General features: G+C 43.7%; 46 protein-coding genes and 1 riboswitch (2 of these 47 cut by a window edge). Of the genes, 20 read left to right on the top strand and 26 right to left on the bottom strand.

Annotated features, from left to right (window positions below):
- From VGD82_RS03625 to VGD82_RS03615, 3 genes are all read right to left on the bottom strand, one after another.
- On the bottom strand, positions 1–3,565 hold the 5' portion of the coding sequence (locus VGD82_RS03625; protein ID WP_331019097.1) for a TonB-dependent receptor. 119 nt of this gene lie to the left of the window's left edge; the window shows 3,565 of its 3,684 coding nt (coding positions 1–3,565); it begins with the start codon at positions 3,563–3,565; its stop codon lies off the left edge, out of view.
- Positions 3,566–3,830: 265 nt separating this feature from the next.
- Positions 3,831–4,472: a response regulator transcription factor gene (locus VGD82_RS03620; RefSeq protein WP_331019096.1), complete on the bottom strand. Its 642-nt coding sequence runs from the start codon at positions 4,470–4,472 to the stop codon at positions 3,831–3,833.
- Positions 4,469–5,824, bottom strand: coding sequence for a histidine kinase (locus tag VGD82_RS03615; protein WP_331019095.1), 1,356 nt, complete (start codon positions 5,822–5,824; stop codon positions 4,469–4,471). The genes VGD82_RS03620 and VGD82_RS03615 overlap by 4 nt, the downstream gene beginning before the upstream one ends.
- 442 nt (positions 5,825–6,266) lie before the next feature.
- Between VGD82_RS03615 and VGD82_RS03610 the strand changes: the two genes are divergently transcribed.
- Positions 6,267–6,506, top strand: a complete 240-nt coding sequence (locus VGD82_RS03610) for a DUF2171 domain-containing protein (RefSeq protein WP_331019094.1) — start codon at positions 6,267–6,269, stop codon at positions 6,504–6,506.
- 520 nt (positions 6,507–7,026) lie between these two features.
- On the opposite strand, the gene VGD82_RS03605 is transcribed toward VGD82_RS03610, so the two are convergent.
- The 4 genes from VGD82_RS03605 to VGD82_RS03590 all read right to left on the bottom strand — a co-directional run bounded on the left by VGD82_RS03605 (position 7,027) and on the right by VGD82_RS03590 (position 19,763).
- Positions 7,027–15,636: a GH36-type glycosyl hydrolase domain-containing protein gene (locus tag VGD82_RS03605; protein WP_414684456.1), complete on the bottom strand. Its 8,610-nt coding sequence runs from the start codon at positions 15,634–15,636 to the stop codon at positions 7,027–7,029.
- 320 nt (positions 15,637–15,956) lie between these two features.
- Complete coding sequence (locus VGD82_RS03600; protein ID WP_331019092.1) at positions 15,957–18,050, bottom strand: catalase; 2,094 nt, start codon at positions 18,048–18,050, stop codon at positions 15,957–15,959.
- A gap of 51 nt (positions 18,051–18,101) precedes the next feature.
- The gene (locus VGD82_RS03595) at positions 18,102–18,590 is read right to left on the bottom strand and encodes a hemerythrin domain-containing protein (RefSeq protein ID WP_331019091.1); all 489 of its coding nucleotides are present in this window, start codon (positions 18,588–18,590) and stop codon (positions 18,102–18,104) included.
- Between the two features lie 180 nt (positions 18,591–18,770).
- Complete coding sequence (locus VGD82_RS03590) at positions 18,771–19,763, bottom strand: hypothetical protein (RefSeq protein WP_331019090.1); 993 nt, start codon at positions 19,761–19,763, stop codon at positions 18,771–18,773.
- Between the two features lie 298 nt (positions 19,764–20,061).
- Here VGD82_RS03590 and VGD82_RS03585 point away from each other — a divergent pair, with 298 nt between their 5' ends.
- Positions 20,062–20,574 carry a hypothetical protein gene (locus VGD82_RS03585; protein ID WP_331019089.1) on the top strand — a complete coding sequence of 171 codons (513 nt, stop codon included), beginning with the start codon at positions 20,062–20,064 and terminating at the stop codon, positions 20,572–20,574.
- Between the two features lie 299 nt (positions 20,575–20,873).
- Positions 20,874–21,428 carry a hypothetical protein gene (locus VGD82_RS03580; RefSeq protein WP_331019088.1) on the top strand — a complete coding sequence of 185 codons (555 nt, stop codon included), beginning with the start codon at positions 20,874–20,876 and terminating at the stop codon, positions 21,426–21,428.
- 88 nt (positions 21,429–21,516) lie between these two features.
- On the opposite strand, the gene VGD82_RS03575 is transcribed toward VGD82_RS03580, so the two are convergent.
- The 4 genes from VGD82_RS03575 to VGD82_RS03560 form a co-directional block, all read right to left on the bottom strand.
- Positions 21,517–21,729, bottom strand: coding sequence for a hypothetical protein (locus tag VGD82_RS03575; RefSeq protein ID WP_331019087.1), 213 nt, complete (start codon positions 21,727–21,729; stop codon positions 21,517–21,519).
- A 113-nt stretch (positions 21,730–21,842) separates the two neighbouring features.
- The gene (locus VGD82_RS03570) at positions 21,843–21,989 is read right to left on the bottom strand and encodes a lmo0937 family membrane protein (protein ID WP_331019086.1); all 147 of its coding nucleotides are present in this window, start codon (positions 21,987–21,989) and stop codon (positions 21,843–21,845) included.
- 30 nt (positions 21,990–22,019) lie between these two features.
- Positions 22,020–22,361: a BON domain-containing protein gene (locus VGD82_RS03565; protein ID WP_331019085.1), complete on the bottom strand. Its 342-nt coding sequence runs from the start codon at positions 22,359–22,361 to the stop codon at positions 22,020–22,022.
- Positions 22,362–22,641: 280 nt separating this feature from the next.
- Entirely contained in the window at positions 22,642–23,742 is a 1,101-nt protein-coding gene (locus tag VGD82_RS03560) for a hypothetical protein (RefSeq protein WP_331019084.1), read from the bottom strand.
- 381 nt (positions 23,743–24,123) lie between these two features.
- On the opposite strand from VGD82_RS03560, the gene cls reads away from it, so the two are divergent.
- Together cls and VGD82_RS03550 are read left to right on the top strand one after the other, a co-directional pair.
- Complete coding sequence (cls, locus tag VGD82_RS03555) at positions 24,124–25,533, top strand: cardiolipin synthase (RefSeq protein WP_331019083.1); 1,410 nt, start codon at positions 24,124–24,126, stop codon at positions 25,531–25,533.
- Positions 25,534–25,675: 142 nt separating this feature from the next.
- Entirely contained in the window at positions 25,676–26,464 is a 789-nt protein-coding gene (locus VGD82_RS03550) for a hypothetical protein (protein ID WP_331019082.1), read from the top strand.
- Positions 26,465–26,592: 128 nt separating this feature from the next.
- On the opposite strand, the gene VGD82_RS03545 is transcribed toward VGD82_RS03550, so the two are convergent.
- The 4 genes from VGD82_RS03545 to VGD82_RS03530 form a co-directional block, all read right to left on the bottom strand.
- Entirely contained in the window at positions 26,593–26,778 is a 186-nt protein-coding gene (locus tag VGD82_RS03545; RefSeq protein WP_331019081.1) for a hypothetical protein, read from the bottom strand.
- Positions 26,779–26,999: 221 nt separating this feature from the next.
- A complete protein-coding gene (locus VGD82_RS03540) occupies positions 27,000–27,152 on the bottom strand; it encodes an entericidin A/B family lipoprotein (RefSeq protein WP_331019080.1) in 153 nt (50 codons plus the stop codon).
- 140 nt (positions 27,153–27,292) lie between these two features.
- The gene (locus VGD82_RS03535; RefSeq protein ID WP_331019079.1) at positions 27,293–28,627 is read right to left on the bottom strand and encodes a sorbosone dehydrogenase family protein; all 1,335 of its coding nucleotides are present in this window, start codon (positions 28,625–28,627) and stop codon (positions 27,293–27,295) included.
- A gap of 2 nt (positions 28,628–28,629) precedes the next feature.
- Entirely contained in the window at positions 28,630–28,788 is a 159-nt protein-coding gene (locus tag VGD82_RS03530; protein WP_331019078.1) for a DUF3309 family protein, read from the bottom strand.
- Between the two features lie 181 nt (positions 28,789–28,969).
- Here VGD82_RS03530 and VGD82_RS03525 point away from each other — a divergent pair, with 181 nt between their 5' ends.
- Positions 28,970–29,413, top strand: a complete 444-nt coding sequence (locus tag VGD82_RS03525; RefSeq protein ID WP_331019077.1) for a hypothetical protein — start codon at positions 28,970–28,972, stop codon at positions 29,411–29,413.
- A 138-nt stretch (positions 29,414–29,551) separates the two neighbouring features.
- Here the strand turns inward: VGD82_RS03525 and VGD82_RS03520 are convergent, their stop codons facing one another.
- The 5 genes from VGD82_RS03520 to VGD82_RS03500 form a co-directional block, all read right to left on the bottom strand.
- A complete protein-coding gene (locus tag VGD82_RS03520; RefSeq protein WP_331019076.1) occupies positions 29,552–30,196 on the bottom strand; it encodes a hypothetical protein in 645 nt (214 codons plus the stop codon).
- A 94-nt stretch (positions 30,197–30,290) separates the two neighbouring features.
- A complete protein-coding gene (locus VGD82_RS03515) occupies positions 30,291–30,500 on the bottom strand; it encodes a hypothetical protein (protein WP_331019075.1) in 210 nt (69 codons plus the stop codon).
- Between the two features lie 127 nt (positions 30,501–30,627).
- The gene (locus tag VGD82_RS03510) at positions 30,628–30,864 is read right to left on the bottom strand and encodes a CsbD family protein (RefSeq protein ID WP_331019074.1); all 237 of its coding nucleotides are present in this window, start codon (positions 30,862–30,864) and stop codon (positions 30,628–30,630) included.
- A 314-nt stretch (positions 30,865–31,178) separates the two neighbouring features.
- Entirely contained in the window at positions 31,179–31,739 is a 561-nt protein-coding gene (locus VGD82_RS03505; RefSeq protein WP_331019073.1) for a ferritin-like domain-containing protein, read from the bottom strand.
- A gap of 11 nt (positions 31,740–31,750) precedes the next feature.
- Positions 31,751–31,993, bottom strand: coding sequence for a general stress protein CsbD (locus VGD82_RS03500; protein ID WP_331019072.1), 243 nt, complete (start codon positions 31,991–31,993; stop codon positions 31,751–31,753).
- 294 nt (positions 31,994–32,287) lie between these two features.
- On the opposite strand from VGD82_RS03500, the gene VGD82_RS03495 reads away from it, so the two are divergent.
- Entirely contained in the window at positions 32,288–32,866 is a 579-nt protein-coding gene (locus VGD82_RS03495) for an FxDxF family PEP-CTERM protein (RefSeq protein WP_331019071.1), read from the top strand.
- Between the two features lie 114 nt (positions 32,867–32,980).
- Here the strand turns inward: VGD82_RS03495 and VGD82_RS03490 are convergent, their stop codons facing one another.
- Together VGD82_RS03490 and VGD82_RS03485 are read right to left on the bottom strand one after the other, a co-directional pair.
- A complete protein-coding gene (locus tag VGD82_RS03490; RefSeq protein ID WP_331019070.1) occupies positions 32,981–34,459 on the bottom strand; it encodes a phosphomannomutase in 1,479 nt (492 codons plus the stop codon).
- Between the two features lie 30 nt (positions 34,460–34,489).
- Complete coding sequence (locus VGD82_RS03485; protein ID WP_331019069.1) at positions 34,490–35,224, bottom strand: Crp/Fnr family transcriptional regulator; 735 nt, start codon at positions 35,222–35,224, stop codon at positions 34,490–34,492.
- Between the two features lie 467 nt (positions 35,225–35,691).
- Positions 35,692–35,775: riboswitch (cyclic di-GMP riboswitch) on the top strand.
- A 358-nt stretch (positions 35,776–36,133) separates the two neighbouring features.
- Between VGD82_RS03485 and VGD82_RS03480 the strand changes: the two genes are divergently transcribed.
- Positions 36,134–37,924, top strand: a complete 1,791-nt coding sequence (locus VGD82_RS03480) for a right-handed parallel beta-helix repeat-containing protein (protein ID WP_331019068.1) — start codon at positions 36,134–36,136, stop codon at positions 37,922–37,924.
- A gap of 50 nt (positions 37,925–37,974) precedes the next feature.
- On the opposite strand, the gene VGD82_RS03475 is transcribed toward VGD82_RS03480, so the two are convergent.
- Positions 37,975–38,277 carry a hypothetical protein gene (locus VGD82_RS03475; RefSeq protein ID WP_331019067.1) on the bottom strand — a complete coding sequence of 101 codons (303 nt, stop codon included), beginning with the start codon at positions 38,275–38,277 and terminating at the stop codon, positions 37,975–37,977.
- Between the two features lie 224 nt (positions 38,278–38,501).
- Between VGD82_RS03475 and VGD82_RS03470 the strand changes: the two genes are divergently transcribed.
- Positions 38,502–40,598 carry a putative bifunctional diguanylate cyclase/phosphodiesterase gene (locus tag VGD82_RS03470; RefSeq protein WP_331019066.1) on the top strand — a complete coding sequence of 699 codons (2,097 nt, stop codon included), beginning with the start codon at positions 38,502–38,504 and terminating at the stop codon, positions 40,596–40,598.
- 214 nt (positions 40,599–40,812) lie between these two features.
- Complete coding sequence (locus VGD82_RS03465; RefSeq protein ID WP_331019065.1) at positions 40,813–41,535, top strand: Crp/Fnr family transcriptional regulator; 723 nt, start codon at positions 40,813–40,815, stop codon at positions 41,533–41,535.
- A gap of 54 nt (positions 41,536–41,589) precedes the next feature.
- Here the strand turns inward: VGD82_RS03465 and epsL are convergent, their stop codons facing one another.
- Positions 41,590–42,840, bottom strand: coding sequence for an XrtB/PEP-CTERM-associated polysaccharide biosynthesis outer membrane protein EpsL (epsL, locus tag VGD82_RS03460; RefSeq protein ID WP_331019064.1), 1,251 nt, complete (start codon positions 42,838–42,840; stop codon positions 41,590–41,592).
- Between the two features lie 390 nt (positions 42,841–43,230).
- Between epsL and VGD82_RS03455 the strand changes: the two genes are divergently transcribed.
- The 5 genes from VGD82_RS03455 (at position 43,231) to VGD82_RS03435 (ending at position 50,374) form a co-directional block, all read left to right on the top strand.
- Complete coding sequence (locus VGD82_RS03455) at positions 43,231–43,845, top strand: FxDxF family PEP-CTERM protein (protein WP_331019063.1); 615 nt, start codon at positions 43,231–43,233, stop codon at positions 43,843–43,845.
- A gap of 173 nt (positions 43,846–44,018) precedes the next feature.
- Complete coding sequence (locus VGD82_RS03450) at positions 44,019–45,428, top strand: undecaprenyl-phosphate glucose phosphotransferase (protein ID WP_331019062.1); 1,410 nt, start codon at positions 44,019–44,021, stop codon at positions 45,426–45,428.
- Entirely contained in the window at positions 45,418–46,284 is an 867-nt protein-coding gene (locus VGD82_RS03445; protein WP_331019061.1) for a lytic transglycosylase domain-containing protein, read from the top strand. Before VGD82_RS03450 ends, VGD82_RS03445 begins: the two co-directional genes overlap by 11 nt.
- A 176-nt stretch (positions 46,285–46,460) precedes the next feature.
- The gene (locus tag VGD82_RS03440) at positions 46,461–49,394 is read left to right on the top strand and encodes a chemotaxis protein CheB (RefSeq protein WP_331019060.1); all 2,934 of its coding nucleotides are present in this window, start codon (positions 46,461–46,463) and stop codon (positions 49,392–49,394) included.
- 23 nt (positions 49,395–49,417) lie between these two features.
- Positions 49,418–50,374, top strand: a complete 957-nt coding sequence (locus VGD82_RS03435) for a PAS domain S-box protein (RefSeq protein WP_331019059.1) — start codon at positions 49,418–49,420, stop codon at positions 50,372–50,374.
- On the opposite strand, the gene VGD82_RS03430 is transcribed toward VGD82_RS03435, so the two are convergent.
- Together VGD82_RS03430 and VGD82_RS03425 are read right to left on the bottom strand one after the other, a co-directional pair.
- Positions 50,367–51,917, bottom strand: coding sequence for a mannose-1-phosphate guanylyltransferase/mannose-6-phosphate isomerase (locus tag VGD82_RS03430; RefSeq protein ID WP_331019058.1), 1,551 nt, complete (start codon positions 51,915–51,917; stop codon positions 50,367–50,369). The genes VGD82_RS03435 and VGD82_RS03430 overlap by 8 nt on opposite strands.
- A 2-nt stretch (positions 51,918–51,919) precedes the next feature.
- The gene (locus VGD82_RS03425; protein ID WP_331019057.1) at positions 51,920–52,711 is read right to left on the bottom strand and encodes a Crp/Fnr family transcriptional regulator; all 792 of its coding nucleotides are present in this window, start codon (positions 52,709–52,711) and stop codon (positions 51,920–51,922) included.
- 252 nt (positions 52,712–52,963) lie between these two features.
- On the opposite strand from VGD82_RS03425, the gene VGD82_RS03420 reads away from it, so the two are divergent.
- The 5 genes in view from VGD82_RS03420 to xrtB are tightly spaced (at most 60 nt apart) and all read left to right on the top strand, a layout consistent with a single transcriptional unit that may run on beyond the window.
- Complete coding sequence (locus VGD82_RS03420) at positions 52,964–53,914, top strand: EpsD family peptidyl-prolyl cis-trans isomerase (protein WP_331019056.1); 951 nt, start codon at positions 52,964–52,966, stop codon at positions 53,912–53,914.
- 60 nt (positions 53,915–53,974) lie between these two features.
- Entirely contained in the window at positions 53,975–54,829 is an 855-nt protein-coding gene (gene epsE, locus VGD82_RS03415; RefSeq protein WP_331019055.1) for a polysaccharide export protein EpsE, read from the top strand.
- A 9-nt stretch (positions 54,830–54,838) separates the two neighbouring features.
- Complete coding sequence (epsF, locus tag VGD82_RS03410) at positions 54,839–56,248, top strand: chain length determinant protein EpsF (protein ID WP_331019054.1); 1,410 nt, start codon at positions 54,839–54,841, stop codon at positions 56,246–56,248.
- Between the two features lie 55 nt (positions 56,249–56,303).
- The gene (epsG, locus tag VGD82_RS03405) at positions 56,304–57,221 is read left to right on the top strand and encodes a chain length determinant protein tyrosine kinase EpsG (RefSeq protein WP_331019053.1); all 918 of its coding nucleotides are present in this window, start codon (positions 56,304–56,306) and stop codon (positions 57,219–57,221) included.
- Positions 57,221–57,671, top strand: the 5' portion of a protein-coding gene (xrtB, locus tag VGD82_RS03400; RefSeq protein ID WP_331019052.1) for an exosortase B. It continues 428 nt past the right edge of the window; 451 of the gene's 879 nt are visible here — the first part of the coding sequence; the start codon lies at positions 57,221–57,223; its stop codon lies off the right edge, out of view. The genes epsG and xrtB overlap by 1 nt, the downstream gene beginning before the upstream one ends.

Below are 57,671 nucleotides of genomic sequence, written 5' to 3'. Positions count from 1 at the left end.
CAATGGCACCGCGAATAGATGGTGCAAATGCATTGACGCCTAAGCGCCCCCCACTGTAATAAGTGCGGTCAAACAAGTTATTAATCTGTAAGCCAGCTGTTAATCCTTTGGTAATTTTGTAAGAAGTATTGAAGTTAAATACCGCGTAGCCTGACGTTTTTCCTGAGTCTTTAAAATCTGGACGCGCCACCATGCACTGGAAATCAGTACCGCTTGTATTGCATGTATCCTGTATGGGTTTAGCAGGCCCTTGACGGTGTGCGTTATTCTCATTGCCACGTACAAATGCTTCTGAGTGCATTATTGCTGTTAAGCCTATTTTCCAATCGGGGGTAACCTCATAACTCACACTAGCATTCAAGTTATGAAGGGGAACACCAGGCATGCGGTTACCCTTTTTAACTTTAATTTGCTGGTAATCACTTATTGCATCACATTCTGGAGGACGATGATTACCATTGCACCCCGGGTAATTCTGGATAGTTCCGGCTTCGCTATTGTGTGGGCTACCCATACGGAAATCAGACTGAAATGTTGCGTCCGTCAACGAATAATTCAGTGCGAAGGAGGCTTTACCCAACTTGCCTTTTAAACCCATCTCTAGGCCTTGGCGGCGGGTATCGCCGATATTTTGGAAAAAACTACGTTCCGGACGGAATGCCACAAAGTAAATATCGTCTTGCAGATCCGTGCGATATACGCTGGCGTTCCATTCAATATTTTCCGTTAACTTGCCTCGAATACCGGTTTCAACAGTTTCTGATCGAACCTGTTTTAAATAAGGGTCGCCAGACATGGCGCTAGGCAAGCTACAGAAGCGATTCTCTGAAAGGGATCTAGCACGATATTTCTTTTCCCCAGTGACTGGGTCCGTGGAGTAAAGCACAGGTGAGTCATCGAATGCGCAGCCTAACTCAATCACGGTAGGGGTACGTGCACCACGGTTCCAGTTACCATAGATATTGGTATTTTGGTTAGCTTGCCAAGTAGCGCCTAAAGAAGGGTTAAAAGAATAATAATGGAACTCCTCATGCTCCATTGCGCGCATACCACCCTTTCCTCCAGTTCGCTCCGGCGAGAATGGAACAATAAAATTATCAAGCCCTGCTTGGCATTCGCTGCCTTCCACCGTTCCATCACCATCAAGATCATGGCACACCTGGGCCTCGTCTATTGTATTAAGGAAAGCATTCGCACCTTTAATTCCAAGAATATTATTGGTAGCCAGATAGTTGTTAATGGTGGTGTAGTTATAACGTGCAGCACCTGTCAGGCTGAATGTTTCAACCGGCGTCCAAGTTTCGCTAAAGTACACGCTCTTGGTAATAGAGTCACCTTTAAAGTCGTTCATTGAAATTGGGTGCGTCGCGGCATAAAACTCATAACCTAAGCGGTCTGGTGCTAACGCCCCACGATGATTGGCATCAAACAAGCCCAGCATTTGGCTACTATTGTAGGTGGTATCGGCAGCGTCATAGGATGCACCTATCATGAACTTGTGTTTTTCTAGGTTCCAGTTTAGTTGAAGCGCGGCACCGTCACTAACCTGATTGATATTAGTACTAGTAATAACAGCATTAGGCGTACCACCTACGTAGCCCGTCCCTCCACCGATGGTGCCATCGGCTTGTCGACCACCTCCATCACGTTGAATTGGAAGCCCATTACTATCCAATACCGGAAGAATAGGTATGGTTTCATATACTGAATTATCTTTATCTGAACCGGTAAATTTACTTGAACCATCAGGGTTAAGTGCTTCAGCAGCATTGACCACACCAAACGGTACCAAGATCACATAATACCCACTACCATCCGTATAGCTGCCAGAGACAGCACCACCTGTTATTGCGTATGTATTTGACGTTCCAGTTTGCGGATGTGGATCACCATATTGAGAATTGCCAGGTGCAATATTTGCTTTGTTTTGCCAATAATTGACAGCAAACTGATAATAGGTACTTGGTAACGCAGCATTGAAAAATCCTGATACTGGTTGAGTTGAATAATCAACCGTATTAAGTATTGGGTTATAGGTCCAAGAAGGAATAGGTGTAACACCGTCCGCACCTACAGTCATACCCTGATTAGCATGAGCCAGCGCATTAAAATTTGAGCCCACAAGTGGTATGCCGTTAGAAAGACTGTTAGCACTACCGTCATCTAGATAAAGTCGTTCACCATTGGTATCTAAAGCATTGCCATTGGCATCCGCCGCAATGTTGAATGGAACGGCATTGTAATCAGGCAGGCCATCATTGTTGATATCTGCATAACCCGGAATAACTTGCTCTCCAGGGGCAGGTCTTCTTGTAGCGTAGCCACCAAAATCCTGATTAATATCTGACGTCTTACTCTTACGATTGCTGTTGCGCTTGTAGATTTGACCGGTAACATTGAAGGTGTCAGTTACATCCCATAAACCAGTGAGTTGAAATTGCAGCAATTTATTTTTGGTTTGGTCTGGGCTGGTAAAAACTTTGCTGGGGTCTTGACGCGCCACCTCAGTCGGCAACAGGCCATTACCAATCAGGTCATTACCTGCGTACAGCGTAGATAATCCAATCTGCACCTTGTCATTACGCCACTCACCTTTGGCAAATAGCTGATTGACTTTACTAGGTGAATTGTCACGCCAGCCATCTTCATTAAAAATATTAGCTGCCACAAAACCCGCAATCACGCCGTTATTACCACCGACACTTCCTTGAATCTGTTTGCGGTTAAATGAGCCACCTAGAGCCTCAATGGTGCCCTCTTTAGCATCAAAGCCGCTTTTGGTACGCATAGAAAGCGCGCCACCTAGCGTACCTAAACCAAAGATAGGGTTGGAACCTGGGAAAACATCTAACCCAGACAAAGCGTTAAGTGGCAGCATGTCCCAGTTCACTACATCACCAAATGGCTCGTTCACACGTACACCATCCAGAAACACGCTTAAACCTTGTGCTGTGCCGATCTGCGGTGAAGCAGTGAAGCCACGGTAGCTCACATCCATTTGAAATGGGTTGCTTTGATAGTCGTTCACATTGACAGATTGCAGCTTGGAGTTCATTAAGTCGGAGATACTTAATGCATGCGACTCTTTAATTTCTTTAGCAGTAATACTTTGTACGTTGCCTGGAATCTCTTCTTTAGTGAGTGACAAGCCACGCAATGGCCCTATTTCATATAAACGTTTGGCGCGCACTTGAATATCTTGAAGCTCGATGCCTATTGGTAGGTCATTTTTACCTTTATCATCAGCCAAAGACTTTGCGTATTCTTTAGCAGCAGGACTGGTGCCAACTGGGTTAGCATCACTTACTTTCCCTGATAGCAATATCTTTTTATTGGCACCATACTTAGTGGCAACCGAAGGCAGAACTACAGATTTACCAACATTAACACTGCCAATTTCATTAGCATCGTCCACTGATGGTTGAGCAAGGCTGGTAGATGCATTATTTTTAACTGAATTTTCTTCAGCCTGACCGTATTGAGAAAACGTAGTTAAGATAATTAGCGGGATGGTTTTAAACTTAAAAGACAATAAACCTTTAGACGATTTGCTGTACGAACTCATTCTTACTTCCCCCCCTAGCTAACACACCTTAATATTGTTTTTGGTGTAGCAATTCATGTTAATTTTTACCTATGCGCAAATTGCGCTATCCAGTAAATATAAGGCTTGGGGGATATTCGTGTAAGAGTGAGACTCCCGAGTTATACCGGGAGTTACTCACTATTTATATCGGGATTTTTTCCCGAGCTAGTAACAAATGAGGGATGCAGATGTGAATGAGCGAAACAATTAGTCTGTGACTAACTTTTAGGCGAATGGGGGGCGTTTACTCTAGAATTACACCGTACCTAATTGCGAGCCTTACTAGCTCAACCGCATTGGTAATGCCAAGTTTTTGTTTAAGGATGGTTTGGTAGTTTGCTACAGTTTTTTGGCTCACATTAAGCATCAGCGCAATATCATCAACACTGCCCCCCTCTGCCAGCAACCTGAATACCTCAAACTCTCTGGCAGATAGTCGCTCAGTAGGGTCTTCCACGCCAGAAAGTGACTGCATAACAATTTTTTGCGCAATATTGGGGCTAATATAAGTTTTGCCGGAGTTGGCCTCACGAACTGCCAATAGCAAATCATCGGCCAGCCCTGATTTTAAAACATAGCACTTGGCACCAGCAGCCAGTGCCTGTGTGGCAAACGCGGTGTTTTGATGCATAGTGAAAATGACTATTTTTGCTGATGGGTCACGTTGCAATATTCGTCTCAAGGCCTCTAAACCACCCAGCCCCGGCATGGAGATATCCATGACCATCACGTCTGCCGGAAACTCGTTGTGGAGCTGGCAAGCCTGTTCACCACTATCAGCTTCCGCCACCACTTCAATATCACCACCAAGCTCTAATAAGCGGCGCAATCCTGAGCGCACAACATTGTGATCATCCACTAAAATGACCCGAATTTTGGTAATCATATGCCTGCCCTTAACATAATGGGTAAACTGACGTGTATCTCAACACCCGCGCCTGGGCTGGTATTGAGCTTAAATGAACCACTCAGTCCTTCTACACGCTCACGCATACCGGCTAAACCAAAACCGTGCGTGCTTAAGGTAGGGTCAAAGCCTTCCCCATTATCTTTGAGCAGTAGCTTTAAACGCCCAACCTGCAATTCAACCTTAATAGTCACCAATCGTGCTTTTGAATGCTTGGTCACGTTGGTTAGGCACTCTTGAACAATGCGATAAGTAGTAATTGCCATTGTTTCATTCAGGCAATTGATCTGATTAGAAATATTGATACTGAGGCTGATGCCGCGATTACGCTGCCGCCAGTTGTCTATAAGCTCATTTAATGATGCATGTAGCCCTAACTCATCCAGCACGGCTGGCCTCAAGCGTTGCAGCATTTGTCTGACAATTTCCATCATCTGCCTAGCTACAATACTGATAGCCTGCGCACTTTCATAAGTGGATGTAAGATCTTTTGCATTAAGTATGGCCGAGGCATCAATATTGATAGCCGTTAAATGCTGCCCTATTTCATCATGCAGGTCATGGGCGATATTTTTACGCTCGTCTTCTTGCAGCCTAATCAATTGAGTAGTCAGTCTATGGTTATTTAATATGCTGTTCTCTAAGGTTTGTGCCATTGTATTAAATTTACTGCTAACACTGGAAAGCTCAGGGAGCGAAAACAAAGGTAACCGCGCACTCCAATGCCCATGCTCAAGCTCTGTGAGCGCATCTAGTATAGTATTTAATGGGCGTAGGGCTCGGTCTACCGCCCAATAAATCATGCCATTAACTACTATAAAAAATAGTAACCCTAGGCTTAATAAACCTAAGGTGTCATGCCATATTTCAGCTATCTCATAGGATGGATCAGGCGTAATAACAAGCTCGCCTAGTATGCGATTATTGATAACAATTGGGCGTCGCGTAGTCTTTAGTGAAGAGGAAACCTTACTCATCAATTTTTCAAACCAAGCTGGTGGTGATGTATTGCCGTGGCTGGTGGGTGGACGGTTACTATCGCGCAGGTTTCCTTGCGCATCAAAAAACTCGATACGCAAATGGCGTACGTTATCTAAGCTTTGCAAACGAAAGATATCTACCTTATTTTTATCGCCATTATTAGCCCACGTGTAGTCCGAAACATAATGCAGCAATTCAGCATCGAGTAAATGCAATGCTAACACCGTGGTGGAATCGACCTCAGCCCTGACATCCTCTCTGGCGTTATCAATCATCATCCCCGCCCCTATCAGCATGACTAAGGCCAGCATCAAGGTAATGATTAAATTAATCCTGATTTTTAAGTTCATGTTATTTTTCTTGTTATTAGTTTATTTTTTATAGTTTAAATAACGCTACAACTATTATATTTAGGTCAGATTATTATCAAAGCCACATCTGTGCCAACATTAACAAACCAACATAAGATTATGTTTTATTTAAATTAATATATATGCAAAAATTGATTTAAATATGACGAATGGCTCAATTCAGCCTAATGCTGGCTGATATAAACAAACGTGGATAATGCGGCAATCGATGGTGACAATAACTTTGGTGCACTGGCCATTGAATCATTAATAGTTTTTTAGTAGTCATGCTTAAACTGTAACTAATCATAGAGTTTGATAACTGCCTTATCAAATGAAAATGATGTGTGTGGTATCGCACAGATTGCTTTTGCAAACATCTGCGAATATATAACTCTCCTAGCGTGTGAAAACGTTATTCAAAATAAACAGGAGAATGAATATGATAGAAGTCAGCAGAATTAAGCCAGAAATGCCGGTAGTTTGCTCACAAGATGGTCAGTTTGCAAAAGTTGACCATATGGAAGGTGATAAAACAATTAAATTGATGAGGGATCAGCATGGCCAACATCACTACATCCCATTAAGCTGGGTAACCTCTACAGACAATCAGCAGATTAAGATTGATCGCTCAGGGGAGCAAGCCATGAAAGAATGGGCGACCTCCGCCCCCACCAGTTAAACACTCGCGCATATTCTGGATTATTGAAATCTGGAATATGTCATATTGACTACTAAAAACAGGCTAAAAAATGATCACTCGATGCAATTTCATAAAGGAAAAAGCAGTGAAACATGCCGCGCTGCTATCCAGGTTTAAACAATTTCAACGGGCACGGAAAGTATTAAAAGATGCGGGAGTTTGCCTGTCTACAATAGAGCGCGTTTTATATGAGCCACATAATATCCGTGATGGTGACTAAACATACTCTAGCAGTCATTTACACTTCGTTCATTAGTTCATTTTACCGAAAGCTCATTTAGTGCAGACTACGCGTCAAACGCTCTAAACCATAATATCCTTAAGCTGTATCCATCAAGCCAACACTGACGTAAATTTATTGAGGCGTATCTAGTTGCTGCTATTGCACACTATAAGCATATCCTCAATAGCAGCGCCTATATGCATAAGGATTGTCATGATTCATCATTAGTCATTTATAGAAATACTCAATGACACTCTGGTCTTATTACTTAAATTCTTAGCTCTTAAAATAAACATCCACATAATGTTCTTGATAGTCATTAAACAACGGAACCCTGTTTTGTAATGCGCCTGAAGGCTCTGTTGAATCTGCTTGCACCCTAACGCCATCTACTCTCACTTCAGCAACTTGCTCCATATCGGTCATGATTCTATGCATGGCAATGTGATACAGAGTGTCGTGATAACGATAGTTAATTTTGTATGAGCTCCAATCTGCTGGAACACAAGGTGAAATACGCAAATGATCTACCTCAAATTGCAGCCCAAGTAGCGTTTCCAGGCTAAGCCGATACATCCATCCTGCCGCACCGGTATACCAAGTCCAGCCTCCTCTACCTGTGTGAGGTTGTGCTGCATAAATATCTGCAGCAATCACATAAGGCTCAACTTTATAACGAGCTATCTCACTAGCGTTTCTAGCATGATTGATAGGGTTAAGCATTGAATACAACTCCCAAGCACGCGCGCTGTCACCCATCATGCCATACGCCATGCTCGCCCATATTGCGGCATGCGTGTATTGCCCACCGTTCTCACGAACCCCTGGCACATAGCCCTTGATATAGCCTGGCTCAAGTTTTGACTGATTAAATGGTGGATCCAGCAGTTGCACTAACTGCCAATCATGCTTAACTAGCTGCTTACCTACAGCCTGCATGGCTAAACGGGCACGGTCTGGATCGCCACCGCTAGAAATTATTGCCCAACTTTGGCTAATAGAGTCTATTCTACATTCATCATTTTGAGATGAGCCTAATGGCGTGCCATCATCAAAATAGGCACGTCTGTACCATGCACCATCCCAAGCATTAGCTTCTATATTGCTACGTAGCTGCCATGCCTGGCCCGTGCAAATATCTGCAAAACCAGCATCGCCACGGCGTCGTGCCAGGCTAGAGAACAGTTGTAAGTTCTCATACAGAAACCATGCAAGCCATACGCTCTCGCCTTTTCCGTCGCGGCCGACCAAATTCATGCCGTCATTCCAATCACCACAACCCATCAGTGGCAATTGATTGGGGCCGAAACGTAAGGCGTGTTTAATCGCACGTACGCAATGTTCGTAAACGGTTGCTACTTCACTGGAGCGTTGTGGCTGATCGTAGTAAGCTTCTTCTTCTGGCTTTAACTCACGGCCTTCTAAGAAATGTACTTGCTCATCAAGCACCCCTGTATCACCAGTAGTTTTGACATAACGGCAGGTAGCATAGGCTAACCACAGATAATCATCAGAGAAATGCGTTCTTACGCCTTGCCCATGCGGTGGGTGCCACCAGTGCTGCACATCTCCTTGCGGAAACTGACGTGCAGCACAGCGCATGATTTGCTTGCGAGCAAGCGTTGGTGCGCTGTGAATGAGCGCCATTGTGTCTTGTAATTGATCACGGAACCCAAAAGCGCCACCAGACTGATAATAGCCACTACGCCCCCACAAACGGCAAGAAATTGTTTGATAGAGTAGCCAGCCGTTTGCCATTATGTCTAATGCAGGGTCTGGGGTTTCTACCTGTACAGCTCCCAATGTCTTGCTCCAGTATGTCCATACTGCTTCTAGTGCTGCTCTAGCACCGGCAGGATCACTAAATTTATGAACAAGATCTCTGGCTTCATCGCTATTAGCTGCAGCACCCAACATAAACACAATTTCATGCTCTTGGCCTGGGGATAGCTCCATCTGCGTCTGCAATACAGCACATGGATCAAAACTAGCACCGGTGATGCCAGATAAACGTTTGCGGTACATTGCAGCAGGATTTTTTAACGTACCATTGCGACCAATAAATGCGGTACGGCTACCACTAATGGACGGGTTATTGCCGCTGACCTTGGCAAAAAACACGCGCTTTCCACACTCTCTACCGTAAGCGTTTCGCGCAAATAGCGCACCACTATGGCGATCAACCTCAGTGACTATATGCATTAAATTAGCGTGCCGCCATTCACCTAGCACCAACTCCCAGTAGCCCGTCAAAGATATTTTTCGCGGTTTGTTTGTATAATTTTTAAGCTTAATTACCACAAACTTTACTGGCGCATCCATGGCAACATAGGTATGTAATGCGGAGGAAATACCAAATTCAATATGCTCAAAAACACTATAACCAAAGCCATGACGACAAATATAGCTATTCTTACCGCCTGCTGGTAACGGAGTGGGTGACCAGAACGCTCCAGTTTCTTCATCACGAATGTAAAATGCTTCAGCGCACGGGTCGCTGACTGGGTCGTTATGCCAAGTGGTTAATCGAAACTCATGTGCATTATCCACCCATGTATATGCACTCCCGCTTTCGCTGATAACTGTACCAATATGAGGGCTAGCAATGACATTAACCCATGGGGCTGGCGTGCTTTCACCTGATGCTAAGGTAATCACATATTCTCGCCCATCTGCGGTAAAACCTCCTACACCATTGTTAAATTTAAGCGCTGGTGCCGGTAGTAAATGCAGCTGCTCGCTGTATGTTTGAATCTGAACATCGAAGCGATCTGGTAATCGCTCTGCCAACACCCTGCGCTCTACTTGCTCGACTAAAGTTTCGGTAGTATCGGTAAACACGATACGCGCTACCGTAAGAAACAGCACCCTCTCGTCTTCTGACAACTCCTCAATACGCCTAACAAATACACCTCCTGGTTTATTTGTGGTTTTTGCTTCAACTCCCGCATTAATAAGCCCTAATATCTGATCTTGCAGTACAGCCCTATATCCAGAAAAATCTTCATTAATAATTACTAAATCAACAGTTAACCCTTTAACCTTCCAATACGCATGTGCCTGCAACACCTGTTTTACCAAATCAATGCGGTCTAGGTCACCGATACATAGTAAAACAATGGGTAAATCTCCTGACACACTGAAACGCCACAGGCCAGTTTGACCAAGCCGATTACGAGCAATAATACTGGGCGCTGCGCGACGTACCGCATTACCATAAACAACTGAACCAGCTAAGCGACCGTATACTTGCGCATCTGCTTCAGTAGCATTGATATTGCGTAATACACCTTGGCTATGAAACCAAGCCATCTCAAAGGCTCGCTCAATAAAATGTCTGTCACAATATTTGCTAAGCAGCGCCAATGCCTGCTCTCGTGTATCAGCAACACCGGTAATAAAATGTACCGTTGCAGAAGCATCAGTTAACAGTTCAACGCCTCGTCGAATAGAGACAATAGGATCTAGCACTGAACCGGATGTGTTGGATAGCATAGCGCTACTATTATCTAGCGCTAGTGGGTTGGTTAACGTGCGGCAGCGGCCAATAAATTGAGCACGGTCAGTTTCATAAGATGACGCTTCTGCCGCAACATCAGGCGCCGCTAACAAGTGAAACATCCATGGCACATGCTCCTCTGGTGTGCGGCGACGCCTAGAACAGAGAATCGCGTGTCGCTCTGCTAAAATTTCGGTTTGCACGAACAAATTGCTAAATGCACGGTGAGAAATATCACTACTTAATGCTGCCAATACAACTTCGGCATAACTGGTTACTTCAATGTGTCGGGTTCTTGCGGAAAGATTAGTCAGCGTCAAACGCCGTATTTCAATATCATCTTCAGGGGAGACAGCAATCTCGGTATGCGTTTCAATAGCATCATCGCGACGACGGTACTCAGCGCGCCCCTGCACAAAAATAGCCTCGTAGTGATCTGGCTTAGCTAATGTAGGTTGATACGCACTGGACCAATAACGCCTACTATCTGAATCACGTAAGTAAATAAATGTACCGCTACTGTCGCTGGTGGCATCTTCACGCCAGCGGGTGACGGAGATATCATGCCAGCGGCTATACCCTCCTCCCGCATTACTTGCCATTACATGATATCGCCCGTTAGATAACAAATGCACTTCTGGGATAGCCGTATTTGGGTTAGTAAACACGCGCATAATACTTGGCGTTTCTGATGCAGGTGGCTTTGCAGCGGCTGTCACTTCTGCCACGTGGGGGTGCAAGGTAGCACCGCGCTTAGGCACTCTTTCCTGTAGCAACAGCTCAGTTGCCTTAACTGAAGGGGATGACATAAAGCGCCTTTGCATAGGCTTGTTATGTATGACATGACCATAGGCTAACAAACTCATACCTTGATGATGCGCCATGAATGACCGTACCACCGCATGGGGTTTACCTCTGGGTAGGCGCGACGGTGTGTAATCAACTGCCTCAAAAAAACCATAATCACCAAGAAAGCCGGCACTAGCTAGTGCTTGTAAGTTACGACAAGCCTCTTCAGGCATCACCATCAGCGCCAGTGCACTTGCATAGGGTGCAATAACAAGGTCATCGCCCAGCCCACGTTTAAATCCTAACCCAGGTATGCCAAATGCACGGTATTGATAAATCTGGCTAGCATCTGTCGTGTTATATCCTGACTCTGAAATACCCCAAGGCACAGCACGTTGGCGACCATATTCAATTTGACGCAACACCACAGTTTTGCAGGTTTGCCCTAACAAGGTATTTTCGTAATCTTGCATCAGTAGCCTAGGCATCAGGTACTCAAACATAGATCCACTCCACGAAATAAGACTCAAATCACCGCCATGACTGGTGAGCAATCGCCCAAGTGAGAACCAGTGTTTTTGCGGCACTTTGCCTTCTGCAATGAGCAAAAAACTGGCCAACCTCGCTTCAGATGCAAGCAAATCATAACAAGATGGGTCGCGGCGACGCTCACCGACATCAAACCCAATACTTAGCAAATCTCGAGAAGTATCGTAAAGAAACTCAAAATCCATCACCGCCAGTTCACGGCAAGACGTCAATAGCGTATTGATCATGCTAATGCGCTCTAACGCCATCGAAGATACTGCAGAAAAAGCATCATCATTAGATAGCTGCATCAAGCTAGGAATGTTACTAAAATTTCCTTGTTTATAGGTCAACAATGCAATCTCTGTTCTCAACTCCTGACATTGCTGATGAAAAGATTCAGCCCAATAGTGACTGGACCCTCTAGGATTAATATCCGCTGGTAAGTAAGAGAGCAGTATGGCACTCATATCTGCCAAATCATTTACCAGCTTGCTCATTGAGTATAAATTGTGCGGTAAGCTTGCATCGATTAGCGCAGAATTTAAGGTGTCATCTATCAGCACAATTTGCTTTGCCATCAGCGATGATGGAGATACAAAGCTATGCTCAGTAAACACATGAAAAGTATCAAGTAAGCCCTGAAATACATTGTTTGATAATACTGGCTGGTATTTAAGATCCTCTAATCCAGCTTGTAGGGTAAGCAAACTGCCTGCTAAATTGCCGCTATCAACCGAAGAGACATATTGAGGATGCAGTGGCTGCAAGGTTTGTGTGTCATACCAATTGTAAAAGTGCCCACGATAGCGCTCCAGGCCTTGTAGCGTAGTCAGTGTTTGAGAGGTAAGTTGTAACAACGCTCCAGTAGTGATGTAGCCGAAATCATAGGCTGCCAGATTTGCCAGCAAGGACATACCTATATTGGTTGGCGAGGTGCGAGATGCAACTGCAGATAATGGATATTCCTGAAAGTTATCAGGCGGCAACCAATGATGCTCTGCACTAACAAACTGGGAGAAATATCGCCACGTACGGCGTGCTGATAGCCTAATAAATTTGCGCTGGGTTTTATTGAGGTGCTGCTCCTGATGCGCTAACGGCTTACTTATCCACCACCCTATCACCGGCGCTAGTAGCCACATCACAAGTAACGGTGAGTAGATCAATAACTCCGTTGTTTGATTACCATTCAATTTAATCAACAACATTAGAGCTAGCAATAGCGCCAAGGTAGGCGCAATCCACATTTCTACAAAAAAGTCTGATAGGGTATGCCGTGCATTTCTTTTGGCGTATGAACCCAGATGCCAAATCAACAGGCCTCGACGAGTAAATAGCATTCTCACCCCTGAGCGTAAAATCGCATCGAGACAAATCATTGCATCATAAGGTAGCAAAGCTAAAGTCAACATTGAAAGCAGCAGTGGCCTCACCGCAGACTTACCAGTTAATATCCAATGGGTCAGCCAATCTGTTGATTCAGGCTTACGCATAATTTCAATTAGCGTAGCCAATAAAGGTGGAATCAACACCAGACCGACTACTAACAGTGTCCACCCCGACGCCGGCCCCACGCCAGACAACCATCCAAACAATAGTAATGCCAATAATGATGGAGACACGAGGCTACGTCTCAAGTTATCGAAAATCTTCCACACCAGCAAAGCGGTGAGCTGATTATGGCAGCGTTTGGATTTAACAACATTCGCAGCTTTGGGTCCAGGTACACTAGGCAGTAACCAACCAGCTAATTGCCAGTCTCCACGTATCCAGCGATGACGGCGGCTAATGTCTATCACATAACTAGCCGGATGCTCCTCTATCAAGTCTATATCACTAACCAGCGCTGAACGTGCATATCCGCTTTCAAGCAAGTCGTGACTAAGAATAAGATTTTCTGGAAACCTGCCATCTACCGCTAAACGAAATGCATCTACATCGTAGATGCCTTTACCGATAAACGACCCCTCACCAAAAATATCCTGATAAACATCAGACACTTCACGTGTGTAAGGATCAACACTGGATTCACCTGCAAACAATTTAGTAAACCAAGATTGATCTGCACTCACTAAGCTTATAGAAGCACGTGGTTGCAATATGGCATACCCTTCAACGATGCGCCCTTTTTCGGCGTTATAGACTGGGCGGTTAAGCGGGTGTGCAATATTGCCAATCAGTTTCTTTGCTGTGTCACGGGGCAATTGCGTATCGGTGTCTAAGGTAATAACGTACTGGATAGATGCAAATATTGAGGTATCCCCTACAATATCTGAAAATGCACTTAGCGCACCGCCGCGCAACCTTGCATTCAACTCCTCAAGCTTACCGCGCTTGCGCTCATAGCCCATCCATACCTGCTCATGTGGGTTCCAAAGGCGTGGTCGATGAAACAGATAAAAGATACAAGGTCTATCATATTGATAAGTATCATTAAGCGCTTTAATCGCCTTAGTGACATGGCTTAGCAAGGGCGTATCAGAATTTAAGGTGCATTCAGCCGCGTCATAATAGTCTGTCAGTAATGCAAAAAACAAATTGGGATCACTATTGCCAAGATAGCGAATTTCTAATGCTTCAATCAGGCGATCAATCTCTTGTTGGCTACTTAGTTGCGTAGGCACAACCACCATGGTGCGGCTGGAGTCTGGTATACCAGATGAAAAATCTAACCTAGGTAAGGACCTTGGTGGCAAAAGATACGTAGCAGCCATGTTAACTAATGAAATAGCCAGTGCCGAGGTGCTAATCAACAGCGGCAATATAAGCAGCCAGTATCGCCAACCATCGATAGCCAACTCTGAAAAACTTGAAAGCACCATCCATGCAGGCAGCACGGTGAGTAAAATAATTGGTGTGAGATAAAGCGGCAAAGAAATATGACGACACACTCTTCTTACATACGTTTGCCATGAAACCTTTTTACCAACAATACGCTCTAGCTGATGCCGTCCATGTTCAATCAGGTAGTAGCCTACATGTGCAGTCCTCTCATCTGTGCCTACCACGTTTGCTGCATTTTGTGCCAAGGCGATTGCTTCACGAGCAACCGCTAGCTCACTGCAAGCACTATCTCGCGCCACCTCCTCTATCACATGCCGATAGCGATCTCGCGTAGCAAAGTCTTGCAAAGCATGCATCCCTGCTGGGTCGTCAGCAAGCGCATGTTCTACTGCACTCAAAGACTCCACATAGGTTCGCCAATCCATCGCGCCAATAAAACGCAAACTACCAATACTATTGGCGATGGATATCTGACTAGCTGCGGCGGTGCGTCCAGCCACCTCAGTAAGTTGGGTAGCTGTGACGCCTTGCTCCAACAACTTTTGCTCAACCCAAGTTTGAACAAGCACCATGGCAGCGCCATGCGCTTGAAGCCTAGTGTAAAACTCCTCTACAAAAGATGCGGTTAGCGGTACATCTGAGTTTGCAAATTCGGCAAGTAGCAAAATAAGCTTATTGGGTTCTTTTTCAACCGTTTCTAACATACGGTCAGCCCAAGTGATTGCGGTATCAAGCTCTTCGCGACGGCTCACGATACGCAATCCAATCCGTCGTAAGTTTTCCAGCAATGCCAGCTGCAGCATAATGGGGAACGCCCAAATCTCCCCCATTTTAAGTGACTCAACCGTTTGGTAAGCCTCAATAATATGGGTGACATTGTCGTTATCAATACGCCCATCCATATGAGAGATTAATGCCAACGCCAGATCATAGATACGTGGAAATCCAGCAGATGAGCCGTCCACTAAACGTGGTAATTGACGACTGTAGCCAAGCGGCAAATGCCGACGTGCCAAATCAATCTGTTGCTCAATCAGGTAAAAATTATCTAGAAGCCAAACCTCTGCTGATACAACACGCTGGCCAGGTATGGCTGCTGCTGTCACGATATCATATGCAGTTAGCAAAACCCGCTCATTATCAGCTAGCCTTGGCAGTAGCTTGTCTGGCCCGGGGTGAGCATCAATCTTATGCTGTCTCGCCATCATTACCGCATGATGCTTAAGCTGCTCAATACTAAACAACTCTGATCGCAATAGCTCTGTGTTTTTATCGTACTGCATGGTAATAGCGCTACGCACAGAAGTGATTAACTCTTTGATGACGATAATATTCCCCTAACCAAAAGGCTGACATTGGGTTTAGGATCGACCACGATTAAAAATCAGTGCTTTTTCTCATGATGTGGAGAAATGAGGTATATCAATGGCGACATCCAACTACCTACCACCATAATTGAGGCTAAGTTAAAAGTATGTGCAGTAGCGTACTTAATTAAATATCGGCATTGCAAAAAAATGACAACTAATCACTATCACAAGCTGTGACCGTCAATAGCTTGGAGTCAAGAGATGCAAATCACATTGCATCATTAAAACCATCATCACGATAAGCTACGTATCGATTTTTCCCTATCCCATTGACGTGTTTTTGCAGCTGCAATAAATGCCTCTGTTTTTACTGCCTCTACTACACCTGCATCATTTCCAATATTAGATATTTTCAACAACACATCCCCACCCTTATCCGCAGCAATTGCTTTCAAATGGCCGAAAGCATCGCGAATAAAGTCGATTGCAGCCGCTTCAGAAGATAATTTTTTTGCACCCTCACTCGAAAGAATAACGGCAACTGCGTCAAATATTACCGACGGTGTACCGGCCAGTTGCCCATCTACTTTAAGCATTGAGCCATCGCTTAGTTTGGCGTCACCGATCTTAGGTGCGATTAATTTCACACCAGCGCCGGCCTCAATCACAGCCTTTTTAAAGCTGTTGATAACGGCGGCGTCTGACCCGTCTGCAATTAAAATCCCGATTGAACGACCTGCAAGCGTATTTTTCATCTTACCAATGACCTGCAGCGCTGGTGATGGCGGCATTTCCCGCAGGACCGTGGTGGTTTCAGGCGCAGCAGGCAGACCATTAATACCTAAACCTTTTACTACCCGACTTGCAAGGTCTTGTGAAATATGTCGCATATGACCAACCATGGCTTCTCTAATATGCAAATGCTCCACTTTAGATAATTCGAACACTAATGCTGAGGCGATATGTGCCTGCTCATAACTGGTTTGGCTAACAAAGAATTGTCGTGCCTGGCTGTAATGGTCTGCGAAACTCTCGGCCCTGATGCGGCCTTTAACGCCAGTCTCGTTGACGGCAGCGCTACGAAATCCCTGGGGTGTCTCACGTGGGGAAGCTTCTGATAAGGAGTTAGGCTCATAAGAAACTCTGCCAGCAGGCTGCTCCATCTGCATATGTCCATCGCGCTGATGATTTGCAAATGGACATTTAGGCGCGTTAATTGGGATCTGATGAAAATTAGGTGAGCCTAATCGTGAAAGCTGTGTATCCAGGTAAGAAAACAAGCGCCCTTGTAGTAATGGGTCGTTGGAGAAATCGATACCGGGCACTACGTGAGATGGGCAAAAAGCCACCTGTTCGGTTTCTGCAAAGAAATTATTCGGCCAACGGTTTAGCACCATACGACCAATCACTTGCAATGGAACTAGCTCTTCCGGGATCAGCTTGGTTGCATCAAGGTGATCGAATGGAAATTGATCAGCCTCTTCTGCTGTAAAGAGCTGAACCGCTAAATCCCATTCTGGAAAATTACCAGCCTCAATTGCCTCAAACATATCACGGCGCATAAAATCTTGGTCAGCACCCGCAGCTTTCACCGCTTCATCCCATATCATGGATTGCAGTCCAAGTTTAGGGCGCCAATGGAATTTCACAAAAGTTGAATCGCCGCTTTCATTAATCAGCCGAAAGCTATGCACGCCAAAGCCTTCGATCATGCGCAGCGAACGTGGAATCGTGCGATCCGACATGATCCACATCACCATATGCATAGACTCTGGTGTGAGTGAAATGAAATCCCAAAACGTATCATGGGCGGTAGCCGATTGCGGAAAACCACGATCAGGCTCCATTTTGACGGCGTGCACCAGATCGGGAAACTTGATGGCATCTTGTATAAAGAACACTGGAATGTTGTTACCAACCAAATCCCAATTGCCTTCCTTGGTGTAAAACTTAGTGGCAAAGCCGCGTACGTCACGTGGTGTATCCACAGAACCTGAGCCACCGGCAACCGTTGAGATGCGGGTAAATAGCGGTGTACTCTCGCCTACTTCGGTGAGGATTTTGGCAGTGGTGTATTGCTGCAAGGAATGCGTCAACTCAAAATAACCATGCACACCTGTACCGCGTGCGTGCACTATGCGCTCTGGAATACGCTCATGGTCAAAATGCGTGATTTTTTCGCGGAGGATAAAATCCTCCAGTAATACTGGGCCGAGCGGATTCGCTTTTAGCGAGTTCTGGTTATCGGAGATTGGCAGGCCCTGATTCGTCGTAATTGATGCATGCTCACCATCGGCAAGCTGATGTAACTCACCACCTTGTCCTATCTCGGTATTATCATCCAATGAAGCACCATCTTTGCTATTGATTAACCGGTCATTGCTCATATAGTGCTTCCTAAAAAATTATCAAATAAGGTAATTGCCAGCGAGTAGAGATTAAGCTCGCTCAGCCATCAACACGTGTTTGCGAGCAGCCATCTTGTCACCTAACTCCATCAAATTGAGTTTGCTAGCTTTGGCCTTGGTAAACATTTCCTCTTGCTCTTCTTTAACGTGATGTTTCACATACTCGGCGAGTACTTTTATTTTTGCATCGAACATTTCACCATCTGGCTCTACGCCTTCTACTTGCGCCATCAGTGATTTCAAAGTTTCATGTTCCACGGTAGCCTCTGGAATCATTTCATGATCTTTCAATGCCTGTTTAACCGCTGGGTAAAATATCTCTTCTTCCACCTGCGAATGTACACTAAGCTCCATGCAGATCTGGCTCACGAGTTTTTTCTTCATGGCCTTTGTTGAAGCCTGCTCATAATCGTAAAACAGTCCATCCACCAATTTATGGTCAGCTCGCAGCAATGCTGTGGCATCCTGCGCTTTTGGCGGTGTGGCAGACTGGGGCGTTTTAGTTGCTGTAGTAGTCATGTGGTATTTCCTTTTTGTGAGTGCTTAATATGGAATAACAGGCGGCATGCAAAGCGTCTAATGTACGAACAAAGCTATCAGGATAATGATTGGAATAGGAATGCCGAGAAAGAACAGTAGTAATGAACGCATGATGATCTCCAGAATGAATGAACTGAATAAAAGTGTGTAGCGTTTAAGCTAGGCACAACCGTCGCGACAACGGCCGCCACAAGTAGCAGATAAACTCGCAGAAAACGCCCCCATAAGCAGTGAAACAAATAACCATAATGTGGTGTAAATAGAAGCTTTACGTGCTTTTTCGGCGGCTTGTTTGGCTGCTATTTCTGCATTGCGCACCTTGGCCTGCATGCTGGCATAAATATCAGTCACGCGTTTTTCTGCTTCCTGCTCAGTCAAACCAGTACGGCTTGATACCAATTGGCTTATATACGCCAGATCACTTGCTGGTAATGATGGCATATCAAATGAGTTCACAAAGATGCGCGCCACTTCAGATGTAGCGGCTAAAGTGTCATCGCTTGCTACGACGTTGCCACCTGTAGAGCCTGCATCAGCCATATCTACATTTTTTCTAAACAGTGCATCAGCAAAATATCCCATGACACCAGTCGCAGAACCGTTGGGATTGTCAGTCTTAACCACCTCACTACCAGCGGCTACAGCTGCAGTTGCAGCGCTGCCAGTTACTGTAGCTGCGGCCTGAACTCCGCCACGCACAATAGAGCTTACAACTGACGCCAGCATCACTGCGGTTACTAAGGTAGCAACTGCCCAAGATAGAAATCCGTGTGCAGTATCGCGGAAATAAACTTCATCCGTATCCACCCCTGCCCACCTGATGCGTAGCCTGCCAGCCAGATACCCACCCATGCCTGATGCGATAATTTGGGTAACTGTTATCCAAACAATGGTAGATACTCCAAATGTGGATGCACTAACCCCTTTGTTAGCCCAGGGTGAAACGGATGACAAGCCTAAGCCAGTGCCTAGTAGCAAAAGTATTAAGGATAAAGTAGCGGCTGCAACAGCACCTGCCAATATCGCAGCCCACGATATTGCACTGGTATTTTTGTGTATAGAGTTAAAGCCAGCTTCGGGCAAAACATGCGTACGAGTTAATTCTTCTGTATTGGATAAGTTAGCGGTACTGGATACATTAGAAAGCGCCATGATAAAGCTCCACAGTTTTATGAGTGGTGAGTATTGCACTCATGCATATGAGGTTCTGTTTGATGGCGTACATTAAGTTAAATTAATCTACGTTTTTTACATCTGGCTTATAAAGTAATTTAAATAATGATGAGACAACCTTAGCCTGATACTTATGTTCAGTTAGTGTGGTAACGCACCGACTCTGTGTTAATAAAAAACTTATTGTTTGGCCTACAAATTTAAGAGCGAATTAAATAGTTAGTTTTATATGATTCCTCATTTGTAATTAATAAATTATGTTTACAAAGGAAATAACATGAGCTTAGTCACGGGGTTGTTTAAAGATCGAAACAGTGCAGAAAATGCATATAAATCACTATCTGCATCTGGTTACAATGCCAATGAAATTGATGTAGTAATGTCTGATGAAACACGCGAAAAATATTATGGGAAATATGCAACATTAGAGACTGAAGTGGGTAATAAAGCTGCGGAAGGAGCAGCAATTGGTGGTGCGGTTGGCAGTACAGCGGGTGCGATAGCCGCAGCAATCGCGGCTGTAGGTACGTCATTGGTGTTACCTGGTTTAGGGTTAGTCATTGCCGGTCCACTCGCAGCTGCTGTTGCAGGCGCTGGTGCTGGCGGTGTAACTGCAGGTATCGTAGGCGCACTTATTGGCTGGGGCATCCCTGAAGATAGGTTGAAAGAATATGAGCAAGGGATTAATCAAGGCGGCATTCTCATCGGTGTTAAATCTAAGTCAGATGAGGACACGTATCGCCTTGAGAATGACTGGAAAAATCAGGATGGAAACCAAATCAAGTCATAACGCATTTGGTACATCTTATTAAAAAAAGCCCGCTTTAACTCAGTGGGCTTTTTTTCGTTGTGGCTTCTGATTAACGTAGCTTGAGTTGCAAATAATCTTAGTGGCAGACACCAATACCTTCGCTGCTACCTACAACACTTTATCAACATTATGTTAGTTAACGAACCGATAGAAGCCATCATGATGAATATCATGTTCATATTAAGAATAGCTAACAGATTTGGAACGTGACTTTATGCCATTAACCATACTCACGTTGAACGCTGTCAATCTATTAGCTTAAATCAAGGAAAATCAACATGAAACGTCATTATGTGTCTGGATTTTTTGCCTCTAAAGAAGATGCTGAAAGCACCCTTTTAGTGTTACTTGCTGATAAGTTCCCCCCAGATAGATTAAAGATTTTCAAAAGTCATGTAGATGCATCTACCTCAAAAATGGAGGCAGAAAGTAATGAAGTACTTAAAGACATTTTGGTGGATGGTGCAATAGGCGCTGGTGTCGGTACAGGGATTGGCGTGCTAGTTGAAGTAGCATTGGTTGCCGCAAATGTAACCTTGTTTGTTGCTAGCCCATTAATAGCGCCACTGGCATTACTCGGCTGGGGCGCTAGTTTAGGTGCATTGGCTGGAACGACCATAGGCTTTAAAGTTCCTGCCGATGATAAAGGCGGTAAGTTCTCTGACATGATTAGAGATGCGATCGCCAATGACCAAGTTGTCTTGGTTGCAGAAACTACTACGCAAGCTGAAACTAAATTGGCGCATCAAGTCATACAAGATGCAGTAGGCAGCTACAAAGACACCAGCAGCGCAACAAAAGCGCTTGAACACTCAGGCCTGCACCATCATTGATAAACGCAGTTACATGAACCAGGCTTTTATAGTGCAAGTGCTGAATATTCAGCGCATTGATATCGCCAACTTAAATATGATTTTTTAACTACTTGCGTGTGAATAAAAGCGCTGCGCCGGCCACTATTGATATCACCCCTAGCCAAACTGGGATGTTTACAGTTTCCTTATCTTTGATAGAAAGCTCAATCGGCCCTATCTTAGCCTCATGAGTTTCCTTGGTGTAGGTAAAACTCCCGTACGCCAAACCAAGGGCACCAGTAACAATTAATACAATTGCTAATACTTTGATTGCGTTCACTCGACACTCTCCTTTAAGGATCACTTGCTTAGCTTAAGGCAACGTTAAATAAAGCAGCGTATAAATATTGAAACTGCTTTACTAAACGTCTTAGCTACATATTACCTGACTTATTAGAGACCGCGACCTTGAATTACACGTATTAATATCACAACAATGGCAACTATTAACAGAATGTGAATGAGGCCGCCCATGGTGTACGATGAAACTAGGCCAAGCACCCAAAGAATGAGCAATATTATTGCAATGGTTTCAAGCACTTAAGTTCTCCTTATCAAACTACCAATTGACTATTTAGCTTTAAGTCGCATATCGTTTTTAACAGATGCAACACCTTTAACGCCACGTGCCACTTCTATTGCTTTATCAATATCTTCGGCCGAATTAACAAATCCACTTAACTGCACCACACCCTTGTAGGTTTCGACGTTTATTTCGGCAGATTTCAAGGAAGGTTCATTCAAAACTGCTGCTTTTACCTTAGTGGTAATAACAGTGTCATCTAGGTACTCACCGGTGCTCTCATGCTTAGGGGTTGATGTATCTTTATTGTGGCTTGTTGAGGCACATCCAGATGCTGCGGCTAGTAGCCCAACCATAACAATGGTGGAAATTTTTGTAAGTACTTTCATAGGTTTTCTCCTTATTAATTTAACAATTTCAGTGACAGGTAGCTTTAAGCTATAACACTTAATGTTCTTCCACTTCTAAGCTCATCATATCTGCCATTGGAGAAAGACTATGTGCGGTGTCGAACACATCGCCGATATTTTTTTAAAACATATCCCGTAAATAGGGCTTACTTAGCTAGATTAATAAATAGCATGGTAGTTAATGCACACAGATTGACTTGTCACCTACATAGCTATACAAAACTAACCAGCAGCACTCACAAATCACAGTAGGATAGAGTCACTCGTTGCGATAACCACCAGACGGCCCTTTTCTATGCTCCTGGCCCCGTGGCTCAGCTTCATTTGCACTGTTGCCATACCGTCGTTGCTCATTAGGCTGCGGCCTTGTCCTACCCTGCTCTCTTTGATCTATCCATTGCTCTGACTGCTGCCTACGATGATTAGTCTCTATGCGTTCCTCAGGTGCAGGCGGCATGGTTGACCTATCAACATTCATCTCTTCATTTCGTGGGCGCTGTGAACGTGTATTAGCAGGCACATCCTGTGGAGGAGGATACATCTGTAATTGCCGAGTACGTTCGTCCGAGCTAGGTTGTTGTTGGTTCTGATGTCGTTGGATTTGCTGATGCTGTTTTCGCCTTTGCTCCTGACTTTCCGGCCGCCCTTGTTGCTGGCTTGCTGGAGGTGGCATTAATATATCTTCGTCTCGTCTTTGTGGTGATTCATAACGCTGATTGTCCTGCCGCCTGAAACCTCTATCTTCAGGTGCGCCCTGCCCCGGTTGCTGATTTGGCGCTCTCGGTAACAGTTGTTTCTGATAGCGTTGCTTAACTATTGGGTCTTGCGGGTGGTAACGGTAATATTTCTGATGTAGCTCATACTGTTGCTCCACTTGTTTTGGATAGCGATCACCAGAGTATTGGCGCTGATAGACCGGCGGTGGCGCAGCTGGTGGAACAAAACGCCGATCCCATCTATCCCAACCTCTTCTATGCTGATCCCAATCATGTCCCCAGTGATCCCCCCAACGTGGCGGTGCATCGCGTCGCCATCCGTAAAAATACATTGGTGGCTGGCGATAATAGCGTACAGGGATTCGCAAAATAAATACCGGTACGTCTTCAGGGTAAACCAGCCACCAAGGGCCGTTGTACCAAGAGCTGGTGTACCAGTCATCATCTTGGTAAATCCAATACAAACCGTCATAAAAAAAGTAATTGGCATCGAGTCGAGGTGCGTAATAAACCGGGTAACCGGCTACCACAACAAGCTCAGGGAACACCGATAGATTAACCCTGACGCTAACTTGCGCAGAAACAAGAGTCACAGGACACAGCAACATAGCTACAACAAGCAGTACATAGCGAATTTTATACATCTTGTACCTCCCGGTTTATAAAACTTAGACACACAATTTATGGTCATAGCATAGAGTGTGATACTGGCTCTTATTTAGAGTATGACATTACGCTAAATGTTCTTATCTGAGCAGCATACATAAAAATAAAATACCGCTGCATCAGCACTTAAATGACAGATTAATCCAATATCAATATTAAGTTACAGTTTGAATACCAACGTGCATATAAGTTAGCTAGCGCACAGATAATCACTAGCCAATATGTTACTTTTACTCGACTAATAGAGTAATTGCTCTTTACAACTGACATCGTCTAAATCCACCCTATAAATTGGGCGTCCTTCCAACTTTCGTATTTCTTTCAAGTGACTGAGAAATGGCTATCGACAAGAGATACTTATGGACACAAAAAAAATCATTCTCCAACGCGTTGCGCAAGTTGCGGTTGCACTTTTACTCACATTAGTTGTTGGCTGTAGTTCAATACCTACCATGGTGCCGGACATGTCTTTACGGACATCACGGGCAGTACAGTTTGAAGGTGCCCATGGCGCCTTATCTCCCAAGCAGAGTAAAGCGATTCTCACTAAGCTCAAAAAAGATGGTGACGATACCAATATCTTCGATAAACATCTGGCACTGGAAGCTGAGATTGTTGGCAGCCCTTTAGTTGTTGGCAACAAGGTAGAGCTACTGATTGATGGGCCAACCACTTATAACGCCATGTTCGCGGCAATAGAAGCTGCAAAAGATCATATCAATATGGAGACATTCATTATTGAAAATGATGAAGTAGGACAGCGTTTTATAGAGTTGTTAGTCAAAAAGCAGCGCAGTGGCGTACAGGTCAACCTTATTTACGATAGTGTAGGCTCATTAAATACGCCAGCATCATTCTTTACGCCTTTAATAGAAAGTGGCGGCAAGGTGTTGGAATTTAACCCGGTGAACCCGCTTAATACACGCAAAACATGGCAAGTCACCCAGCGTGATCATCGCAAGCTTTTAATTGTAGATGGCCAGACTGCATTTGTAGGCGGCATCAATATCAGTAGTGTGTATTCCAGAGGCTCTCATGGTAGTGGCTCATTCGGCAAATCAAAACCTGATAAAGACAAACAACCATGGCGCGATACTCATTTACGGATTGCAGGGCCGATTGCGGATGAGTTTCAGAAATTATTTTTAGCTACCTGGTATCTACAACAAGGTTCTCCATTAGAGATTAAGCACTATTTTCCAGAGCTTAGCCCGCAAGGCAATGATGTCGTGCGAGCCATCGGCAGCTCACCAGAGGAGTCATATAGCTTAATATTCTCCACCCTGCTCTCAGCAATCAATAGCGCAGAAACTAATATTTTTCTGACGAATGCTTATTTTGTCCCAGATCCGCAAATGCTAGACGCATTGAAAAACGCAGTAAAACGCGGGGTTGATGTGAAACTATTATTACCAGAAAAGACCGACTCTTTCTTAGTACTCAATGCATCGCGCTCTTATTACGATGAATTATTAAGTGCCGACATTAAGATTTTTGAAAGGCAGGATGCACTACTGCATGCAAAAACCGCAGTCATAGATGGTGTATGGTCAACCATAGGTTCAACCAATCTAGACTGGCGTAGCTTCGTCAATAATCAAGAAATCAATGCCGTTATATTGGGTCAGGATTTTGGTACACAGATGCAGGTGTTGTTTGACAAAGATTTGGAGTCATCCAAACAAATTACACTTGAAGCATGGAGAAAACGCACACTCAGCGCCCGCATCAAAGAAAGAGCTGCTCGACTATGGGCTCGCTGGCTGTAATCACTTTAATTAGATGATAATTTTAAATCATACTTTGAATGGTAAAAATACACGTTGTATATCTGTTTTAGTGATTTTTTGCCTATGTTTTGCGACTGAAAATGCTTACGCTGCCCAATCAGACACCTCCAACCTTGAATTAGTGGCAAAGTATAATGAGCTAAGCAAACAGCTTAATAACAACCAGTTTAAACGCCCTCTCTATATGAGTTCTATGGAGTCATCGGATAATCTAAAAGGTGAAATATTTGCCGTGGTCAATTATCCTTTTGCTACTGTGAGCCAGGCACTAAACAACCCTGCACATTGGTGTGATGTACTGATACTGCACATTAATATCAAATACTGCCATGCTGAGATTAATCAAGACAGCACAATACTGAGTGTCAATATCGGTAAAAAGGATGATCAGTTATTAGCTGATGCTTATCGAGTGTCGTTCAACTATCAGGAAGTCACTACAACACCCAATCACTTTGCTATTGAGCTCAATGCTGAGCATGGACCATTTAGCACGCGTGATTATCAAATCTTGCTGGAAGCCATACCAGTCAAAGGTGGGCGTACTTTCTTGCATTTTAATTATGCTTATGGCTTTGGTTTAAGTGGCAATCTAGCGATGCAAGGTTATTTAGCAACAGCAGGCAGAAATAAAGTGGGATTCACTATTACAGGAAAAACCGCGGATGGAAAGCCTAAGTTTATTCAGGGGATACGTGGCATTGTGGAACGGAATACTATGCGCTACTACTTAGCAATTGATGCTTACCTTGCTGAGTTAAATACGCCGCATCAGGACGTATTGGAGCAGCGTTTACAGCACTGGTATAGCTCTACTGACCAATATGCCATTCAGCTACAAGAGGTTGCAAGAGATGACTACCTGACAATGAAACGTAGGGAGTACCGACGTCAGCAGGTAATTCAATGAGAACAATTACTTATTAGGCTGAGCTATCGGGAATGATGGTCGGTATAGTATTTATGCTGTTACTTAAGGTAACAATGCTTAGCTAACCACTATAAGTAGCTAGCATTATTGCTTTAAAGCCTTACCTCTTAATATTTGCCATCATGCTTTCCGTCACCCCTACCATCCCTTCGATCATCATCTCTGTCATGATCGTGACCGTGGTTTTTATCGTGATGCTGACCGCGGTGATAACCTTCATCATGTTGAGCCCTGACAAAGCATCCGCTCAAGATAATCGAAACTATACTTAAAACTAACAATAATTTTTTCATCTTAACTCCTTCTAGAAAACTATTAACACATTGCAAGCCTGACAACACCTACGCCAGCTGCGCTATTGAAATGAGAAATAATAGAAGCCATGCCTAGTAAGGTTGACAGCTAGCACAGCACATCAACAAGACGGAAGAGGATTTAGAATCTGCACTGATAGCAATTGATAACGTGAGCTTGAGAGTTAAACAGGCGTAGCTTGTTCAGTGCCAGCGAGATATTAGTTATGTTCGCTTGCTTCGTCTTTAATTGCTTTACCGCCCTTTTCGATATCCTTGCCGGCACCTTCAACTGTGTTGCAAGCAGTTAGTGCAGAAGCAATCGCTGTGAAAAACAGTGTGGTGAGCACTAGTACGAATAGTCTTTTAATCATGATGAGTCTCCTATCATTTAAGAAGCGTGCCCAATGAACAGACACCAACGTGTTATCTTGTTCAATGATGCACTCACCACCTTAGTTAATCTGTGCGCCAGCACACAATTAGCTGTGTAGTGGCATATAGATCAAACTGATTAATTTTGAAGCTTAGAAACTCTCCATACCGTGTTACCAACATCGTCTGCAACTAATAGCGCGCCATTTTTATCCAAGGCCACGCCAACTGGCCGACCATAAGCTTGGCCGCTCTTGCTTAAGAAGCCTGTCAATATATCTACTGGCAACCCTGCTGGTTTACCGTTGTCCATTGCAACAAATATCACCTTGTAACCACTATGGGGTTTTCTATTCCATGACCCATGCTGGCCAATAAACATACCATGTGAAAACTGAGTTGGCAGGGATGTGCCGTCCGATGACACTAAACCCAAAGAACCTGTGTGTGAACCCAGTGCATAATCAGGAGCAATCGACTTAGCTACTAATTCAGGTGCTTGCGGCTGTACGCGCTGATCAACATGTTGACCATAATAACTATAGGGCCAACCATAAAATCCGCCATATTGAACTGATGTTAGGTAGTCTGGCACAAGATCACTGCCGATTGCATCACGCTCATTGACCACGGTAAACAACTTGCCTGATGGCTTATCCCAAGCTAAACCATTAGGGTTACGTAAGCCAGAGGCATAAATGCGATGACTTCCCGATTTTAGATCCAGCTCCCAAATGGCTGCACGCTCAAATTCTGCTGCCATGCCAACTTCTGCCACGTTACTGTTAGAGCCTACTGTTATATATAGCTTTGTAGCATCTGTACTTGCGATTAAATTCTTAGTCCAGTGATAATTAATAGCCCCTGCTGGTAAATCAAGTACTTTAACGCCAGGCAAGGTAATCGATTTATCACCACTTTTATATGAAAACCGCATCACTGAGTCGGTATTAGCGATGTACAAATGACTACCAACCAGAGCCATGCCAAACGGTGAATTTAGCCCCTCGATAAATGGCAACCTCATATCTGCTATACCGTCGTGATTGAGATCACGCAGCAATGTGATGCGGTTAGCACTAGCTACGCCAGCCCCTGCGCGACTCATAACCAAGCCGGTTATCCAGCCTTTGATACTAAACTCACTATCTGACTTTTTGGGGCCATTCGTTTCTGCAACCAGCACATCACCATTGGGTAATACATATAACCATCGTGGATGATCTAACCCAGTAGCAAATGCATTGACCTTTGTGCCGTTGGTAGCTACTGGCGTAGCACCACTAGGCCACCCTATTGCTGGCGCAATATTAACCGTAGGAAAGATGGTTTGATTAGGTGCAGGTAACGAGGGGTTGGGGCCCATGCCGGCAGAAATAGGCAAACGAGCAACCTCACCACACGCCGTCACCGTTAAAAATGCAGCAATAATGAAGAGATTGCTACTTACGCTTTTTACTTTTTTATTATTCAAAATTATATTTTCCCCATAAGCACCAATATGATAAGCACTAACACAATCAGCCCCAGACCACCGCTTGGCCCATACCCCCAATTTCTACTGTGACCCCAGTTTGGCAGTGCGCCTACCAACATTAAAACTAAAACAATCAACAATATTGTTCCTATGCTCATGACAATCTCCTTAAGTAGTTTAAACGGATACTGGATGACGCCGTTTTACTCAGAAAACTCTAAGCCTATTAAAAATATAGTTCAGTATGCCAACGCACAGACGTTTAGCAAACAACTAAATAAAATAATCAATCATGACAATAAGTTAAAACAACTTATATTGATAATTAGGAGAAGTTATATGAATAAATTTATCGTAAGTACATTAGCAACAGTAATGTGTGTAAGCGCATTTTCTGTTATTGCTGCAACCACAGTTGAAAACACGGATGATGGCAGCGCAATAGGATCATCTGAATCGCCACAAATTAAAGAACAAGATAAAAGAATTGATAAAAAAGCAACGAATAAGAGCCTAAAAAGAAACGGCACTATGAGCCACAGCGACAAAGAAATGAAAGCAATGGATACCGATAGCAATGGCCTTGTGTCCAAAGATGAATATATTTTATACCATGAAAAAATGTACGACAAAATGAAGCAGAAAAATGGTGGTATAAGTTATAAAAACTCAATGAACAACAAACCTATTGGCACGACTAGCGGTGAAAGTCAAAACGGCAGTGTAGACATTACTAAACAAGATGCACCAATTAACGGCACTTCAACTGGCACCAATCAATAGCTAAATAGCAGTTTGACTTACCATTTACCGCTATTTTGTATCGTTATGTTGATGGTTAATCCGCGTTTATCAATTTAATGCTAACTCCATAACAAAAACCAGCCATCGATTGATGGCTGGTTTTTTAATGCGAACTAACTATAAACCAAATTTAATTTTAGCTGTATCTATACATTTGTCTTTTGCCGAACCTGCAAGTACGTCACACTTTTCTTTAGCTACAGCATAATCAGCATCACGCTTTTGCATAGCGGCGTCTTTACGAGCATCTGACTTTGTTTCCATTGCGTCTGCATTAGCATCATTAGTGATAAGAATTGCCTCATCTTTAGCATCCATTGATTTCTCATTGGCCTCAGCATTTGCTTTTCTGCTCTGTTTTTCTAGTTTAGCGTCTGATATTAAGCGCGTATTAACTGCCTTGGCCTCTTTTAAGCAAACATCCTTATTATTACCAGCTTTGTCATCACACTTTTGTTCAGCTAGGGCATAGTCTGCATCGGCTTTAGCAACATGTGCTTTATATCTATTATCAGCAGAAGGTTGATAAGTTGCCTCAAGATTGGCTTCAGCTACATTACTTTTACCCTTAGCTTCGGCCATACATATATCGTTTGCATTACCGGAGAAAGCATCACAAGATAATTTTGCTGCTTTATGCTCAGCATTAATTTTTTTTACTGTTGCTTCATATTGATTTTTTGACATTGATTCTGCACTTGCATTCATATTGAATGCGAGCGTGATAGTGATTGCTAATATACTTAATTTAAATTTTTTCACGTTGATTTCCTGTTGTTAACATCATGTTTAATTCATTATTTCTATGTTCAAGCTAGAGCCAGTGATGCACCTATCATTAGACGCATTTTTATGCTCATTGCTTTGCTTTAGGCTTATTGCGTGGGCTAAAGCGCTGATCAGAATCAGTCTCTTGGTTTAATCCTTCAGGGCTTGCAATACTGATCTTATGCGGCTTCAAATCACTTTTATGCGTATTAACGTTGTAATCTTTACCTGACTCAGGCTGTCTTTTGGCTTTGCGTTTAAGCTCACTCCAATTAGTGTCATTGCGGTTCCAGTTCATGTTGACTCCTAATGTCATATATTCCGTTGTAACGGTTAATATCCATTTAGATTAATTCGTATTAATGGATAGCGTTTTAATGGAGGCGATGTAACTATTCTTGTATTGAGTTATAGCCTTGCGTCAACTAATGGCCGTGAGTGTTTTTATCAGACCAACTAGATTCATTTTGCTTTGATTGCCAATCATCTATTTCTTTTTCAACGTCATCTTTTGTCTGGCCATAAGCTTCTTGTATTTTTCCAGCCAACTGGTCACGCTTACCAGCAATGACATCCAATTGATCATCAGTTAATTTGCCCCATTGCTGTTTCACGTTACCTTTTAATTGCTTCCAATTACCTTCGATTTGGTCCCAGTTCATTTTGTATCCTTTATGAAATTAATTGAACGATGTAACTGATTAACTTGTAGTTTTCATCGCAAGTTAAAGACTACAGCGCAGTTAAGTTTGCTTCTGTTTGCTACCCCACATACATGTGGCTTGATTTAGATAAATTTGAATACGCTATAAGCTGATGGGAGTAACTGATGAGCTAATTAATATCAACAATGTGGAGTGCGGCCTTATTACATGCCAAAAAGAAAAAATAAAAAAATTACTACTTAATTATCAATAATTTACTATTTAAAATTAAAGTAAAAAGTATGAAAATTATCTCTATAAAGTTTAGACTATCAAACCTTCATGCCTTCTAAAAGTGACGCCATATCATCCGCATGCTCTTCTTCCATTGCCAATATTTCTTTAATCATGCGCTGAGTGGTCGGGTCGTTATTACCCAAAAAAGCAACTATTTCACGATAGCTTTCAATAGCAATACGCTCTGCTATTAAATCTTCTTTAATCATGCTCACTAATGAGTCACCTGGCACATACTCGGCGTGGCTGCGGCTACTTAATCCATCTGGTGAGAAATCCGGCTCACCTCCAAGCTCAGTGATACGTTTGGCAATACGGTCAGCATGGGCCATTTCCTCCTTAGCATGTTGCAAGAACTCGACTTTAACCGATTCTGAACTAATGCCTTTTGCCATGAAGTAATGCCGTTTATAGCGTAGAACACACACTAACTCTGTAGCCAATGCCTCGTTAAGAAGCTTGATGATAGTTTCACGATGAGCACCATACCCAATGGTGACTGCACCCTCCTCTACGTTTTGTCGCGCACGCGCACGCAAGGTTGCAATATCGGTTAAAACTGAGGGTCCACTATTTTCTGTGCCATTGATATGCATTTTGTTTTCCCCTAAGGCTTATTTTTATAATTTTTAGATTTACCAAGATGAACCTTGTCTTTTTTTATGGTTTTTCTGTCGAACAGTTCACCTTCAGCATCATCTCCATTCATACCATACATTTCTTGTTTCTTTGCTGCTAAGTGATTTCGTGCGTCTGCTAAATAGTCAGTCTGATTATCTGTTTTATTTCTATGCTCTTTAGCATTACCTTTGAAGTGTTTTGAGTCTCCATCTATCCTGTTCCAGTTCATTTTAGTTCCTTAGTCAATGTTGAAATTTTGATAAGCCATTACTAGAGTTCAGCTCAATTTATTGACTAGGCTAAATTAACCTACATTGGAAATCAGTGCGATAACGCACATAAAAAGCTTCGAATAAACGCAACATTTACATACTGTTAATTGCTATAAGTTAAATATTTACTTACATTGATTTAAGTGATTTATAAATATTTTTATAAGAGCGAAAGCGCACATACGCCACATGTTCCTCCTGCTATAAATTAACAGCCGTCAAAATATATTAATTTAATTGTAAGGAGAGTTATGATGAGTAATCTAGTACGTAATATGATTGGATCTGCCGCATTACTAGCTAGTATTTCAGCACACGCAACTGTAGACACTTACGGCGATTTGTTGGCTGGCAGTTATCAACCAAGTGAACCATTCGCCACTATGTCTTATACCAACATTGGCAACGTTTACAGTTTCACCCTCAGCGCATTAGATCTTGATGCTATTTTTACTGATGGAAGTTTCATCGGAGCAATTGCGGTAGATGCTGCCAGTCAGCCTATCATTTCAAATGTAGTCGGTGATACTGTCGTCTCAGTTGCTAACGGTGGCGGTCCAACTGGTATATTCGACTTTAGGTTTGACCTCACAGGCCCACAGCAAAATAGATTAACGGCTAACGAAACTGTAAGTTGGGATGCTACTTTCTCGCAAGCCACTACATTAACTGCAGACTCATTTGCACTACATGTTCAGGGCTTAACTAGAGAGCAAGGTGGCAGTGCCTGGTACACAGCAACGCCTGTGCCAGAACCAGAAACCTACGCCATGATGCTAGTGGGGCTAGGTATGCTTGGTTTTACAGCTAAACGTAAAAATAACAGTTAGTACTTTGCTCAATCAGCGCCTCAAAATGCGCTGATTGAGCAACTTTTCTAGCAATTGAACCCTGTAAACAGTGAGATTAGTAAAATCTAATTGATATAAAAAGCCATATAGGCTTCAATCAAACATTGTTGCCACACGCTGTAAACAATCATCGCATAATGACTGCGCATACTCCGATGTATCAGCTTCAGCATAACAACGTAACTCAGGCGCATTGCCAGATGGCCTTAAATGGACGATATCACCCGAACTAAATCGCACGCGCAACCCGTCAGTGGTATCAATAGTAACAATACCGCCGGCATCTGGTGCCATCATCAGCCGCGCACGTGGCGCATCGTGTTGCAGTAATGTCAGCAAGCTCGCGCTTTGCTCTTGTGGGAAGTTTTGCAAACGATCACTAAAAGTGTATCGGCTAGGCAAACTTGCGACTAACTCTGATACCTTACAACCTTGCACTCGCGCCATGGCAAGCACTGCTAACATAGGCAGCACAGCATCACGCGTGGCAAGCGCGCTCAACTTCTTATCACCCCGTACCACATCGCTACCTAGCAAGAAACCACCATTCGCTTCAAAGCCGACTATCAGGCCAGATTTGTCTGCAAGTGCCTGTTCCATCGCTGCGATTACATACGGAGAGCCTATTCTGGTACGTATCACCTGGCTAAACCAAGATGACTGCTCAGTAAGGGAGCTACTGCTCACAGGGGTAACCACCACATCTGCGGCTAGATACTTAGCGCACAGAATCCCCACCATATCACCTCGCATCCACACACCTAGCTCATCACCAATCAGTGGGCGATCTGCATCACCATCAGTAGAGAATATCGCATCAAAATTGTGTTCCTTTGCCCAATCGGACGCCTGAATGACATCTTCAGCTCGAACCGCTTCAGTGTCTATAGGCACGAACTCCTGAGTGCGCCCCAGTGTAATTACCTCAACCCCTAACGCCTCCAAAATGGCACGTAATAAGTCTCTTGCAACACTGGAGTGCTCATAAATAGCGACGCGTAGTCCTACCAAGTTAGCCTCAGCAAAAAAATCGACATAACGCTCAATATAATGCGCTTCTACTTTTTGATCAGCTAGCGGCAATCGCCTAGACAAAATGTCCGGCAGGTTAACAATTGCATGCTGCATAGCGAGCTCGTCTGCTTTAGAAATTTCACCTTGCTGACCATAGAACTTGATGCCATTGCGGTCAAATGGAATATGGCTACCTGTTACCACAATTGCTGCGGCATTTTGGTATTGGGCGTAACAGGCAAGCGCTGGTGTGGGCAAAGCACCTGCATACACCACCTCGCCGCCGCCATCGGTAATAGCTGCGGCACAGACGCTGGCAATATGTGGGCTGCTAGGCCGCAAATCATGGCCTACAATTACCTTAGTAACAGCACCTGTCTGATTAACAGAAAGCATTTCAGAAAGCATTTCAGCAAGCACCACTTGCAAAAAAGCAGTGGTATACGCATAACAGACGGTATCTGTCATGTTTTCTACTAGACCGCGTACGCCACTCGTGCCAAAGCGCACACCGCTACTTGCCATCAGTGCATTTATATCGATATTTTTGGTGACCATTTTCTCTTTATTACAGATAAATTTATCAAACTAGTATTTAGCAATTAATGTTGAGTCGACTTTATTCAGCATACGATCATATGTCTCTTTATCTGTTCTGTAGCAGGCGCACGCTTCGTTTTCCAGGCCTTCAATATCGTGAATCACTACGTAGCCTCTACTGTAGCCAATCAAATTTTTATGCTGTAGTGCTAGTGCTGCTTTCGTGACTCCTACACGTCTTACCCCAAGCATATGTGCCAGTAAATCCTGTGTAATATAAAAAGACGCTGAATGTGCACGATCTCTAATCATGAGTAATAGACGGGCAAGTCGCTCTTCTACAAAGTGAAAACGATTACAAATGGCAGCCTGCACCAGTTGGCTAAATGACACACAGAGATAGCGATTTAAATGATTTTTTAATGCCGGGCTACGCTCAAGACTATTTAAAAAAGATGGTGAATCGATACGAATAGCAGAACCAGTTTTTTGCACCAAAGCACTGAACGGTGCCGTGTTAACCCCTAGCATAAGCGTGATACCCAGCATACCCTCGTTGCCTATCATTGTCACCTCCATTCCCCTGCTCTCCTCGATTGGTGCGACTAATGAAACAATGCTATCAATAGGAAAGTACACGTAATCAATCAGGTCATCACGCTGAATAAGCACATCTGCATAGACAAGTTGTGTTAATTCACATTTTTTTATTAGGTTTTTATACTCATGATCGGGAAGATCAGTCAACAAATGGTTTACAAAAGAAATAGCTTGAGTAGGCAAAGTATCCTCCATGCGGTTCTATTAAACTTTGTAAACAGCAAATATTAAAAGTGGCGTGTAACACCGCTTTTAATAACTACGAGTCAATAGTGTTTAGTCAGTAAAGCAACAAAATAACTGAAGGTGTTGTGCCCAGTCCGTACGTTAAGCCACTTAGGTTTATGAATAACAAATCATGCTATTTACTTAAATATGTGAAAAGCTGCCATGAGCTCATCTAAACCGCCTTATAACCATCTTCTAAAATCTAAAAAAACATGTAGCTAAACTTTTAAAAAACGATTAAACCAGTCACTTTCCGCATTTTATTTTTAAAAATAAATTCACTAAATTTGTAAGTTTAAACTCCTTTGTTTTATTGGCTTAAATTGTCTATATGTGCGGTAGTTAACATATATACCATTGATTATATTGAATATTTTAATTTGTAATTTAAAAAAAGTAGGATATAGTGCAGCAGTTGTTGAAGTTGTTAAAAGCAAACTTATCGAAAGGTAAGCACGCAAAATTACCGGTCTACAGGCTTATGCCATGACAGCGGGATTGCCGGCTTCAGATTGAATTTGTGTAGCTCATCAATAAGCTTAAAAAATAGGATGAATCTTTAAACAGAGCTGGCCTGTATGGCTACTCTGTTGTCAAAATAATCTGGTCATACTGGTTCCATTGTTGGCAAAGCCCTTAATTTAAGGAGCTCTGACCATGAACTATCTATTCGTTTCACTTTTAAACAGGTTTAAATTTATCCTGCCTAGCCTCAAATCCAAACAGCGCATATTGTTTGGTTTCATACTATTCACGTCTTGGATTACAGTCAGTTGGTCTGCTACTTATTACGTCGACACCAAAGGAAGCGATTCCAATATTGGCACGAGCCTGAGCACCCCCTTTAAAACGATACAAAAGTCGATGAACATAGCAGTCGCTGGCGATACCGTATACGTACGTGAAGGCGTTTATCGCGAGCAGGTTGACGTTTTTCGCGGAGGTGGCACCAGTGCCGATAAAATGGTGCACGTGTTAGCCTACCAGAATGAAACACCGATGATCAGAGGTTCTGATCAGGTGACAGGATGGGTGCTGCATAGCGGCAATATCTGGAAAAAAACCAACTGGGGATTCAATAGTCAGCAAGTATTCGTTGGCGGTGGCGACAGCCCATCACTGCAGCAAATTGGTATGCCTAAGCTATATACGACTTTTGAGTATCCCAAGCCTGTAGGGAGTAACGTTAACTCTATGGTGCCAGGCAGCTTTTATTACGATGCATCAAATTTAACTTTATATGTTTGGCTGGCCGATGGTGCTAACCCAAACTATAGAATGGTAGAAGCCAGCACACGCCAACGTTTATTTTTTATGGGTGTGCCCTACATACATCTTAAGGGCTTTGTATTTCGTCACAGCAACACATCCGCCTATGCAAAAATGGGGGCAGCGGTTGAACTAAGCTCTAACTCAATTATTGAGATGTCAGATATCCAATACACTGACTTTGCTGGCCTGAGTATGGGTTATTTAAAAAATGGCGCACAAGCGCTTAACTGCAATGTAAGTAACAATGGAAACTCAGGGGTGAATGCCGCCGGCAGCTACAACTTCAGAGTGTTAAACGTAACGATGAATAATAACAACTTACGTAAATTTAATGCACTTTGGCATGCTGGCGGTTTAAAGGCCACGACCAAAGCCTATGGCACAGTAGAGTATAGTGAAATTGGCTTTAATAACGGCTCAGGCATCTGGTTTGACTACGCCAATAGCGGTAGTGCCATCACTATCCGTAACAATTACATACATGACAATGGGCCGCTGGACGCCGCAATTTTCTTTGAAGTAAGCAAAAATGCGCGCATTTACAATAACGTGCTCGCGAATAACCAACGTCGGGGCATCTACATCTCAGCTTCGGATAATACGCAGGTGTATAACAATACAATTGTTGGCACCAGTGGCTATTCTGGCATTGAAGTTGGCGGCATGCCACGCACTGGCGCTACACTGACAGGAAATATTGTACAAAATAATATAATCAGTCACGGTACCAGCAAATATGACTTATTTATTGCGCCGCCAAATGGAACAACCATTAGCGGCAACCTGAGTGACTATAACAACTACTTCCGCCCTGGTAGCGCAATTCAACTCAGTTTAGGCAGCATGTACTATAACGTCAGCAGCTTTTTCACTGCAACCAACATGGATAAACATAGTATGAATATCGACCCAATGTTTGCTTCGTTGGCCAAACCGACTAAAGCTGAAAGCTATGCCGTGACCAGCGCGAGTGGCACAATTGACCGTGGTATCTACAATGGCAGCATTGGCTATGACTACGAAAATGTAAAACGCCCAAATGGAGGTGCCTTCGACTTAGGTGCATTTGAGAACATTGCCGTTGCTGACACTGGTACTAATGATACGACTCCCCCTATCATCAGCGTCTACTCACCATCGCCTAGCAGTGTTGTGACTAAAGGTTCTGCTATAAGCGTCATGGCGAAAGCGGCCGATAATGTTAGAGTCAAGCAAATGACGATATACATAGACGGTATATTAAGTGCCCGCTCAAGTACGGATACCATTTCATACAACTGGAGTTCGGCTGCTGCACGCGTTGGTACGCACTCTATGTATATCTCGGCAATTGATGATAAAAATAATATAGCAAAGCAAATGGTAACTTTCGTTGTGAAGTAACTTGACTACTAATACTGATGCATATTGACTAGCGTTTAAATCTCAAACTGTTAGTTACTAGGTTTGGAATCTTCTGGTGGAACCACAATCACGGTTGTGGAATCACCAGATTTACCAGCCTCCCCTTGGTCGCCTGTCTCACCCTGGCTACCTTCATTACCTTCATTACCTTCATTACCTTCATTACCTTTGACACCTCTATCGCCTTGGTCCCCTTGAACCCCCTGCTCACCTGCAACGCCAGGTGGCCCTGGTATTGATTGGGGCGGAGGTACGTTAACCACTGTAGGTTTATCGCAGGCAGCTAACCCAAATGTAGCCATGATTAAGGCGGTTAATATGTAGCGATTCATGATGAATTCCTTTAAAAAAATATAAATAACACAGCTAACTGAACATGTCAGTGAATAGAAGAGTTAACGTATATTAATTGCAGTCATCATTAAGAACCGTGCGTTAACGTACACAAGGCATAGCAATAATCTAAATAAGTACCTAATTTCATATTGGTAAAATTATCTATTTTTATGTTCGGTGAGGCACAGACCATTACATTTGGTCACGGATAATTAGCAACATGCTGAATAATATCCTCGTACTGACAAATGACCCGAATGAAGCCGAAATGCTAAAGGCTGCACTTGGCCAATCCAAAAACTTATTTAGGATTGAATGGTTAAGACATCTCTCTAGTGGGATTAATCGCCTACGCATGGCAGACATGGATGCCATTATCGTCAACCTGTCACTGCCGGACAGTAGCGGAATTGCTACCTTTGACAAGTTGTTTGCAGTAGCCCCTCATACACCAATATTAACGCTCAGCTTATCTGAAGAAGCCACGCTGGCAAAAGAGGCCGTGGCGCATGGTGCTCAGGGTTATCTGTCTAGAGCCTATTTAGAGAGCAAAATAATACCGCAGGCTTTACTCAATATTATTCAACGTAAGCAAATTGAAGAAGACATTAACCAGCAAAAAGTACGTGCGGAAATCGCACTTAACTCAATTAATGATGCTGTGATATGCACAAATTTATCAGCCCACATAGATTACCTTAATACCAGTGCTGTTGAAATGACAGGATGGAGCCGAGAAGAAGCTTACGGTCTTCATATCAACAAAGTATTTAATATTGTTGACGGCTCTACGAACCAACCACCTTTAGAAAATCCGGTGCATCTGGTGTTGGAAAGAAATGAACCTATGGGATTAAATGCTGGTACTTTACTGATTCAACGTGATGGTATGACCATTCCGATTGAAGACTCGGTGTCGCCAATCCGTGACCACAATGGTGAAATGACTGGCGTAGTCATCGTATTTCATGATGTGAGTGCCGCACATGAAATGGCTAAAAGAATGGAGCACTTAGCGCAGCATGATTTCCTAACTAATCTGCCAAATCGACTGCTGCTTAATGACCGCATTGCCCATGCAATCACGTTGGCACAAAGAACTAACACCCAGTTAGCTGTACTTTTTCTAGATTTAGATAACTTCAAAAACATTAACGACTCTTTAGGACATGAGACTGGAGACAAACTCCTGCAATCGGTAACTGAACGATTATGCAGTTGTGTTCGTGGCTCCGATACCGTTAGTCGTCAAGGTGGCGATGAATTTGTAATCCTATTATCTAGCGGTGAATATGGGGTAGATGCAAATTTGACTGCAAATAAAATACTCAAATCACTCAGCCTTCCACACCAGATTGCTAAAACTACTTTACACATTACGACTAGCATTGGCATCAGCCTCTACCCGGCAGACGGCGTTGACGCCCAAACACTGATTAAAAATGCAGATACCGCAATGTATGACGCTAAAGAAACTGGTCGGAATAACTACAAATTCTTTAGAAATGAAATGAATGTACGCGCGGTGGAAAGGCAGCTTATTGAGTCGCAACTGAGGACAGCACTAGATAAAAAAGAGCTAGAACTATACTACCAGCCTAAGGTTAACCTCAACACCGGCATGATTACAGGCGTAGAAGCCCTGTTACGCTGGAATCATAGTGAATGGGGAGTGACAGCCACAGATAGGTTTATCAATATTGCAGAAGATTGTGGCTTGATTGTTCCCATAGGCAACTGGGTAATACGCCAAGCCTGCTTACAAGCAAAACAATGGATAGACACAGGTTTAAAACCTATACGAGTAGCTGTAAACATTTCTGCAATAGAGTTTCATCAGAATAATTTCGTTGATAACATCAGACAAGTGCTAATTGATACTGGCTTAGATGCAAACTATCTACAACTTGAAATTACTGAAAGCGTATTAATACGGGATGCAAAGGCCACGGCTAAAGTGCTTCAGCAGCTAAGAGCTATGCAAGTTCAAATTGCGTTGGACGACTTTGGAACGGGCTACTCTAGCCTGAGTTATCTTAATCAGTTTCCGATTGATGTGCTTAAAATTGACCAGTCATTTGTATGCGGCATTCAGTCTGTGACCGATGAAGCGATTATTGTTAGTGCAATCATTGGCATGGGTAACAATCTTAAACTTTGTGTGGTTGCAGAAGGTGTAGAAAATCAAATACAGCTGGATTTTCTGAAAGTTAAGCATTGTAAAGAGGGACAAGGTAACTATTTCAGCCCACCCCTTAAAGCAGATAATTTCGCAAAACTACTCACCATTAACAAATCTGAGCTTGCAGAAGCCTAAAATAGCTACCCCTGTAGCACTGTTTGCAATAAAAACGCGCATTGCTACATCTGCTTGATAAGGCCAAATTTAATTATAGCTAAGTAATAAATTCAGCATTTAGGCTTAATCCAAAACAATACCTCCACGTTGCGTAAATAGGTCTATACTCCATACATAAACTATGTTTTAACCTTCTGATTAAACAGCAGTTAAATTGATTGGGCTAAGCCTTATGTCGAATGTATACACCCCGCTGCACAATCAGTTGCTCAGTGCATTAGGTGATCAAGAGTTTAGTCGACTCTCTGTTAATCTGGAGCCACTTGATATGCAATTAGGTCAGGTGTTGTATGAGCCTGGTGAGCATTTGAAGTATGTGTACTTCCCTATCACTTCTATCGTATCGTTGCTGTATGTATTAGAAAATGGCGCATCAGCAGAAATCGCTGTTGTTGGCAACGAAGGCATAGTCGGCATCGCATTGTTTATGGGAGGCGAAACAACCATGAGTCGAGCCGTGGTGCAAAGTGCAGGCTCAGGATACCGCCTCAAGTCCAAGTTTCTAAAGGCTGAGTTTGGCCTGAATCAACAGCTGATGAAACTATTATTGCGCTACACGCAAACATTAATCACCCAGATGGCACAAACTGCCGTTTGCAATCGCCACCACTCCTTAGAGCAGCAATTATGCCGCTGGTTATTATTGAGTTTAGACAGGCTGGACTCCAACGAGTTAGCCATTACGCAAGAGCTGATTGCCAATATGCTTGGTGTACGCCGTGAAGGGGTCACAGAAGCTGCAGGAAAACTGCAGCGGTTAGGGGTGATTCAATACCACCGAGGGCACATTATCGTACTTAATCGGCCTGTGTTAGAAGACCTTTGCTGCGAGTGCTATCAGGTTGTCAAAGATGAGTTTGATCGCTTAATGCCTCAATCCCAACAAAAACACTAGTGAACTTATTAGTCAAATTCACTTAGTAGCCAATTAAAGTACTAACAAAGTGCTTTAGAATAAAAGCTGGGCACCAATCGAGGCTGTATTAGCGTCATACTCTAAATCACCGCCAAACGCATTGGGTTGATTATAGGTTGAGTTACGCATTTCATGACGCAAGCTGCCAGTCACCTTAATTGTACGCGTAGGCCTCCAGTCTGCAGACAGCATCAGCGATTGCACATCATCTTCCCTCTGCTCTGCAACCGCCACAACCGCCCCACGATAGTCACGCTTAGTGTAATCGTAGCGCATACTTAAACTAGTTTTAGTAGTGACCTGCCAAACCGGGGTAATTGCAAATGTATCTGCAACATAGTAACTATTAGCGGCTTGTTGATAGCTGTAAAGATTACGCGATAGTGAAGTGATAATGCCAAGCTTACCAGTAGGCTGCCAGTTATAAGCTAAACGACTGGTGACACCATCATAGTCACGAGAAGAAAAATGGTCATGCTCACGATCAACATAACCTAGTTTTGCGTCTATTAAAGATTTTCCGGTTAGGCGCCATTGCAATTGCACCTCAGTTTCTCGTTGCTTAAAGCCGCTATCCAACTGGTTAGGGGCATCAGCGATGCGCCCTTGATACTCACCATTGTAAGCACGCTGTATCAGCGCAATTGAGTTTTCAGATGCCGCTATATATTTAACACCGATATTGGCGCCTGTTTGGACAAAATCACCCACCGCATTAAACGCAACACTATTGCGAGAACGCAACTCAGACACCCCACCCAGCAGATGCCAGCCACCACCAATTAAACCATCTATATCAAAGATGCGATTCTCATTGGTTTGTATGCTGCGTCTAATGTTTAATTGATTATTGAAATCTCTGAACTCTGAAAAGCTATTTAGCACCTGTTGCTGATCTGCTGACAGTGTGCCTTTAATATTAGGTGTAAGCTGCCATAACCATGCGGCTCTATAATTAAAGGCAGTGTAATCAAGGTAGCTATAAGTATCGTAACGATTATCAACGAAATTAAGGTCTACCTGAAAACGTTGTAACGAATATGGTTTATCAATTTTAATACCGGCATTGGTGACAAATATCCGGTCAGACCGTTGTGACTTGCCTAAGCTTTGACGCGTATTTGCAGAGTCTGGTAAGCGAAACAGGTTGTCTTCAAAGGTAAGCGCTGCACCTGCTGAAAAGTTTAGGGCATCTTGCTCATCAGCCCATACTGGCGTAGATAATGAAATAGTAACGAGTGCTTGGATAATAATACTATGTGACTTAAGGCGTGTTGTTATCATTGTTGTCCCGCTCTTAAACATGAAACATTCATGACTGCTCCCAATATAAATTGCCAATGATGTACACGCCCCAGATACTGAATCCGGATACTGAGCCCCAAATAAGGCGAGCATGTCATTTAACGTGATTTGATGTTACATGAGTTAATACAATAAGTCTCTAAATATATGCAACTTGCTACCACTTGCTTGCATCGTGCAATGACATCATAGATTTTTGTATATGTGCCCATCCGCACAGATAAGATTAAATCGCTAAAGCTACTATGCATTCAATGAAAATGGATTTAAGAGGTTAAGGTGTTTGTAGAGGCAGCATTAGTGCCGATGCTGAGTCTTCATCTTAAATCCAGTTTCATTCCTAGGTTATTTAATTTAATTGGAGTCCATATGAAACTCAACATGAAAAAAGCATTACTCGCAATTGCCCTCGCTAGTGCGGTCAGTTCTGCGCAAGCAGCTACGATCAGCCTGACCAGTGGCGATTTTCCTTATGATCTTGGTGTAAACCCTACTGACACAAATATTTATAGTGTTACCCATGATGTAGAAAGCTTCTTTGATGTATTTACTTTTAGCTTAACTTCAGCCAGCGACACCATTTCCAGTGCAGTTTCTTTATTGTTCCCAGGTCTAGGTGGCAGTGGCTCTAGCTACGAAATCAACAACGGCACACTATCGTTATACAGTGATCCGGATGGTGACGGCGCAGCTGGTGTAAATGCACAACTTGCCACCGCAAACTTTGGTGACAGCACGGGTGTATTAGCATATAACAATGCTGCTGCTGGGTCTTATTACTGGGCTGTAGCTGGCGATGCTGTAGGTAGCAATGGTGGCGTGTATCTATATGCCGCAAATACTGCAGCAGTGGTACCTGAACCAGAAACCTATGCGATGATGCTGGCAGGCCTCGGCTTGATTGGCTTTATCGGCAGACGCCGTCTTGCCAAAGGCGCATCTGACATGTTTCCTCAGGGAGGGTCTGGGCTTAACTTCGCATAGTCAACTTTGCAAGCTAACCCATAAAACGCGGTGTTTATACATCGCGTTTTACTTTTTCAAACCAATACACACTGCAATCAATTATTGATATATGTTCGTAAGCGCACAGAACATATTCACAATAGTGTTTAACTTAATAACTCATCAATTACCTATCCATAGGCCATCGTTGTATGAGTCATCAAACTGTTCCTATACGCTTTCGTCGGGCTTCTACTTTTGCACTAGGCTGGAATAATCTACTGTTGCTTGCTGCGGCAGTTATGGACCCTATCGCACTGGTACTTTCCTTATGGACCGTTGCCTATTACACACAAGGTAAATTAACGCCAGAGTACCTCATTTTGTCATTGCTGATATTTTCTTTAACGCTACCTGGCATCGTGCGTATACAAATACCAATATGGAAACTGGCAACTAGCATACTGATTAGCTGGCTCGTTATCTTTGCATTACTCATCGCATTTGGTTACGCCAGTGGCTACATTAATATGTTTGACCGTGAAGCTATGATGATCTGGTTATGGTTAGCGCCATCAAGTCAGTTTGCCGTGCACATGCTTTTAAGGAGTGCAGCCCCCTCCTTTGCAAACATTCAGGGAGAGCCTAAACAAGCGGTGATTGTTGGTGTGAACGAGCAAGGTTTGAATCTAGCTTATGAAATTGAGCATAACCCTTACAGCCCGACACAACTTAGTGGCTTTTTTGACGACCGGATTCGCGAACGCATTGGCTGCCTCACCGAATATCAGCTATTGGGCAACATAGAGCAACTGCCTTCTTATGTGCGCTTATACAATATTGATGCAATATATCTGTCACTACCTATGGCGACGCAGCCTCGCATCATGAGCCTGCTAGATGCGCTAAATGACACAACGGTATCTATCTATTTCGTGCCTGACATGTTTATCAACAACTTAATGCAAGGCCGTATTGATACAGTAGGAAAAGTACCTGTAGTTGCGGTTTGCGAGTCGCCATTTACCGGCCTTAACGGCATGATTAAACGCGGCAGTGACATCATACTTTCAATACTGATACTGCTATTGATTTCACCGATTATGATCATCATTGCGCTATGCATTATGCTCACGTCGCCCGGCGCCATTATTTTTCAGCAACGTCGCTATGGCCTTAATGGTGAAGAAATATTGGTGAGCAAGTTCCGCTCAATGACCGTATGTGAAGATGGTGACACCATACAACAGGCACAGAAAAATGATAACCGCATTACACCAGTTGGCGCTTTTTTACGCAAAACCTCTCTTGATGAACTACCTCAATTTTTTAATGTACTTCAGGGGCGCATGAGCATCGTAGGGCCACGTCCGCACGCAGTGGCGCATAACGAACTTTATCGCACCATGATTAAGGGCTACATGGTGCGACACAAGGTGAAGCCAGGCATTACCGGCTGGGCGCAGATTAATGGCTGGAGAGGTGAAACCGACACGCTGGATAAAATGAAAAACCGCATTGATTATGACTTAGCCTATTTGCAAAACTGGTCATTAGCACTTGATTTATACATCATATTTAAAACCGTTACAGTCGTCATTAAGGATAAACATGCATACTAAAACCATGCTTACTGAACTTAGGTTGGAATATTTAGCAATGTGTACATTGAGTTTATTATTCAATACAGCACATGCGGAGACTGCAATCACTCATGACAACTCACCTTATAAACTAAATGCTGACCCTGCAAAAGTAACTAAAATAATCAGTCCAGCGCCCATTGCTTTGCCTAATCACTCCCCTCAAATCTACCAGTTGGAATACAAATACCGCTCACAGAATAAGCCTTTAAAAACTAAAGCCGAGCTAGCAAATGAGCCAACAGCGCTAGTAGCAACTAACGTAACACGTACTGACAATGATGAGAGTAAAGTGAAACTTGAAAATCAGCCATTCTCAAATGAAATAGCGCTAGCTGCACATGCAGCATCTCTAGACCCATCACTGGTGCACGCGGTTATCTATGTAGAGTCGCGCTATCGGCATAGTGCCGTATCACCCAAAGGCGCTGTGGGTTTAATGCAAGTGTTACCAGATACCGCCGCTCGCTATGGTCTGCGAAATGCAGTTCACTCACCTAAAACTAATATAAAAGCTGGCACGCTCTATTTACGAGATCTTATGGTGATGTTCGACAATCGCTTAGACCTTGTACTCGCTGCTTATAACGCCGGCGAAGGTGCAGTAAAAAAGTATGTTGGGCAAATACCGCCCTACCCTGAAACCAGACACTACGTAAAAGCAGTGATGGCTAAGTATGCATTGAATACAGGAGCCAATGAATGGAATGCAACCAGCAATATTAAAAGTGATGATAAAGTAACAGCGTTATTATCTGTGGCACAGCCTCGCACCCAATACCTGAGTGGCACTGGCCTTGATATTACCAATGAGTCATTCACCCTAAACTACTGAGCGTAAATCTTCTCAAGATTTATTCTTTATTAATCTATTTTTTTATCTACTACCAACTACCTGCACACTCGCTCATCACAGCCGGCAAAGTTTTACCGTGTTTTAATTGACAAGATGAATGAAAGGTGAGGTAATGATTTGTTGCCACTGCTGCGGTTCTTAGATGAAAGATGCTCATGAATGATCAAAGAACTCGGCTTCCTGCTACGTCCATGTCATTAGACAAAATGACGCTCCCAGAAAAAGCCATTTTAAAAAAATTCCCCATCGTTGGCATTGGTGCGTCTGCCGGAGGCTTGGAAGCACTTGAGCAGTTTTTTCGCCTAATGTCCGCTAACAGTGGTGCTGCATTTGTTGTGGTACCACATTTAGCCCCAGATCATGCCAGCTTGTTAACTGAAATTCTGCAGCGCTCAACAGCAATGTCAGTGCAAGAAGCTAAAGACCAAACATTAGTCGAGCCTAATTGTTTATACATTATTCCACCTAACCGCGACATGAAGATATCTCATGGCATGCTACAGGTAAGTACCCCTATAGAACCCCATGCTCAGCGCTTACCTATTGATATGTTCCTTTGCTCTTTGGCTCAAGATCAAACCGAAAATGCAATAGGCGTTATTCTTTCGGGAACTGGCTATGACGGTACGCAAGGTTTTCGTGCCGTCAGCGATGCTGGCGGCACAACAATTGCGCAAGAGCCTGCTACGGCAAAGTTCGATGGCATGCCAACCAGCGCGATCAATGCAGGCCATGCCGACCATGTTTTAACCGTAGAAAAAATGGTCGAGTTTATTCTTGCTGATAAGCCGTCTCACCTAATCAAAAACCATAAAACCAAAACACCATCTACGCTTACCAGTATCTCGCAAATACTGGAGCAATTACGGGTAGCAACCGGATTGGATTTTTCACTCTATAAAAAGAGCACTATTGGCCGCCGCATTGAGCGGAGAATGGTCAAACACAATATTGAAGATATTGGCTTGTACTCACGCTATCTCAAAGAGAACCCTGCTGAGATTACCGTGTTGTTCAAAGAGCTTTTAATCAACGTCACTAATTTTTTCCGTGACCAAGAAGCATTTCAGGTGTTGGAAAAAGTCATCCTACCTAAACTATGTAAGCACAAATCTCACGACTATGTGTTTAGGGTGTGGGTACCAGCCTGTGCGAGCGGGGAAGAAGCTTATTCCATTGCTATCCTACTGTGTGAGCTGATGGAAAGAACTAAGCAGCAATTTCAGGTGCAGATTTACAGTACCGATTTAGATGATGATGCCATTACAACGGCTAGAGCTGCCATTTATCCTAATAGCATTTCGTTAGATGTGTCACCAGAGCGGCTACGCAACTTTTTTGTGAAACATGATGCGGGTTATCGCATTAAGAAAGAGGTGCGTGAGATGGTGGTATTTGCGATTCAGAACATCATCAAAGACCCGCCGTTTACTAAGCTTGATCTTATTAGTTGCCGCAATGTCATGATTTACATGGAGCCAGCACTGCAAAACCGCCTGATTCCCATGTTTCATTATGCACTTAAACCTGATGGCGTGCTGTTCCTTTCCCCTTCTGAAAGTATCGGCAACCATACCGAGTTATTCAGCCCGATCGATCGGAAATGGAAGTTCTACCATGCCATTAATAGCAAAACATCGACTCAGCCGATGATGAACAGCCCATTTATATGGGCGGATAAAAACAAACATCCGGCGCCGGAGGAATTTATGAAAAAAACAAAAGAAACTAATTTCGCAGACTTAAGCCGAAAGCTATTGATTCAGTACTTTGCGCCAGCATCAATTATTACTAACATCAAGGGCGACATTTTATATATTCATGGTGAAACCGGGCGATACCTGCGCCCTGCTCCTGGACATGCCACCCTCAATATTATTGAAATGGCACGCGATGGATTGGAGCTGGAATTGCGTAACGCGATTAATGCCATGGCTAAAGGCTTACCGATTATCAAAGCTGAAATACAGTATAAGTTTAACGAAGAACCAGCAACTGTGAGCCTGTGCGTAAGACAGTTGCCTGCATTTGATAATAACGAGGGGCTGCTTTTGGTCAGCTTTCAGGATATTGAAGTGACGGCAAGCAAAAGCAAACGTAAAGTGGTGGCAAAACCAGCAGATATCTCGCGTATTGAAGATCTGGAGCACGAGCTTTCATATACTAAGGAAAATCTATACGCTACGATAGAAGAGCAACAGGCTGCGAATGAGGAGTTCAAATCCACGAATGAAGAACTGCAGTCTACTAATGAAGAGCTACAGTCAGTGAACGAGGAGCTGGAAACCTCAAAAGAAGAGCTGCAGTCTGTCAATGAAGAGCTGATAACAGTCAACTCAGAGTTACAGACAAAAATTGAGCATTTGGCCAGTACGCAAAATGACATGAAAAACCTGCATGACAATATCAACATCGCCACAATTTTTCTTGATACCGGCATGCTGATTAGACGCTTTACACGTGATGCCTCTAAAATTTATCGCCTAGTGGCATCCGACGTAGGTAGATTGCTGGCAGATATTAAGTCTGACCTAATCGACGAAGACATCCTGACACAGGCAGAGCATGTGCTTGAAACATTGACGCCGATTGAGAGAGAAGTTTGCACCAATAAAGATAATTGGTATTTATTACGCATTCAGCCCTACCGCACACTGGATAATGTCATTGATGGGGTTGTCATGACCTTCACCGACATTACCAGCCGGATTAAAACTGAAGATTTAGTGAAAGAAGCGCGCGAATTGGCAGAGAGTATTGTAAACACGATACGTGAGCCGATTTTGGTGCTGAACAGCAAGTTAAAAATTATTAGTACTAATAATGCCTTCTGCAAACTGTTTCATGTAACTATTAAAGATACGGTGGGTCATAAGATATACGAACTGGGTAACCACCAGTGGGATATTCCTGCTTTGCGTAAGCTATTAGAGACGATATTACCGCAGGAGCAAGTACTGAACGATTATTTGGTTGAGCATGATTTTCCAGGCATAGGTCGTCGCAAAATACTTCTAAATGCCCGCTGCATTATCAATAAATCAGGTGAGCCGTCGCTAATATTATTAGCGATGATTGAAGTTAAATAGTTTCTGGCATAGACGGAGTAACTATGAAAAAAAAATGGGACGGTAAAGATAGGCGCTCATCACTGAGAAGCGAAGCTGAAAAAGTAGTTGCCGACATCGCGCCGCCTAGGCTAGATGCAGACCCGGGTGACGTGCTGATGCATGAGTTGCTGGTGCATAAAGTAGAGCTTGAAATGCAAAATGAAGAACTGCGTAAAGCCCATCTGGAGATGGAAGAAGCACGTGATCGTTATGTTAATCTCTATGAATTTGCCCCTATCAGTTACATCACATTAAGTCGCGAGGGACTTATCAGCAAAATCAACCTGACCGGCTGTATCTTATTAGGCGTGGACCGTTACCAGCTGATTAGCCGTCGTTTTTCTCACTATGTTGCAGCACATGACAGAGATCGCTGGCACCGTCTTTTTATGGGCATAATGAAACATCCAGGCGCAGAAAGACAGGCGTTTGATCTGCAAATGACACGTCCAGATGGGACAAGTTACCATGTTCAACTTAACTGCTTGAACTGGGATGCGGATGAGAAAGATAACGTATTACGTATTGCAATCACTGATATCAGCAAGCTTAAACTTGCTGAAGCTGAATTAAAAATTGCCGCTACCGTGTTTGAATCATACGAACCCATGGTCGTGACTGATGCGCATAGCGTCATTTTGCGCGTGAATAAAGCGTTTACAGAAACCACGGGCTATACCGCCGCCGAGGCAGTAGGCAAAACACCTAAATTACTGGCTTCAGGCCTTCACGACGATGCTTTTTATGCCCAAATGTGGGAAAGCATTAACACCCAAGGCCACTGGATAGGCGAAATACATAATAAGCATAAAAACGCTAATATTTATATTGAGCATATGCATATTACGGCAATCAAGAATCACTGGGGTGAAGTCACCCATTACACCGGCATATTTACCGACCGAGCAAGAGATAAAATGAACTCTAAAGAAGCTTTTAAGAACAAAACTTCTAACTAAGCTGCGGTTGTGCTATTGGCACGTTATCCCGAGTTGCAAGCAAATCAGCCACGTTGTTGATTTGCTGAGCATGGTTGAGCGTTGGCAAAGCATCACGATTGTAGTTATCTTCAAACCTTACAATATCATCCTCGCCCAGATAAGCACCAGACTGCACCTCTATGATTTCCAAAGGTACCAGGCCCGGGTTTTCTAATCTGTGCGTAACACCTAGTGGAATGTAAGTAGACTGGTTCTCCGTGAGCAGAAACTGCTCAATACCACGCGTGACCTTAGCCGTCCCTTTTACCACAACCCAGTGCTCAGCACGATGATGATGCATTTGTAACGACAGGCAGGCGCCGGGGCTGACTACAATACGCTTGACCTGAAAGCGGTGTCCTTCATCTATGCCATCATAAGAACCCCAAGGTCTTTGCACTTTACGGTGCAAATCACACTCGGTACGCCCTGCTGATTTGAGCTGCGCTACAGCATCTTTCACTAAGTGCAAATGATCACGGTGGGCAACCAAGACGACATCCGCAGTTTCTACCACCACCACGTTCTGCAAGCCTATGCATGCCACCAGCCTATTTTCCGAACGCACCAAGGTATCTTTACTTGCCATTGCAAGTACATCACCAGAAAGGACATTGCCATTGTTGTCTTTTTCACCTATTTCCATCAATGCATTCCAAGCTCCGACGTCTGACCACCCTACGTTGAGCGGCTGTACTGCACACAGCTTATGTTCACGGTCTATATGTGCGAGCGGCTCCATAACAGCATAATCAATAGACTCTGATGGACAGTCTATAAACGCTTCGCGGTTTACACGAATAAAGCTTTGGTCAGTAGAGCCATCACTAATCGCCTCTTCGCAAGCCATCAAGATATCAGGGCGAAAACGTTTAATTTGATTTAGCCATACAGACGCTTGTAACAAATAAATACCGCTATTCCACAAATAATGGCCATCTGCCAAATATTGCAGTGCAGTTTCATGGTCAGGTTTTTCTACAAACTGGGTTAGTTGAGCAGCGCCATCTTGGTTAATACTTTCACCATAACGAATATATCCATACCCTATTTCGGCAGATGTAGGCACGACCCCAAACGCAACCACAATGCCACTTTCAGCCAATGGTAACGCTTGCATAAGCGCTTGTTGGAAAGACTTCTCATCTTTAATAACATGGTCTGCCGGCATGACTACCATCACAGGGTCACTGCCATCTGCAACCGCGGTAAGTGCTGCAATAGTTAAAGCTGGTGCGGTATTGCGTCCGGCAGGCTCTAGCAATATACGTACGCCTTTTAAGCCCACCTGTAACAATTGCTCTGCCGTGAGAAAGCGACAATCCTCTTGGCCCACGATGAGCGGAAGATCAAGTTGCCAGCCTTCAGGTAAACAGGTTTTATCAATACGTAGTGCGGTTGCCTGTAGCATGGTATGTCTACCGGCAAGTTGTAACATTTGTTTTGGATAATGCTGACGTGAAAGCGGCCATAGGCGAGTGCCAGAGCCACCGCATAAAATGACAGGCAATAAATGCTTCATGATTAATCCTTTAAGTACATATGTAGTCGCTTGTCACGCAAATTAGGCGCTGCTGTGTTTTCATGCAGATGCTTCTGCGGTAAAAGACGATCGAACTCTTTTTTCACCACGGCATAGCATTCACATACGCGCTTTTCCAGTCGTGGTCTATCAAGCACCAAAATCAACCCCCTGCTGTAACTGATAATGCCTTCGTTCTGTAGCTTGCCTGCGGCCTCAGTGACGCCTTCACGACGCACACCTAACATATTGGCGATTAGCTCTTGCGTCATTTTTAAGTGATTAGTAGGTAATCGGTCCAAGCTTAGCAGTAGCCAGCGACATAGTTGCTGGTCTACCGTGTGATGTCGGTTGCAGACTGCGGTCTGCGCCATTTGTGTAATCAGCGCTTGTGTAAAGCTGAGGGCTAATTGCTGTAACTTTCCACCTAGCTGAAACTCACGTTTTAAAGCAGAGGCTTTTAAACGGTAGCCAAAGCCTGCACTTTGCACAACGGCACGACTAGGAGTGGTATTGCCTCCCATAAAGAGTGCAATGCCAACCAGTCCGTCATATCCAGTCACTGCAATTTCAGCAGAAGATCCGTTTTCCATGACGTAAAGCAGTGAAACGATGCTATTGGTGGGAAAGTATGCGTGTGTAAGTTTCTGACCAGCCTCGTATAACGCCCATCCTAGCGGCATGGAGACAAACTCCAGATCAGGCAATAGCCTTTGGTAGTCCTCTAACGGTAGCGCAGCAAGAATATCATTTTGCCTAGGGTTCTGATTTTCAGAAGCAAGAGAGGATAGCATCTCGTAATTCCTTTCATTTCTACAGCACAAACAGTAACTGGCAAATTACGGGATTAGTGATTAAACGAAACTATTTAGCACTAGGTTTTTTTAATATAAGTTAATTATCCACATATAAATGTTTTGGTATGTGCGTTACCGCACAATCCACTGATAGCGCTCTTATAGAATTTTCATGTGTACGGTAGCGAACAGACGCATGAGGTGACGAAGCTTAAAACGGTAAACATTACTTCTTACCGAATGCTTAAAATGAGATCTAACCTAACCAGCAGTTCAAACAAAAACTTCATTGCATCCCTTAAAAAAGGAACCGTATTAGGAATAGCATTGTTGTTTATCTGCGGCTGTTCAGATAAATCTAAACCAGCCACACAAATCATTGCCAAGGTTAACGATGATGAAATCACCGTGCATCAACTTAACAATGCCATGGCGAAATTACCGCTTATACCAGCGGAAAACCTAGAGAGTGTACGCCTTGATTTAGTAGGTAAGTTAGTCAACGAGCAGCTGACTGTACAGCAAGCCTTATTGAACAAGCTAGATCGTTCATCTGAAGTCATGATGCAAATTGAGGCATCTAGACGCGAGATACTGACTAGAGCATATTTAAAACAAATAATTGCCGGCCTACCGAAGCCTAGCACTGAAGAAACGAAGAAGTTTTACAATGAGCACCCAGAGCTGTTTGCGGAAAGACGCATCTACAGCCTGCAACAAATCATTATCGCTAAGCCACATCCACCATTAGCTGAAATCCAGAAACTAACTGCTGATAAAACGATGACTGACATCGTAGCGGCACTAAAAAAGAACAATATTGTGTTCAGTGCCAGTGCAGCGACACGTGCAGCTGAACAAATACCGCTGACTACATTAACGGTGCTGCCATCACTCAAAGATGGTGAGATTCGTATCATAGAGTCGCCAAAATCTACTTCTATCGTAAAGGTAGAAGCCTCTCAATTGGCCGCACTAAATGAAGAGTCAGCCATGCAGCGTATTCCCCAATATCTAATGAATGAGCGGGCGAAGATTGCCATTAGCGAAAAAATAAGCCTGCTCAAAAACACATCAAAGATCACTTATATGAATGAGTTTTCTGGTGCTGCTACCCCAGTCGCCGCATTACCGACACCTGCAACTAAAGCAACTAGCACTAGCAACAGTGTAGAGCGAGGTATCGCAGGCATTAACTAAAAAACCATCGCGTTCGGCATCGGCTTTTTAAAAAAGCATTCCATTTGAGAGGTATTAATCATGCGACATTCTCTATATATCAAGTCAATTTTTATCATGCTGTTAACACTAACAGCAGCTACAGCACAGAGCGTAGAGCTAGAAAACACTGCAATCAGCAATACTCAAAGCAAAGACTACACATTGGCACCAGGCGACGCTATCCGAGTGCTTGTGTTTCAAAATCCAGATTTGACTTTAGATACACGGGTAACTGAAAGCGGCACCATCACCTACCCGCTTATTGGTTCAGTAAAAGTGGGCAGTATGTCTATCGCGCAGGCTGAGGGTGCCATAGCCTCAGCATTAAGGTCAGGCGGTTTTGTACAACAGCCACAAGTGAACATCGTACTGTTACAAGTGCGCGGTAACCAGGTTTCTGTATTAGGTGCGGTTAATCGACCAGGACGCTTTCCACTCGAAAACTTTAATACCAAACTCTCTGACATGCTTGCTTACGCTGGAGGCATCTACACATCGATTGGTAGCAACGGTGGCGGTGCTGATCAGGTCATCGTGGTCGGGACCCGTAATGGCGTTCCATTTCGTAAAGAAATCGATATTCCTAACATCTTCTTAAACAATCACCCACAAGACGATATTGAGGTAGCGGCAGGAGACGTCATTTTTGTACCGACTGCGCCGCAATACTATATTTATGGTGAGGCGCAGCGCCCTGGCTCATTCCGCATCAAACGCGGCATGACCATACAGCAAGCGGTAGCCGAAGCTGGCGGCCCTAGTGTACGTGGTACTGAACGTGGCATGAAACTTTATCGCAACAATGCCAATGGCGAATTACAAGTAATCCGCACAAAACAAACTGATTTAGTACAAGCCGATGACGTGATCTTTGTCACAGAAAGCCTTTTTTAGGGAGTTATCGTGAGCCTACAACAATTATTTATGATTATTAAAGCGCGCTACAAGATAGCACTGATCACGCTATTAGTAATTACGCTAGCCACCATTGCCGCTAGCCTGCTGCTGCCTAAGCGCTACACCGCAAGCACTGCAGTCATGGTGGAGATGCGCACTGCAGACCCGGTAATGGGCAATATAGATAGCCCGATGACCGCGGCTTACCTGCCAACACAGGTCGACATTATTAACAGTGACAGAACCGCACAAAAGGCAGTAAAAGCCTTGGGACTATCTAAAAACTCAGCGGTGCATGATAAATGGCTGCAAAGCACCAATGGTGAAGGCGTTTTCGATATATGGCTAGTGGAGCTAATGCAAAAAGGGCTGGACGTTAAGCCTTCACGCGACAGTAATGTCATCACTATTACTTATACCTCGGCTGACCCTAACTTTTCCGCAGCTGTAGCTAATGCTTTTGCACAAGCTTATATGGATACCAACATAGAGCTGAAGGTAGAGCCTGCACGACAAAATGCCAGCTGGTTTCAAGGTCAGGGCAAAATTCTGCGTGACAACTTAGAGTCAGCTCAAAATAAACTATCAAATTACCAGCAACGCAAAGGGATTGTGATCACTGACGAGCGCCTAGACAGTGAAACCGAGAAACTGAGCGACCTTAACACACAACTCACCATCATAGCCTCTACCTCAGCTGATACACGCAGCAAAATTAGCGCTAGTAGCAATGCAGAAAACCTGCCTGAAGTCATGTTAAGCCCGCTCATTTATAACTTGAAAGCTGATATCAATCGTTTAGAAAGTAAGTTAAAAGAAGCCAGCGTCAACTTAGGTAGCAACCACCCGCAATACAAAAGCATGCAGTCTGAGATTTCATCACTCAAGCTACAGCTGGAAAAAGAAACGAGTCATATTGGGCGTAGCTATACCACTACTGAAGATGTAAGCCGTAATAAAGCTGACAACATCCGGGCTTTGATTGCCGCCCAAAAACGTAAGTTGTTTGAGCTAAAACATGAGCGAGACGAGGCTAACGTACTGCTTAGCGACGTAGCTTCCGCCCAGAAAGCTTATGACGCAGTATCACAACGCTTTACGCAAACAAATCTTGAAGGTCAATCTACGCAAACCAATGTATCGGTGTTAACACCAGCCTATGCACCGCTTAGACCTTCGTCACCTCAGCCTAAGCTATACACGCTTGTTGCAATCGTGATTGGAACCTTGATGGGTATTGGGTTTTCATTCCTTTCAGAAATGCTAGATCGACGTGTGCGGGTTGCAGACGATATAGAGCAGTCATTAGGCATACCGGTATTAGGTGAGCTCAAAAAACAACAAAGCGCAATGAGCCGCTGGTGGCGAAATGTCAGGATATTACGCCGCAATAGAAAAATAGAGTTTTCAACCTAATGGCTTTGCAAATACGTCTACTTTAAATCGCAAGTAACTTAGGAAAACAAAAATCATGCAAAGTAACCTGCAAACTACTGCCAATAATACGCTGCCGACCTCTGGTAATACCGCAATCCAGCCGGCTCAGCAGCCTAATGCTGAGCAATCAATTGGTTCAATATTGGTTAAGACGGGTAAATTAAAATCAGAAAAAACTGAGCTCATATTAAAGCACCAGGAACTTAAAAATGTACGTTTTGGTGAAGCGGCTATTCAACTAGGGCTTCTCAAAGAGGATGACATCCGTTTTGCCTTAGCACGTCAATATCATTACTACTACCTGTTGCCTGAAGACCTTGTCGGCAGTGATGAGCTAATTGCAGCTTATCAGCCGTTTAGCAATCAAGCTGAGGCATTAAGAACGCTACGCAGCCAACTCAGTTTACGCTGGTTCACCACTTGGCCGCTCAGAAAAACATTATCCATTGTGAGTGCCGGTGGTGGCGAAGGTAAAAGTTACCTAGCTGCCAATCTGGCGATTATGTTTTCCCAACTTGGGAAGCGTACGCTATTGATAGATGCGGATATGCGACATGGGCGCCAGCATGATTTGTTCAAGCTACCAAACCAAAATGGTTTATCCAGCATACTTTCCAACCGCAGTGATGCCACCAGCATTCAACATACGCCTGCGTTTATGGATTTATCTATACTGACATCAGGGCCCACTCCACCTAATCCACAGGAGTTATTAGGGCGGCAATTATTCGTTTCATTACTTGCCTATGCAAGCCATGAGTTTGATGTGGTTCTGATTGACACACCGTCTGCCACGCAATATGCAGATGCCACTACGATTGCAGTGCTAGGTGGCGGTGCATTGCTAGTCACTCGGCAAGATAACACTCGTCTAGAAGATACACGCAAACTAACGGACAGACTCACTGAACTTGGCGTACCCATGGTCGGTGCAGTACTGAATCGCTTCTAATGTCTACCACAGCGCAATTAGCTTCAGATAAAACTCCATTCCAAGAGTGGTGGCTGTGGTTACCAATAGGGATTGGCCTGCTTGCCGTTTGCCTGCCTTCATTTTTCCATCTGATACAAACTACTTGGCAAACTGAGGAAAATGGTCACGGCCCAATTATTCTGATAGTCGTATGCTGGCTTATCTTAACAAAACGCCATGCTGTGTTGAACAGCCTCATAAAACCCAGCCCAATTATAGGCTGGACAAGTTTAGTGCTGAGTTTGCTGGCTTTTATTGTTGGCCGCTCACAATCGATTGACACCATAGAAGTTGCAGCATTAATTCCCATGATGATTGGCATATTGCTACTGATGCGCGGATGGGACGCAGTACTAGCCATGTGGTTCCCATTAGTATTTATGTTGTTTCTAATCCCGTTACCGGGTTTGTTGGTAGAAATCATCACCG

Origin of the sequence: Methylotenera sp. (assembly GCF_036401095.1) — a bacterium.
In the GTDB taxonomy this organism is placed as follows: domain Bacteria; phylum Pseudomonadota; class Gammaproteobacteria; order Burkholderiales; family Methylophilaceae; genus Methylotenera.
The sequence above is the reverse complement of the archived record's forward strand: the minus strand, read 5'-3'. Positions and strand labels throughout refer to the sequence as shown.

Bases quoted from the DNA above. Each gene is read 5' to 3' on its own strand.
- VGD82_RS03490 (WP_331019070.1), bottom strand. From the start codon at position 34,459: ATGGTCACCAAAAATATCGATATAAATGCACTGATGGCAAGTAGCGGT.
- VGD82_RS03440 (WP_331019060.1), top strand. From the start codon at position 46,461: ATGAATGATCAAAGAACTCGGCTTCCTGCTACGTCCATGTCATTAGAC.
- VGD82_RS03525 (WP_331019077.1), top strand. From the start codon at position 28,970: ATGAATAAATTTATCGTAAGTACATTAGCAACAGTAATGTGTGTAAGC.
- VGD82_RS03560 (WP_331019084.1), bottom strand. From the start codon at position 23,742: ATGTATAAAATTCGCTATGTACTGCTTGTTGTAGCTATGTTGCTGTGT.
- VGD82_RS03545 (WP_331019081.1), bottom strand. From the start codon at position 26,778: ATGAAAAAATTATTGTTAGTTTTAAGTATAGTTTCGATTATCTTGAGC.
- VGD82_RS03565 (WP_331019085.1), bottom strand. From the start codon at position 22,361: ATGAAAGTACTTACAAAAATTTCCACCATTGTTATGGTTGGGCTACTA.
- VGD82_RS03595 (WP_331019091.1), bottom strand. From the start codon at position 18,590: ATGACTACTACAGCAACTAAAACGCCCCAGTCTGCCACACCGCCAAAA.
- VGD82_RS03510 (WP_331019074.1), bottom strand. From the start codon at position 30,864: ATGAACTGGGACCAAATCGAAGGTAATTGGAAGCAATTAAAAGGTAAC.
- cls (WP_331019083.1), top strand. From the start codon at position 24,124: ATGGACACAAAAAAAATCATTCTCCAACGCGTTGCGCAAGTTGCGGTT.
- epsL (WP_331019064.1), bottom strand. From the start codon at position 42,840: ATGATAACAACACGCCTTAAGTCACATAGTATTATTATCCAAGCACTC.
- VGD82_RS03610 (WP_331019094.1), top strand. From the start codon at position 6,267: ATGATAGAAGTCAGCAGAATTAAGCCAGAAATGCCGGTAGTTTGCTCA.
- epsE (WP_331019055.1), top strand. From the start codon at position 53,975: ATGCGACATTCTCTATATATCAAGTCAATTTTTATCATGCTGTTAACA.
- VGD82_RS03470 (WP_331019066.1), top strand. From the start codon at position 38,502: ATGCTGAATAATATCCTCGTACTGACAAATGACCCGAATGAAGCCGAA.
- VGD82_RS03500 (WP_331019072.1), bottom strand. From the start codon at position 31,993: ATGAACTGGAACAGGATAGATGGAGACTCAAAACACTTCAAAGGTAAT.
- VGD82_RS03480 (WP_331019068.1), top strand. From the start codon at position 36,134: ATGAACATAGCAGTCGCTGGCGATACCGTATACGTACGTGAAGGCGTT.
- VGD82_RS03585 (WP_331019089.1), top strand. From the start codon at position 20,062: ATGAGCTTAGTCACGGGGTTGTTTAAAGATCGAAACAGTGCAGAAAAT.
- VGD82_RS03495 (WP_331019071.1), top strand. From the start codon at position 32,288: ATGATGAGTAATCTAGTACGTAATATGATTGGATCTGCCGCATTACTA.
- VGD82_RS03580 (WP_331019088.1), top strand. From the start codon at position 20,874: ATGAAACGTCATTATGTGTCTGGATTTTTTGCCTCTAAAGAAGATGCT.
- VGD82_RS03455 (WP_331019063.1), top strand. From the start codon at position 43,231: ATGAAACTCAACATGAAAAAAGCATTACTCGCAATTGCCCTCGCTAGT.
- VGD82_RS03600 (WP_331019092.1), bottom strand. From the start codon at position 18,050: ATGAGCAATGACCGGTTAATCAATAGCAAAGATGGTGCTTCATTGGAT.
- VGD82_RS03450 (WP_331019062.1), top strand. From the start codon at position 44,019: ATGAGTCATCAAACTGTTCCTATACGCTTTCGTCGGGCTTCTACTTTT.
- VGD82_RS03605 (WP_414684456.1), bottom strand. From the start codon at position 15,636: ATGCAGTACGATAAAAACACAGAGCTATTGCGATCAGAGTTGTTTAGT.
- VGD82_RS03515 (WP_331019075.1), bottom strand. From the start codon at position 30,500: ATGAACTGGAACCGCAATGACACTAATTGGAGTGAGCTTAAACGCAAA.
- VGD82_RS03590 (WP_331019090.1), bottom strand. From the start codon at position 19,763: ATGGCGCTTTCTAATGTATCCAGTACCGCTAACTTATCCAATACAGAA.
- VGD82_RS03540 (WP_331019080.1), bottom strand. From the start codon at position 27,152: ATGATTAAAAGACTATTCGTACTAGTGCTCACCACACTGTTTTTCACA.
- VGD82_RS03420 (WP_331019056.1), top strand. From the start codon at position 52,964: ATGAGATCTAACCTAACCAGCAGTTCAAACAAAAACTTCATTGCATCC.
- VGD82_RS03465 (WP_331019065.1), top strand. From the start codon at position 40,813: ATGTCGAATGTATACACCCCGCTGCACAATCAGTTGCTCAGTGCATTA.
- epsG (WP_331019053.1), top strand. From the start codon at position 56,304: ATGCAAAGTAACCTGCAAACTACTGCCAATAATACGCTGCCGACCTCT.
- VGD82_RS03475 (WP_331019067.1), bottom strand. From the start codon at position 38,277: ATGAATCGCTACATATTAACCGCCTTAATCATGGCTACATTTGGGTTA.
- VGD82_RS03620 (WP_331019096.1), bottom strand. From the start codon at position 4,472: ATGATTACCAAAATTCGGGTCATTTTAGTGGATGATCACAATGTTGTG.
- VGD82_RS03425 (WP_331019057.1), bottom strand. From the start codon at position 52,711: ATGCTATCCTCTCTTGCTTCTGAAAATCAGAACCCTAGGCAAAATGAT.
- VGD82_RS03435 (WP_331019059.1), top strand. From the start codon at position 49,418: ATGAAAAAAAAATGGGACGGTAAAGATAGGCGCTCATCACTGAGAAGC.
- VGD82_RS03530 (WP_331019078.1), bottom strand. From the start codon at position 28,788: ATGAGCATAGGAACAATATTGTTGATTGTTTTAGTTTTAATGTTGGTA.
- VGD82_RS03445 (WP_331019061.1), top strand. From the start codon at position 45,418: ATGCATACTAAAACCATGCTTACTGAACTTAGGTTGGAATATTTAGCA.
- VGD82_RS03505 (WP_331019073.1), bottom strand. From the start codon at position 31,739: ATGCATATCAATGGCACAGAAAATAGTGGACCCTCAGTTTTAACCGAT.
- VGD82_RS03615 (WP_331019095.1), bottom strand. From the start codon at position 5,824: ATGAACTTAAAAATCAGGATTAATTTAATCATTACCTTGATGCTGGCC.
- VGD82_RS03430 (WP_331019058.1), bottom strand. From the start codon at position 51,917: ATGAAGCATTTATTGCCTGTCATTTTATGCGGTGGCTCTGGCACTCGC.